General features: G+C 59.2%; 59 protein-coding genes, 1 tRNA gene and 1 riboswitch (2 of these 61 cut by a window edge). Of the genes, 14 read left to right on the top strand and 46 right to left on the bottom strand.

Annotated elements, in window-relative coordinates:
- The 7 genes from AC2FFE_RS03705 to AC2FFE_RS03675 all read right to left on the bottom strand — a co-directional run.
- On the bottom strand, window positions 1-1414 hold the 5' portion of the coding sequence (locus tag AC2FFE_RS03705; protein WP_496845870.1) for a 3-hydroxyacyl-CoA dehydrogenase NAD-binding domain-containing protein. It extends 788 nt beyond the left edge of the window; 1414 of the gene's 2202 nt are visible here — the first part of the coding sequence; its start codon is at window positions 1412-1414; its stop codon lies beyond the left edge, outside the window.
- Window positions 1407-1895 carry a cupin domain-containing protein gene (locus AC2FFE_RS03700; protein ID WP_496845868.1) on the bottom strand — a complete coding sequence of 163 codons (489 nt, stop codon included), beginning with the start codon at window positions 1893-1895 and terminating at the stop codon, window positions 1407-1409. The genes AC2FFE_RS03705 and AC2FFE_RS03700 overlap by 8 nt, the downstream gene beginning before the upstream one ends.
- Window positions 1895-3106, bottom strand: a complete 1212-nt coding sequence (locus tag AC2FFE_RS03695; RefSeq protein ID WP_496845866.1) for an acetyl-CoA C-acetyltransferase — start codon at window positions 3104-3106, stop codon at window positions 1895-1897. Before AC2FFE_RS03695 ends, AC2FFE_RS03700 begins: the two co-directional genes overlap by 1 nt.
- An 11-nt stretch (window positions 3107-3117) precedes the next feature.
- Window positions 3118-3756, bottom strand: a complete 639-nt coding sequence (locus tag AC2FFE_RS03690; RefSeq protein WP_496845865.1) for a glutathione S-transferase family protein — start codon at window positions 3754-3756, stop codon at window positions 3118-3120.
- Window positions 3757-3869: 113 nt separating this feature from the next.
- Window positions 3870-5651 carry an acyl-CoA dehydrogenase C-terminal domain-containing protein gene (locus AC2FFE_RS03685; RefSeq protein WP_496845864.1) on the bottom strand — a complete coding sequence of 594 codons (1782 nt, stop codon included), beginning with the start codon at window positions 5649-5651 and terminating at the stop codon, window positions 3870-3872.
- A 45-nt stretch (window positions 5652-5696) separates the two neighbouring features.
- Complete coding sequence (locus AC2FFE_RS03680) at window positions 5697-6098, bottom strand: MerR family transcriptional regulator (RefSeq protein ID WP_170532003.1); 402 nt, start codon at window positions 6096-6098, stop codon at window positions 5697-5699.
- A gap of 265 nt (window positions 6099-6363) precedes the next feature.
- Entirely contained in the window at window positions 6364-6732 is a 369-nt protein-coding gene (locus AC2FFE_RS03675) for a MerR family transcriptional regulator (protein ID WP_170532005.1), read from the bottom strand.
- 113 nt (window positions 6733-6845) lie between these two features.
- Between AC2FFE_RS03675 and AC2FFE_RS03670 the strand changes: the two genes are divergently transcribed.
- Genes AC2FFE_RS03670 through AC2FFE_RS03660 form a run of 3 tightly spaced genes read left to right on the top strand, consistent with a single transcriptional unit; the run spans window position 6846 to window position 9104 of the window.
- Window positions 6846-7265: a PaaI family thioesterase gene (locus AC2FFE_RS03670; RefSeq protein ID WP_496845862.1), complete on the top strand. Its 420-nt coding sequence runs from the start codon at window positions 6846-6848 to the stop codon at window positions 7263-7265.
- 1 nt (window position 7266) lies between these two features.
- Complete coding sequence (locus AC2FFE_RS03665) at window positions 7267-7785, top strand: PaaI family thioesterase (RefSeq protein WP_496819439.1); 519 nt, start codon at window positions 7267-7269, stop codon at window positions 7783-7785.
- 2 nt (window positions 7786-7787) lie between these two features.
- Complete coding sequence (locus tag AC2FFE_RS03660) at window positions 7788-9104, top strand: MATE family efflux transporter (RefSeq protein ID WP_496819438.1); 1317 nt, start codon at window positions 7788-7790, stop codon at window positions 9102-9104.
- Here AC2FFE_RS03660 and arsC read toward each other — a convergent pair.
- Genes arsC through AC2FFE_RS03640 form a run of 4 tightly spaced genes read right to left on the bottom strand, consistent with a single transcriptional unit; the run spans window position 9101 to window position 11260 of the window.
- On the bottom strand, window positions 9101-9442 hold the full coding sequence (gene arsC / locus AC2FFE_RS03655; protein ID WP_496819437.1) for an arsenate reductase (glutaredoxin): 342 nt from the start codon (window positions 9440-9442) through the stop codon (window positions 9101-9103). The genes AC2FFE_RS03660 and arsC overlap by 4 nt on opposite strands.
- Window positions 9439-10497 (bottom strand): quinone-dependent dihydroorotate dehydrogenase, encoded by a 1059-nt coding sequence (locus AC2FFE_RS03650; protein ID WP_496819436.1) that lies wholly within the window; start codon window positions 10495-10497, stop codon window positions 9439-9441. The genes arsC and AC2FFE_RS03650 overlap by 4 nt, the downstream gene beginning before the upstream one ends.
- The gene (locus tag AC2FFE_RS03645) at window positions 10494-10925 is read right to left on the bottom strand and encodes a DUF1330 domain-containing protein (protein WP_496819435.1); all 432 of its coding nucleotides are present in this window, start codon (window positions 10923-10925) and stop codon (window positions 10494-10496) included. Before AC2FFE_RS03645 ends, AC2FFE_RS03650 begins: the two co-directional genes overlap by 4 nt.
- Complete coding sequence (locus tag AC2FFE_RS03640) at window positions 10922-11260, bottom strand: DUF952 domain-containing protein (protein WP_496819434.1); 339 nt, start codon at window positions 11258-11260, stop codon at window positions 10922-10924. Before AC2FFE_RS03640 ends, AC2FFE_RS03645 begins: the two co-directional genes overlap by 4 nt.
- Before the next feature lie 109 nt (window positions 11261-11369).
- Between AC2FFE_RS03640 and AC2FFE_RS03635 the strand changes: the two genes are divergently transcribed.
- Both AC2FFE_RS03635 and mnmH read left to right on the top strand, forming a co-directional pair.
- Entirely contained in the window at window positions 11370-12953 is a 1584-nt protein-coding gene (locus AC2FFE_RS03635) for a bifunctional metallophosphatase/5'-nucleotidase (RefSeq protein WP_496819433.1), read from the top strand.
- Window positions 12954-13097: 144 nt separating this feature from the next.
- Window positions 13098-14150, top strand: coding sequence for a tRNA 2-selenouridine(34) synthase MnmH (gene mnmH, locus AC2FFE_RS03630; protein WP_496819432.1), 1053 nt, complete (start codon window positions 13098-13100; stop codon window positions 14148-14150).
- On the opposite strand, the gene selD is transcribed toward mnmH, so the two are convergent.
- Genes selD through AC2FFE_RS03595 form a run of 7 tightly spaced genes read right to left on the bottom strand, consistent with a single transcriptional unit; the run spans window position 14141 to window position 22230 of the window.
- Entirely contained in the window at window positions 14141-16300 is a 2160-nt protein-coding gene (gene selD, locus AC2FFE_RS03625; RefSeq protein WP_496845860.1) for a selenide, water dikinase SelD, read from the bottom strand. The genes mnmH and selD overlap by 10 nt on opposite strands.
- Before the next feature lie 5 nt (window positions 16301-16305).
- Window positions 16306-16692, bottom strand: a complete 387-nt coding sequence (locus AC2FFE_RS03620) for a Na+/H+ antiporter subunit G (RefSeq protein WP_480498967.1) — start codon at window positions 16690-16692, stop codon at window positions 16306-16308.
- Between the two features lie 7 nt (window positions 16693-16699).
- Window positions 16700-16969 carry a K+/H+ antiporter subunit F gene (locus AC2FFE_RS03615; RefSeq protein ID WP_170532030.1) on the bottom strand — a complete coding sequence of 90 codons (270 nt, stop codon included), beginning with the start codon at window positions 16967-16969 and terminating at the stop codon, window positions 16700-16702.
- Window positions 16966-17463 (bottom strand): Na+/H+ antiporter subunit E, encoded by a 498-nt coding sequence (locus tag AC2FFE_RS03610; protein WP_496845898.1) that lies wholly within the window; start codon window positions 17461-17463, stop codon window positions 16966-16968. Before AC2FFE_RS03610 ends, AC2FFE_RS03615 begins: the two co-directional genes overlap by 4 nt.
- Complete coding sequence (locus tag AC2FFE_RS03605; protein ID WP_496845859.1) at window positions 17463-19004, bottom strand: monovalent cation/H+ antiporter subunit D; 1542 nt, start codon at window positions 19002-19004, stop codon at window positions 17463-17465. The genes AC2FFE_RS03610 and AC2FFE_RS03605 overlap by 1 nt, the downstream gene beginning before the upstream one ends.
- Window positions 19001-19360, bottom strand: coding sequence for a Na+/H+ antiporter subunit C (locus tag AC2FFE_RS03600; protein WP_496819428.1), 360 nt, complete (start codon window positions 19358-19360; stop codon window positions 19001-19003). Before AC2FFE_RS03600 ends, AC2FFE_RS03605 begins: the two co-directional genes overlap by 4 nt.
- Entirely contained in the window at window positions 19360-22230 is a 2871-nt protein-coding gene (locus AC2FFE_RS03595) for a monovalent cation/H+ antiporter subunit A (protein ID WP_496845858.1), read from the bottom strand. The genes AC2FFE_RS03600 and AC2FFE_RS03595 overlap by 1 nt, the downstream gene beginning before the upstream one ends.
- A gap of 221 nt (window positions 22231-22451) precedes the next feature.
- Between AC2FFE_RS03595 and AC2FFE_RS03590 the strand changes: the two genes are divergently transcribed.
- Both AC2FFE_RS03590 and AC2FFE_RS03585 read left to right on the top strand, forming a co-directional pair.
- Entirely contained in the window at window positions 22452-22922 is a 471-nt protein-coding gene (locus AC2FFE_RS03590; protein WP_496845857.1) for a rhodanese-like domain-containing protein, read from the top strand.
- Window positions 22923-22927: 5 nt separating this feature from the next.
- Window positions 22928-23746 (top strand): CE1 family esterase, encoded by an 819-nt coding sequence (locus AC2FFE_RS03585; RefSeq protein ID WP_496845856.1) that lies wholly within the window; start codon window positions 22928-22930, stop codon window positions 23744-23746.
- Here the strand turns inward: AC2FFE_RS03585 and mdoH are convergent, their stop codons facing one another.
- The 13 genes from mdoH to cbiE all read right to left on the bottom strand — a co-directional run bounded on the left by mdoH (window position 23747) and on the right by cbiE (window position 38421).
- On the bottom strand, window positions 23747-25615 hold the full coding sequence (gene mdoH, locus AC2FFE_RS03580; protein WP_496845855.1) for a glucans biosynthesis glucosyltransferase MdoH: 1869 nt from the start codon (window positions 25613-25615) through the stop codon (window positions 23747-23749).
- On the bottom strand, window positions 25612-27111 hold the full coding sequence (locus tag AC2FFE_RS03575; protein ID WP_496845854.1) for an OpgD/OpgG family glucan biosynthesis protein: 1500 nt from the start codon (window positions 27109-27111) through the stop codon (window positions 25612-25614). Before AC2FFE_RS03575 ends, mdoH begins: the two co-directional genes overlap by 4 nt.
- Window positions 27108-28325, bottom strand: coding sequence for an OpgC family protein (locus AC2FFE_RS03570; protein WP_496845853.1), 1218 nt, complete (start codon window positions 28323-28325; stop codon window positions 27108-27110). Before AC2FFE_RS03570 ends, AC2FFE_RS03575 begins: the two co-directional genes overlap by 4 nt.
- A 28-nt stretch (window positions 28326-28353) precedes the next feature.
- Window positions 28354-29724 carry a tetratricopeptide repeat protein gene (locus AC2FFE_RS03565; RefSeq protein ID WP_496819421.1) on the bottom strand — a complete coding sequence of 457 codons (1371 nt, stop codon included), beginning with the start codon at window positions 29722-29724 and terminating at the stop codon, window positions 28354-28356.
- Window positions 29725-29903: 179 nt separating this feature from the next.
- Window positions 29904-31088 (bottom strand): CaiB/BaiF CoA transferase family protein, encoded by a 1185-nt coding sequence (locus tag AC2FFE_RS03560; protein WP_496819420.1) that lies wholly within the window; start codon window positions 31086-31088, stop codon window positions 29904-29906.
- Window positions 31075-32694, bottom strand: coding sequence for a thiamine pyrophosphate-binding protein (locus tag AC2FFE_RS03555; RefSeq protein WP_496845852.1), 1620 nt, complete (start codon window positions 32692-32694; stop codon window positions 31075-31077). The genes AC2FFE_RS03560 and AC2FFE_RS03555 overlap by 14 nt, the downstream gene beginning before the upstream one ends.
- 78 nt (window positions 32695-32772) lie before the next feature.
- Window positions 32773-33231 (bottom strand): DUF302 domain-containing protein, encoded by a 459-nt coding sequence (locus tag AC2FFE_RS03550; RefSeq protein ID WP_496819418.1) that lies wholly within the window; start codon window positions 33229-33231, stop codon window positions 32773-32775.
- A 58-nt stretch (window positions 33232-33289) separates the two neighbouring features.
- A complete protein-coding gene (gene cobF, locus AC2FFE_RS03545) occupies window positions 33290-34039 on the bottom strand; it encodes a precorrin-6A synthase (deacetylating) (protein ID WP_496845851.1) in 750 nt (249 codons plus the stop codon).
- Entirely contained in the window at window positions 34032-34760 is a 729-nt protein-coding gene (gene cobA / locus AC2FFE_RS03540; protein WP_496819416.1) for a uroporphyrinogen-III C-methyltransferase, read from the bottom strand. The genes cobF and cobA overlap by 8 nt, the downstream gene beginning before the upstream one ends.
- On the bottom strand, window positions 34757-36073 hold the full coding sequence (locus AC2FFE_RS03535) for a cobyrinic acid a,c-diamide synthase CobB (protein WP_496819415.1): 1317 nt from the start codon (window positions 36071-36073) through the stop codon (window positions 34757-34759). The genes cobA and AC2FFE_RS03535 overlap by 4 nt, the downstream gene beginning before the upstream one ends.
- The gene (gene cobM / locus AC2FFE_RS03530; protein WP_496819414.1) at window positions 36066-36860 is read right to left on the bottom strand and encodes a precorrin-4 C(11)-methyltransferase; all 795 of its coding nucleotides are present in this window, start codon (window positions 36858-36860) and stop codon (window positions 36066-36068) included. The genes AC2FFE_RS03535 and cobM overlap by 8 nt, the downstream gene beginning before the upstream one ends.
- Window positions 36857-37225, bottom strand: a complete 369-nt coding sequence (locus tag AC2FFE_RS03525; protein ID WP_496819413.1) for a cobalamin biosynthesis protein — start codon at window positions 37223-37225, stop codon at window positions 36857-36859. The genes cobM and AC2FFE_RS03525 overlap by 4 nt, the downstream gene beginning before the upstream one ends.
- A complete protein-coding gene (gene cbiE / locus AC2FFE_RS03520) occupies window positions 37222-38421 on the bottom strand; it encodes a precorrin-6y C5,15-methyltransferase (decarboxylating) subunit CbiE (RefSeq protein ID WP_496845850.1) in 1200 nt (399 codons plus the stop codon). The genes AC2FFE_RS03525 and cbiE overlap by 4 nt, the downstream gene beginning before the upstream one ends.
- Here cbiE and AC2FFE_RS03515 point away from each other — a divergent pair.
- Entirely contained in the window at window positions 38420-39151 is a 732-nt protein-coding gene (locus tag AC2FFE_RS03515; RefSeq protein ID WP_496845849.1) for a cobalt-precorrin-6A reductase, read from the top strand. The two genes, cbiE and AC2FFE_RS03515, sit on opposite strands and share 2 nt — an antisense overlap.
- Here the strand turns inward: AC2FFE_RS03515 and cobJ are convergent.
- The 8 genes from cobJ to AC2FFE_RS03475 form a co-directional block, all read right to left on the bottom strand.
- Complete coding sequence (cobJ, locus tag AC2FFE_RS03510; protein WP_496845848.1) at window positions 39142-39906, bottom strand: precorrin-3B C(17)-methyltransferase; 765 nt, start codon at window positions 39904-39906, stop codon at window positions 39142-39144. The genes AC2FFE_RS03515 and cobJ overlap by 10 nt on opposite strands.
- Window positions 39903-40631, bottom strand: a complete 729-nt coding sequence (locus AC2FFE_RS03505; RefSeq protein WP_496819409.1) for a precorrin-2 C(20)-methyltransferase — start codon at window positions 40629-40631, stop codon at window positions 39903-39905. Before AC2FFE_RS03505 ends, cobJ begins: the two co-directional genes overlap by 4 nt.
- Window positions 40628-41257 carry a precorrin-8X methylmutase gene (locus tag AC2FFE_RS03500; protein ID WP_496819408.1) on the bottom strand — a complete coding sequence of 210 codons (630 nt, stop codon included), beginning with the start codon at window positions 41255-41257 and terminating at the stop codon, window positions 40628-40630. Before AC2FFE_RS03500 ends, AC2FFE_RS03505 begins: the two co-directional genes overlap by 4 nt.
- Complete coding sequence (gene cobG, locus AC2FFE_RS03495; RefSeq protein WP_496845847.1) at window positions 41257-42384, bottom strand: precorrin-3B synthase; 1128 nt, start codon at window positions 42382-42384, stop codon at window positions 41257-41259. Before cobG ends, AC2FFE_RS03500 begins: the two co-directional genes overlap by 1 nt.
- Complete coding sequence (gene cobN, locus AC2FFE_RS03490) at window positions 42381-45674, bottom strand: cobaltochelatase subunit CobN (protein WP_496845846.1); 3294 nt, start codon at window positions 45672-45674, stop codon at window positions 42381-42383. The genes cobG and cobN overlap by 4 nt, the downstream gene beginning before the upstream one ends.
- 5 nt (window positions 45675-45679) lie before the next feature.
- The gene (gene cobW, locus AC2FFE_RS03485) at window positions 45680-46735 is read right to left on the bottom strand and encodes a cobalamin biosynthesis protein CobW (RefSeq protein WP_496845845.1); all 1056 of its coding nucleotides are present in this window, start codon (window positions 46733-46735) and stop codon (window positions 45680-45682) included.
- Window positions 46736-46738: 3 nt separating this feature from the next.
- Complete coding sequence (locus AC2FFE_RS03480; RefSeq protein WP_496819404.1) at window positions 46739-47113, bottom strand: DUF1636 family protein; 375 nt, start codon at window positions 47111-47113, stop codon at window positions 46739-46741.
- An 83-nt stretch (window positions 47114-47196) separates the two neighbouring features.
- Window positions 47197-47402: riboswitch (cobalamin riboswitch) on the bottom strand.
- Between the two features lie 237 nt (window positions 47403-47639).
- A tRNA-Tyr gene (locus tag AC2FFE_RS03475) sits at window positions 47640-47723 on the bottom strand.
- Between the two features lie 116 nt (window positions 47724-47839).
- Here AC2FFE_RS03475 and rlmB point away from each other — a divergent pair.
- The 4 genes from rlmB (at window position 47840) to AC2FFE_RS03455 (ending at window position 50135) form a co-directional block, all read left to right on the top strand.
- Window positions 47840-48613, top strand: coding sequence for a 23S rRNA (guanosine(2251)-2'-O)-methyltransferase RlmB (gene rlmB, locus AC2FFE_RS03470; protein WP_496819403.1), 774 nt, complete (start codon window positions 47840-47842; stop codon window positions 48611-48613).
- Window positions 48594-48908 carry a hypothetical protein gene (locus AC2FFE_RS03465; RefSeq protein ID WP_496819559.1) on the top strand — a complete coding sequence of 105 codons (315 nt, stop codon included), beginning with the start codon at window positions 48594-48596 and terminating at the stop codon, window positions 48906-48908. Before rlmB ends, AC2FFE_RS03465 begins: the two co-directional genes overlap by 20 nt.
- Window positions 48909-49013: 105 nt before the next feature.
- Window positions 49014-49466, top strand: a complete 453-nt coding sequence (locus tag AC2FFE_RS03460; RefSeq protein ID WP_496819402.1) for a YHS domain-containing (seleno)protein — start codon at window positions 49014-49016, stop codon at window positions 49464-49466.
- A 198-nt stretch (window positions 49467-49664) separates the two neighbouring features.
- Window positions 49665-50135, top strand: a complete 471-nt coding sequence (locus tag AC2FFE_RS03455; RefSeq protein ID WP_496845844.1) for a CoA-binding protein — start codon at window positions 49665-49667, stop codon at window positions 50133-50135.
- Between the two features lie 2 nt (window positions 50136-50137).
- On the opposite strand, the gene AC2FFE_RS03450 is transcribed toward AC2FFE_RS03455, so the two are convergent.
- The 4 genes from AC2FFE_RS03450 to hisF all read right to left on the bottom strand — a co-directional run bounded on the left by AC2FFE_RS03450 (window position 50138) and on the right by hisF (window position 52249).
- Window positions 50138-50704: a hypothetical protein gene (locus tag AC2FFE_RS03450; RefSeq protein ID WP_496845843.1), complete on the bottom strand. Its 567-nt coding sequence runs from the start codon at window positions 50702-50704 to the stop codon at window positions 50138-50140.
- 65 nt (window positions 50705-50769) lie between these two features.
- Complete coding sequence (locus AC2FFE_RS03445) at window positions 50770-51078, bottom strand: phosphoribosyl-ATP diphosphatase (RefSeq protein ID WP_496845897.1); 309 nt, start codon at window positions 51076-51078, stop codon at window positions 50770-50772.
- Window positions 51072-51488 carry a hypothetical protein gene (locus AC2FFE_RS03440; protein WP_496845842.1) on the bottom strand — a complete coding sequence of 139 codons (417 nt, stop codon included), beginning with the start codon at window positions 51486-51488 and terminating at the stop codon, window positions 51072-51074. Before AC2FFE_RS03440 ends, AC2FFE_RS03445 begins: the two co-directional genes overlap by 7 nt.
- A complete protein-coding gene (hisF, locus tag AC2FFE_RS03435) occupies window positions 51488-52249 on the bottom strand; it encodes an imidazole glycerol phosphate synthase subunit HisF (protein ID WP_496845841.1) in 762 nt (253 codons plus the stop codon). Before hisF ends, AC2FFE_RS03440 begins: the two co-directional genes overlap by 1 nt.
- Window positions 52250-52369: 120 nt before the next feature.
- Between hisF and AC2FFE_RS03430 the strand changes: the two genes are divergently transcribed.
- Entirely contained in the window at window positions 52370-52816 is a 447-nt protein-coding gene (locus AC2FFE_RS03430) for a DUF302 domain-containing protein (RefSeq protein WP_496819398.1), read from the top strand.
- Between the two features lie 3 nt (window positions 52817-52819).
- Here the strand turns inward: AC2FFE_RS03430 and AC2FFE_RS03425 are convergent, their stop codons facing one another.
- Together AC2FFE_RS03425 and hisA are read right to left on the bottom strand one after the other, a co-directional pair.
- Window positions 52820-53284, bottom strand: a complete 465-nt coding sequence (locus tag AC2FFE_RS03425; protein WP_496845840.1) for a DUF2867 domain-containing protein — start codon at window positions 53282-53284, stop codon at window positions 52820-52822.
- A 4-nt stretch (window positions 53285-53288) separates the two neighbouring features.
- Complete coding sequence (gene hisA, locus AC2FFE_RS03420; protein WP_496819396.1) at window positions 53289-54011, bottom strand: 1-(5-phosphoribosyl)-5-[(5-phosphoribosylamino)methylideneamino]imidazole-4-carboxamide isomerase; 723 nt, start codon at window positions 54009-54011, stop codon at window positions 53289-53291.
- Between the two features lie 134 nt (window positions 54012-54145).
- Between hisA and AC2FFE_RS03415 the strand changes: the two genes are divergently transcribed.
- Window positions 54146-54547: a DUF2147 domain-containing protein gene (locus AC2FFE_RS03415; protein ID WP_496845839.1), complete on the top strand. Its 402-nt coding sequence runs from the start codon at window positions 54146-54148 to the stop codon at window positions 54545-54547.
- A 4-nt stretch (window positions 54548-54551) separates the two neighbouring features.
- Here the strand turns inward: AC2FFE_RS03415 and hisH are convergent, their stop codons facing one another.
- Window positions 54552-54667, bottom strand: partial view of an imidazole glycerol phosphate synthase subunit HisH gene (gene hisH / locus AC2FFE_RS03410; protein ID WP_496845838.1) — the 3' portion only. 523 nt of this gene lie beyond the right edge of the window; 116 of the gene's 639 nt are visible here — the last part of the coding sequence; the start codon falls outside the window, past its right edge; it ends in the stop codon at window positions 54552-54554.

Below are 54667 nucleotides of genomic sequence, written 5' to 3'. Positions count from 1 at the left end.
TCTTCTCCACCGGAGAGAAGAAGTGGATGCCAATGAATTGCTCGGGCCGAACGGAGGCCTTCGCCAGATCGGTGATCGGCAGGGTAGAGGTGTTCGAGGCAAAGATGCAATCCTCGGGGATGATTGCCTCGACCTTCTTGGTCATCTCAGCCTTCACGCCGGGGTCTTCAAATACGGCCTCGATGATCAGATCACAGCCTTTCAGGTGATCCAGATCCGGGGTCGCGGTGATCAGGCCCAGCATGGCCTCTTTCTTCTCCGCCGTGACCTTGCCGCGTTTGATACCCTTGTCCAGATAGGTCTCGGTATAGGCTTTGCCCTTGTCCGCGGCCCCCTGATCACGGTCGATCAGCACAACCTCCATCCCGGCCTGCGCCGACACCAGCGCGATCCCGGCACCCATCATGCCTGCACCCAGAACGCCGATTTTCTTAACGCGCTGATCTGGCACATCCTTCGGACGTACTGCACCTTTCTCCAGCGCTTCCTTGTTCAGGAACAGCGACCGGATCATGGCCGAGGACGAGGGGTTCATCAGGACATTGGTGAACCAGCGCGCTTCGATCTTCAAGGCGGTGTCGAAATCGACCAGAGCACCTTCATAAACTGCACTTAGCAAAGCCTTTGCTGCCGGGAATGCGCCTTGGGTCTTACCGTTCACCATCGCCGAAGCGCCGACGAAATTCATGAAGCCTGCGGGATGGTAGGGCGCGCCGCCGGGCATCTTGTAACCTTTGGCATCCCAAGGCTTGACCAGATCGGCGTCCTTGGCGTTCAGCACCCATTCCTTGGCTGCGGCCATCGGGTCGGCGGCGATCTCGTCAATGTAACCTGCGCCCTTGGCTTTCTTGACGTCCAGCATCTTGCCTTCCAGCAGCAGCGGTGCAGCCGCGATCGCGCCGACCTTACGGACCATCCGCGTGGTGCCGCCCGCGCCGGGGAAGATGCCGACCATGATCTCGGGCAGGCCGTATTTGGCCTTGGGGTTCTCAGCCGCGAAGATGCGGTGCGTGGACAGGGGTAATTCCATACCAATGCCCGCAGCGGTGCCGGGTAGAACGGTGGCAATCGGCTTGCCGCCTTTCTTGGTTTTGGGGTCCATGCCTGCCATCTCGATCTTGCGCAGCAGGGCGTGCATCCGCATCGTGCCATCAAATAGGCCCTTGGCGGGATTGTCGCCCGCTTCTTCCTTCATAACAGCCAGCAGGTTCAGGTCCATGCCGCCCGCAAACGACCCGTCTTTGCCAGAGGTGACGATAATGCCTTTGACCTCATCGTCCGCAAGTGCCTGATCGATACAATCGTTCAGCTGCGCCAGCCCGTTAAAGGACATAACGTTCATAGTCTTTCCGGGCACATCCCAGGTGATCATGGCGACGCCGTCTGCGTCTTTGGTCAGAGTGAAATCAGTCATTGTCATCTCCAATCTGGTCAGCCGTCAGCGGGCTGCCATCTTTGCGGGTAAAGTGAAAGCCGTCGGCATCAAACTTCACCATCATGTCTATGTCGCTGTAATAGCCGGTCTCGGTCGGGGTCCGTGTGCCCACCACCAGAAAGGTCGCGGGCGCATCGGTTTTGTTCACAAGGTGATGGCCGTTGGCCTCACCTGCAGGCCAGGCGGCGCAGTCACCGGGCAGCATCTGGTGTTCGCCATCATCATCGATCAGCACGCATTCGCCGCTGAGCATGATGGCAAACTCATCCTGCTCCATATGGTAATGGCGCAGTGACGAGAGGCCCTGCGGCTCAAGCCGCACGATGTTGACGCCATATTGGGACAGTCCTCCGGCATCCCCGACAGGCTGGACAAAGCGTCCATCGCCTACCTTTGCCAGCTTGCCGGGATAACCCGAACCACCCCGAAACGGGATTTGAGAAAGGTCCAGCTTGGGCATCAGACCCGCTCGATAATGGTTGCCGCACCCATGCCGGACGCGATGCAGAGCGTGGCCAGGCCGGTTTCCTTGTCCTGACGCTCCAGTTCATCCAGCAGTGTACCGATGATCATCGCACCGGTTGCGCCCAGAGGGTGACCCATCGCGATCGAGCCGCCGTTCACGTTCACCAGCGCAGGATCGACGTCGAACGCCTGCTGGAACCGCAACACGACCGAGGCGAAAGCTTCGTTCACTTCGAACAGGTCCAGATCGCTGATCTGCATGCCGTTGTCGGCAAGGATTTTCTCGGTCACCGGAACCGGGCCGGTCAGCATGATGGTCGGGTCGGTGCCGATCTTCGCGGTCGCCTTGATGCGGGCGCGTGGCTTGAGGCCGTATTTCTCACCGAATTCCTTGTTGCCGATCAGAACAGCGGCCGAGCCGTCCACGATGCCCGAGCTGTTGCCCGCGTGGTGGATGTGGTTGATCCGCTCCAGATGCGGGTACTTCAGCATCGCGACCTTGTCGAAGCCGGGCATCTGCTCACCCATCATCTGGAAGGATGGTTTCAACGCGCCGAGGCTTTGCATGTCGGTGCCGGGGCGCATGTATTCGTCGCGATCCAGAATGGTCAGGCCGTTCTGGTCCTTGATGGTGATGACCGACTTCTCAAACCGGTTGTCTTCCCAAGCCGCAGCCGCGCGTTTCTGCGATTCAACCGCCAACGCGTCCGCGTCGTCGCGGCTGAACCCATACTCGGTTGCGATGATATCGGCCGAGATGCCCTGCGGTACAAAATATGTATCCATGGCCAGCGAGGGGTCTACGGCAATCGCCGCTCCGTCGCTGCCCATGGCTACGCGACCCATCATCTCGACGCCGCCCGCGATGTAGGCTTCGCCCGCGCCGCCTTTGACCTGGTTCGCGGCCAGGTTCACGGCTTCCATGCCCGAGGCGCAGAAGCGGTTGATCGCCAAACCGGGGATCGACTGGTCGAGGTCAGAAGCCAGAACCGCTGAGCGTGCCAGACAGCCGCCTTGCTCCATCACCTGCGTGACGTTGCCCCAGATCACGTCCTCGACGGCGTGACCTTCCAGGTTGTTGCGTTCCTTCATCGCGTTCAGGGTCAGAGCGGACAGGCGCACAGAGGTTACCTCGTGCAGGCTGCCATCCTTACGGCCCTTGCCGCGCGGTGTGCGCAGGGCGTCATAAATGTAAGCTTCGGTCATGGGTCTTCTCCTTAAGCTCGATCCGACGGGTTGCCGGGCATCAGGTCATAGGGGTGTTTCCAGCCGGGCTGCTCGGATAGGCGAGTTAGCCAGGCATCGATATTGGGCCAGTCGGCGCGGTCAAAGCCGAATGGTTCGGGATAGTAGAGATAGCCACAGCAGCTGAGATCGGCGTTGGTCACGCCGTCCCCAACAATCCAGTCGCGGCCTTCTAGATGGGTATTCAGAACATCGTAGGCTGCTTTCAGACGGCCTTGGTTAAAGGCAATCACATCGGCGTTACGGTGTTCTTCGGGGAGGAAGTTTATCAGAAAGCGTGTCACGCCTGCCATCGAGCTGAGCTTGTGGTTGTCCCACAGCACCCAACGCAGGATGTCGTAGTTCTCTTCACGTGTCTTGCCGCCGAACTTGCCGGATTTTTCGGTGACATAAGCCTGAATGGCACCTGACTGGGAGGTTTTGAAATCACCGTCGATCAGGAAAGGTGCTTCACCCATTACATTGACGTCCGAACGGAACTCGGGGCTGCGGGTGACGCCTTTGAAGAAATCGACAAAGATTGGTTCCCACTCAAGGCCGGACATTTCTAACGCCAAAGCGGCCTTGTACGAATTGCCGCTCTCGCCGAAACAGTGCAGTTTTATGGTCATGCGAGCGCCCCTCCCAAGGCATGTTGCACGTTGTCCTGATTGGTTCCCCGAGAAATCCTACGGACCTCGGGGTCATCTGGTCCTCGGGTCAGAGCCCAAGGACCAGATTGAGATCAGAAGTTCACCGCGTCCAGTGCCATCACAGTGTCGGCACCGGTCTGGATGCGGGCCAGATGCATGGCAGTCGCGGGCAGGCGGCGGGCCATGTAGAAACGGCCGGTGTTGATCTTGGTCTCGTAGAACTCTTTGTCCGAGGCACCACCGTCCAGCGCATCTTGAGCAGCCTTTGCCATCTGTGCCCACATCAGGCCCAGGCAGACATGACCGAACATGTGCATGAAGTCATAGGACCCGGACAGCGCGTTGTTCGGGTTCTTCATGCCTTCCTGCATGAAATACATGCCAGCGGCCTGCAGATCTTTGGACGCAGCTTTCAGCGGTTCGATGAAGGCTTTGTCATAAGCTTCGTTCTGGCCTGCATTTTCTTTGCAGAAGGTTTTGACCATATCGAAGAACGCCATGACGTGCTTGCCGCCGTCCTGCGCCAGCTTGCGGCCCACAAGGTCCAACGCCTGAACGCCGTTTGCGCCTTCGTAGATCATCGCGATACGGGCATCGCGGGTGTATTGCGACATGCCCCATTCTTCGATGTAGCCATGGCCGCCATAGACCTGCTGCGCCTGAACGGTCATGTCGTAGCCTTCGTCCGTCAGGAAGCCCTTGATGACCGGTGTCAGCAGCGAGATCAGTCCGTCCGCATCCTTGTCACCCGAACGGTGCGCCTTGTCGATCATGGTTGCGCCCCACAGGATGAACGCACGCGCACCTTCGGTGAAGCTTTTCTGATCCATCAGGTTGCGGCGGATGTCGGGGTGAACGATCAACGGATCGGCGGGGCCGTCCGGGTTCTTCACACCGGTTACATCGCGACCTTGCAGACGATCCTTGGCGTATTCAACAGCGTTCTGATACGCGGCCTCGGCCTGCGACAGGCCTTGCATACCCACACCCAGACGCGCTTCGTTCATCATGGTGAACATGGCGCGCATGCCTTTGTGCTCTTCGCCCAGCAGCCAGCCAGTGGCCTCGTCATAGTTCATGACGCAGGTTGAGTTTCCGTGGATGCCCATCTTTTCTTCGATCTTGCCGACCGAAACACCGTTGCGTTCACCCGGAGTGCCGTCTTCGTTGACGATGAATTTCGGCACGATGAACAGCGATACGCCCTTGATCCCCTCGGGGCCACCGGGGATTTTGGCCAAGACCAGATGGATGACGTTGTTGGCCATGTCGTGATCACCCGCCGAGATAAAGATCTTCTGGCCGGAAATCTTATAGCTGCCGTCGCCCTGTGGTTCCGCCTTGGTCCGCATCAGGCCCAGGTCGGTGCCGCAATGCGGTTCCGTCAGGTTCATGGTGCCGGTCCATTCGCAGCTGACCATGTTGGGCAAATAGGTATTTTTCTGCTCTTCCGACCCATGGGCCAGAATAGCCGAGGCCGCGCCATGGGTCAGGCCCTGATACATCACAAACGCTTGGTTCGCGCCCGAGAACATCTCACCTACTGCGGTGCCGATGACATAAGGCATGTTCTGGCCGCCATACTCTTCCGGCATGTCAAGGCCAGTCCAGCCACCTTCCTTCACCTGCTCGAAGGCGTCTTTGAACCCGGTGGGCGTGTACACAATCCCGTTTTCCAAGCGGCATCCTTCGGTGTCACCCACCACGTTCAACGGATGCAGAACATTGGTGGCGACCTTGCCGGCTTCTTCCAGAACGGCGCTGGTAAACTCTGCTTCCAGTTCGTCATAGCCGGGGATATCCGACTGCGAGACTTTCAGAACGTCGTGCAGGATGAACTGCGTGTCTTTGGTTGGCGCGTTGTAAACGGGCATGTGAAGCTCCCTTAATTCAGATGTCCGGGTGATAGGCGGTCGATGTTATTCGGCCGCCTTCTTGTCTTGTTTCATTGAAGAGATGACTTTCTCTCCCCAACGCAATTGTTCTTTCAGATCGTCAATCGCCTGCGTCAGCTCTTCGCGGCGTGATTCCATGTCGGCCAGACGTTCGCACGCAATCTCGTAGGTGCGCGACATCTGGGTCAGCTGTTGATCCCCCACATGGTACAAATCCAGAAGTTGCCGAATTTCTTCCAGGCTAAAGCCGAACCGTTTTCCACGCAGGATTAACTTCAGCCGCGCGCGGTCGCGTTTGGTGAACAAGCGTTTCTGACCCTCGCGGATCGGGAACAGCAGTTCCTTGGCTTCGTAGAACCGCAAAGTACGTGGTGTGACATCATAGGTCCCGCACATCTCGCGGATGGTCATAAGATCTTCGGTCATTCGTCATACTCTCGTCACTGGTGTCATGCGACACGAGTTGCGTAGTCGTTGCCTGCTTTACAACACGAGAATGACGTTTACGTAATCCCGACGCTGCGTCATTTCAAAGTTGACGTAACATCCAAACACGTAAAGCCGCCGGATCGCAATTTTATTTCCGTGACGTCAGGCTGGAATCGGACCGATGGGCCCGAAAAACCGAATGTGATCCTGACATGCAGGCCACGTCCTAAGGCGAAACAGTTCGATTCAAGGGTGGTGAAATTCAGGAAATGGAATTCGCAGTTTGATCGCGCAACTGCTTGAGCGCATCCATTGCTTCGTCCAGTTGTTTGCGCTGTTGACGCAGCTCATCCATCTGTCGGTCAGCCATTTCAACAAAGGCTGCCATCTGCGCCTGATTGCCCTGATCTTCATAGATCAGCAGCCACTGGCGAATTTCTTCCAAAGGGAAACCGAACTTGCGACCGCGCATGATAAGCGTCATCCGGGCGCATTCGCGCGGGCCGTAAAACCGGGATCGCCCTTCGCGATCGGGCTGCAACAGCTCGATATACTCGTAGTAACGCAAGGTGCGCGGCGTCACGTCGAATTCGGCGCACATTTCTTTGAATGACAAACGGTTGTCGGACATTCCTGGTCTCCTCCACGGCAACCTACGTCCTTGCCACGTCAAGCGCAACAGGTGGGCTTGCCCTTTGCAATTTCTACAGATCATAAAGGGGCGTCACGATAGGAAGTCAGCAAATGGTCGATAAGACACGTCTAGCCCGCCAGTTTATCGAAGCGATTCCCCATGCGCGCGCTATCGGTTTGCACCTGACCCAGATTGGCGAGGGCGAGGCAGAAATCACAATGCCCTATAATGCAGATCTGATCGGCGATCCCAGAACAGGGGTGATTCACGGGGGGGCGATTTCGACCATTTTGGACACCTGTTGCGGTGCGGCTGTCATGAGCCATCCGTCCTCACCCGGTGGGACCGCGACGATCAACCTGAGGATCGACTATATGCGCGCAGCGACACCGGGCCAGACGATCACCGCGCGGGCCAGCTGCTATCACATCACCCGCAATGTGGCGTTTGTGCGTGCAACGGCCATGGATGATGATCACGATCGGCCTGTAGCAACCGCTTCGGGCTCGTTCACGGTGGAGGGAAAGTAACATGGCCAGAACCCGCCCTGAACCGATGCAGGTGGTTAAGCATCGCCGCGACGGTGCCTTGCGCGCTTTGGTCGACGGCGTTCCCTACATCCGATTTCTCAACATCAGTTTTGACCGTAGAGGTGATGAACTGACTGGCGTTCTGAACTTCGATGAGAAACTGATTGGAAACCCGTTCCTTCCAGCTATCCATGGCGGCGTAACGGCCGCGTTTTTAGAGGTCACGGCCGTGATCACGCTGAGTTGGGAACACTTGTTTTCCGATATCGAAAGTGGGGAAATCAATGCCGAATCTATCATGACCGATGAAACGATCCGCTTTCCAAAGACCATCGATTTCACGGTCGACTATCTGCGGTCAGGCCTGCCACGGGATGCCTATGCGCGTGCCTTCGTGAATCGGGCGGGTCGACGTTATGCCTCGGTTCGGGTTGAGGCGTGGCAGGATAATCACGCCAAACTGTTTGCGCAGGCCACCGGGCATTTCCTGATGCCGCAGCCAGCCAGGGGCAAGGGCTGATCATGACAGATGCTTCGGCGCCCATAACACATGGGCGGGTGCTGAAAATCGCCATTCCCATCGTTCTGTCCAACGCCACTGTGCCGATTCTAGGTGCGGTGGATACCGGCGTGGTGGGGCAGATGGGCGCGGCGGCCCCGATCGGAGCCGTGGGCATCGGTGCGGTGATCCTGTCTGCGATCTACTGGATTTTCGGTTTCCTGCGCATGGGCACGACAGGCCTTGCGGCACAGGCACGTGGGGCAGGGGACAGCGACGAGATGCGCGCGCTGCTGATCCGCGGGTTGATGCTGGGCGGGGCTGCGGGGCTCGTTTTCATTCTGGCGCAGGTCGCCATTTTCAGCGGCGCGTTCCTGCTGTCGCCAGCCAGCCCCGAGGTCGAAACCCTTGCGCGCACCTATCTTGAGATCCGAATCTGGGGCGCACCTGCGACAATTGCCCTTTTTGCGGTTACAGGCTGGCTGATCGCGGTCGAGCGTACGCGGGGCGTTTTTGTTCTGCAAATCTGGATGAATGGCCTCAATATCGTCTTGGATCTGTGGTTTGTTCTGGGGTTGGACTGGGGTGTCGAAGGTGTGGCGATTGCCACTTTGATCGCGGAATGGACCGGGCTGGCGCTGGGCCTGTGGTTGTGCCGCGATGGATTTCGAGACCGTATCTGGCAGGACTGGCCCCGCATCTTTGATACCGCGCGTTTGCGCAGGATGCTGCAGGTGAACAGCGATATCATGATCCGCTCGATCCTGCTCACCGGTTCGTTCACGACCTTTCTGTTTGTGGGCTCGGATTTGGGGGACGTCAATCTGGCCGCCAATCAGGTGCTTCTGCAGTTTCTGGAAATCACCGCCTTTGCACTGGACGGCTTTGCCTTTTCAGCCGAGGCGCTGGTTGGCAGCGCTGTAGGTGCACGGGATCGGTATCAGGTGCGGCGGGCCTCGGTCATGGCATCGCAATGGGGCGTTGGGGGGGCGGTTTTGCTGGGCGCGGTGTTTTTTCTGGCTGGCCCTGCCTTGATCGACCTGATGTCCACCTCGCCCGAGGTGCGCCAAGCAGGGCGCGAGTTCCTGTTCTGGGCTGCTCTTGCCCCAGTGATCGGCGTCGCCAGTTGGATGTTTGATGGCATCTACATTGGTGCGACCTGGACCCGGGCGATGCGCAGCGCGATGCTGCAATCTGTGGCGATTTATATTGTCGCCCTGTTCGCTCTGGTCCCTGCGTTCGGCAATCATGGGCTTTGGGCCGCGCTGATGGTGCTGAACCTTGCGCGCGGTGTGACCATGGGCTGGCGCTATCCCCGGCTTGAGGCGCAGGTGACCTAGAGCAGACCCAGCAGGTTTTCCGGCGGACGACCGAGGGCGGCTTTGCTCTCGGTGATGGCCAGAGGGCGTTCGATCAGGATCGGATGATCTGCCATGGCCTGGATCAAATCCGTATCTGGCGTGTCTTCTGACAGGCCCAGTTCCTTGAACAGCTTCTCGCCTGTGCGCATCATCTGAATGGCGGGCACCCCCAGCAGAGCCTGCGCCTTGCGCAGCGTGTCTAATGAGGGCGCATCCTCAAGGTATTTATGAACCAGAACCTCTGCACCGCGTTCCTCCAGCAGAGCCAGACCCATGCGGGATTTCGAACAGCGTGGGTTATGCCAATATTCAATCACAGCCAATCCTCTCGTTTGCGGCCCACGGCCTGCGCCACGGTGTCAAACCCGTCGCGTGCCAATAAAGTATCCAGGCCCTGCGCAATCTCGGCAGCCAGAGACAGGCCGCTATAGACCATAGCCGTATAGAACTGTACGGCTGACGCCCCGGCGCAAATCTTGGCATAAGCCTGTTCCGCCGTGCTGACCCCGCCGACGCCAATCAAGGGAAGATTGCCTTCGGTCAGTTGGCTGAGCTTTGCCAGAACACGTGTAGATTTCTCGAACAACGGTGCGCCGGACAGGCCACCTTGCTCGGCCTTGTGTGCGCTGCGCAGGCCATCGCGCGACAGCGTGGTATTGGTGGCGATCACAGCGTCCACACCCGTCTCAACGGCGACCTCTGCGATGTCCTGCAACTCGGTCTCTGTCAGGTCTGGTGCGATCTTCAGAAAGACCGGCAGCGGGCGGGGCAGAGCGTTGCGCGTTTCAATCACGCCACCCAGCAACGCGCCAAGGGCCGCTTTTCCCTGAAGATCCCGCAGCTTTTCGGTGTTGGGGGAGGATACATTCACAGTGGCAAAATCCAGATATGCGGCGCAATGATCCAGTACTTTGGCAAAGTCACCGGGCCGGTCGTCGCTGTCTTTGTTTGCCCCCAGATTCAGGCCAATCACCGCATCTTTGGGGCGGTTGGCTAGGCGTTGGGCCATGACCTCCATCCCGTCATTGTTGAAACCAAAGCGATTGATGGCGGCCTTGTCTTCGGTCAGACGGAACAGGCGCGGTTTGGGGTTTCCAGGTTGCGGGCGCGGGGTCACGGCGCCCACTTCGATAAATCCAAACCCGGCGCGGGACAGCGGGGTTAGGACCTCTCCGTTCTTGTCGAAACCGGCGGCCAGACCCACAGGGTTGGGCAGGTGCAGCCCGGCAACTTCGGTTGCCAGCCGCGTAGACGTTACCGGCCCCGGCATCGGTGCCAGCCCGGCTTTTAGTGCTTTGATTGACAGGCCATGCGCTGTTTCCGGATCAAACTGGTGCAGTGCGGCCAGGCCAAGTTTTTCGGTCAGTTTCATCCGAATGCAGCTCCACCCTCGGCTGCGCCGCATCGGATCAGTCGTGAGGTCTCTACGGCGGCCTGGCGATGTACCACAGCCTTTTGATAGCTCGGGTCGGTCACCATTTCCAAAAATGCGTGGGCAGTGGGGTAGCGCGCGATGAACATTTCGTCCCATGCCTCATCCTGCGGCCCTATTAATGTGCTCTGAAACGCACCGCGCCACAGGATCGACACTCCTAATCTGGCGATGATCGGGGCCGTTTCGGCTCCGTAATTGCGATAGGCCCGCGCCCCGGTTAGCCCGGCATCGGCCAGATCATGATCCGCAGGGTAAGCAGCCATGGGGCGAAACTTGACAAGGTTCAGCATCTCAATCGGCTGATCCCGATCTAGCGCCTTGAAAGTGTCGAACTGCTCACGTTCGGGATCGATGTAAGCGGTCATGCCATCTCCTCGGGGAACTGATGGGTTTGGCCATCAAAGGGCAGGGGCCGCGACCAAATCACATCACTCATCTTGATCTGGCGGTATAGGTGCGGAAACAGCGCCCCGCCGCGCGAAACCTCCCATTTCAGGTCATCCCCCATCGCATCCCCGTCACACGCCAGCAAGGTCAGCCCGTCGATAGCAGCAAAATGCTTGGCCGCCGTTTCGGCAGCCTGCTCTGCCGTCGAGAAATGCACGAACCCATCCGCCACATCGATCGGCGCACCGTCTGAGGCGCCCTCGGCCTGCAACTGAGCCCATTCATCGGCCCGGAAAATTTTGTAAATCAGCATGACACGGGTGATGCCCCGCACGGAACGGGGAATCAAGTCAGATTTGCCCCTTTGACTCTTCCCCGACATCGGCGCACGATCTGGTCGAACAACGATAGGGAGTATTTGTATGTTGACCCGTTTCATGGCCTCTGTTGCCGTATTGGGGCTGACCGCCGGGATCGCGGCTGCTGACTACAAACTGACGATTTTGCACACAAACGACATTCACAGCCGCATTGAATCGATCAACAAATACGATTCGACCTGTGACGCAGAAGGCGAAGCCGAAGGGAAATGCTTTGGCGGCGTTGCACGATTGAAAACCATTCTGGACGCCAAGCGTGCAGATATGGCGGATGAGAACGTTTTGGTTCTGGACGCAGGTGATCCGTTCCAAGGTTCGCTGTTCTACACCACCTATAAAGGTGCGGCAGAGGCCGAGTTTATGGAGGCCATCGGCTATGACGTGATGGCCGTCGGCAACCACGAATTTGACGACGGTCCCGAAGGCCTTGCTGCGTTCATTGATACGGTCAGCTTCCCTGTGATTTCGGGTAACCTGGATTTGTCGACTTCTGCTGAACTCAAGGACAAGGTGGAAAATCACGTGGTTCTTGAGGTTGGCGGCCAGAAGATCGGCATCATCTCAGCGCTGGCAACCGACACAGTCGACACCTCGAGCCCTGGCAAGGATGTGGTGTTTCAGGATGAGATCGAAAGCTTGAAGGCCGATGTCGCGGCTTTGCAGGATGAGGGTGTCAACATCATCATCGCACTGAACCACGTGGGTCTGGCCAAAGACCTGGAGATTGCCGCGCAAGTGCCGGGGTTGGATTTGGTGGTTGGTGGTCACTCGCACACGCTGCTATCGAACACCAATGAAGACGCGGCGGGCCCGTACCCGATGATGGTGGGCGATGTCCCCGTTGTGCAAGCCTATGCCTATTCGAAATATCTGGGTGAGGTCACACTGACCTTTGATGATGATGGCAATCTGATTTCGGCAGAGGGTGAGCCGATCCTGCTGGATGCCTCGGTCACTCCGGATGCAGGCATCGCTGCACGTGTCGCCGAAATGGGCGCGCCGATTGAAGAGATGAAACAGCGCGTGGTTGCTGAAACCGGCGCTGCCGTCGAAGGGTCGCGCGATATCTGTCGGGTGCAGGAATGCGAGATGGGCAATCTGGTTGCCGACGCAATGCTGGCACGTGTTGCCGACCAAGGTGCTCAGATCGCAATCGCAAACTCGGGCGGCCTGCGCGCGTCAATTGACGAAGGTGAAGTCACCATGGGCGAGGTTTTAACGGTTCTGCCATTCCAGAACACCCTCTCGACCTTTGAAATCAGCGGTCAGGGTGTGATTGATGCGCTGGAGAACGGTGTCAGCCAAGTCGAAGAAGTCAAAGGCCGCTTCCCTCAAGTTGCCGGGCTGAGCTTTACTTGGGATCCATCGGTTGCCCCGAACGAAGGACGCATCACCGAAGTGATGGTGGCCGAGGGTGACGGCTTTGTGCCCATCGATCCGGCAGCGACCTATCTTGTCGTGACCAACAACTACGTGCGCAACGGCGGTGACGGTTACAAGATGTTCGAAGGCGACGATAAGAACGCCTATGACTTCGGACCCGATCTGGCGGATGTAACCGCTGAATACCTGGCCGAAAACGCGCCCTATCAACCGTATGTAGACGGACGCATCAAGCAGAAGTAACGCCCTGCAAAAGATCAAAAAGCCGCATCCTCGTGATGCGGCTTCTGTAGCTTTAGCTTTCGAGTTGCCGTTCGTGATTCATTTTACTCAAACAAGCGACTAGACAAGGTTTTCTTAGATGGCTCGGGCAACTAAACCGCTGGCATGGCATTGAAATTCTCTGACTTACCACAGCTATATGCCCATGCTTTCGACACCGTGATCGATGTCCGGAGCCCGGCTGAGTTTGCAGAGGATCATCTGCCCGGTGCGATCAACCTGCCGGTTCTGGACAATGCCGAACGCGCCCGGGTCGGAACGATCTACAAGCAACAAAGCCCGTTTCTGGCCCGCAAACTTGGGGCGGCTTTGGTGTTTCGAAATGCGGCCAATCATATCGAACACAGCCTTAGCCATCATGAGGGCGACTGGCGGCCACTGGTCTATTGCTGGCGCGGTGGGCAGCGGTCCGGGTCGTTTGCGTGGACGTTGCAACAGATCGGTTGGCGAGCCGAGGTCATTGAAGGCGGGTATCGAACCTATCGGCGTCTGGTAAACGCTTATTTGTATGAACATTCATTGCCGTTTCGACTGATCGCACTGGATGGCTATACCGGCACGGCCAAAACCGAGTTGCTGCATCATTTGCAGCGGCGTGGTGTTCAGGTCGTCGACCTGGAGCGGTTGGCCAATCACCGGGGCTCGTTGTTGGGTGAGATGCCTGGTGGACAGCCCAGCCAGAAAGCGTTCGAGTCAGCGCTTTCCGCTGCTTTCTGCGCGCTTGATCCGGCACGCCCGGTTGTGGTTGAGGCGGAATCCTCGAAGATTGGCGAGCGAATCCTGCCACCCAGCTTGTGGACGGCGATGTGTGCCGCTCCGCGCATTCAGATCGTTGCGCCGGTTGCGGCACGGGCCGCGTATTTGATGCAGGCTTATGATGATATCCTGTCCGATAGTGCGCGTTTGCGCGATCGCCTATCCCCGTTGCGGGTTCACCGTGGGCATGAGGTGGTGGATGCATGGCTGGCATTGATCGATGCGGGCGACAAGCGCGCGTTGACCCGTGCATTGATCGAACAGCACTATGACCCGGCCTATGCCAAGTCGCGCCGTGCTCATCCCGTAGACCCCGTTGCGCGGGTCGAGGTGCAAAAGCTGGACGGCAGCGGCCTGAGGCACGCGGCAGCAGAGATAGAAACCGCGCTGGATCAGCTTTGAAGGCGCAGCCCGGGCGTGTCGGTCAGGTGACCGATCCTGACCGCCGGATAGCCCGCCGTCTGCAGCGCGTCTAACATGGCGTCTGCGTCGTCTCGTGCGACTGCGGCCAGCAAGCCGCCTGCAGTTTGAGGGTCAAATAGCAGGGCCGCCTTGCCATCCGAGGGAAGCCCGGGTGCGATGGATCGGTTGTCAGAAAACAGTGTCGAATGAACACCGCCGTTGCTCAGGTCAATCGCTCCAGGCATCACCGGAACCGCGTCCAAATACAGTACGGCGCCACAGGTTGAGGCGTCGCATATGCCTTGCAGATGCCCGGCAAGCCCGAACCCTGTGACATCCGTCATCGCCCGGGCCCGCGACAATATCTTCGCCGCCCGGCCTTGCGATTGGGTCATCAGCTTGTAAGCTTCTGCGACATCGGCTCCATTTGCCTCTCCTGCCATTTCTGCGGCCATTAAAACGCCGCTTCCGATGGGTTTGGTCAGGATCAGAACATCGCCTGGCCGCCCCCCGGCCAATGTGATCGGCGGTTCAGGGCACAAACCGGTGATGGTGAAGCCCAGGGTCATTTCGTCCCCCATCGAGCTATGGCCGCCCACGATCTCGGCCCCGGCGTCCTGTATGATCTCATTGGCAGCGGTCATGATCTCGGACAGGGTGCGTTCCTGCAATATGGCGGACATGCGCGGCAAAATGATGGTGGCGGTTGCGGCTTGGGGTTGGGCCCCCATCGCCCAGATATCACCAAGCGCATGGACAGCGGTGATGCGCGTCATCAGAACGGGATCAGAAATCAGGCTGCGCAGATGATCCGTTGTCATTAATTGTTGCGCCTTGCCCGTTGTTAGCAGGGCGGCATCGTCACCGGGTAAGGATGTCACATCCGAGCGGACGGGTTTCGGCAGAGCGTGTAATACGCGTTGCAAGGCCCCTCGACCCACTTTGGCCCCACAGCCGCCGCACATGGGCTTGTCTCCCAATGCCTCAGACATCCCGTCAGCGCGGTCGCGCGGTAGTGCAGGGGGGGGCATGTGGGGCAGATCGCGGAACTTGTCCATGAAACTCTGGTCGATGCGATTTTTCCAACGCCACATCATGGGGCCGCTGAAGGACCGGCCCAGACGTTCTCCCAAAGCGGATTTTTGGCCCAGAGAGATCAGTTTCAGATAGTCCTTCTGCGGCACATAGCGCCGCATCCTCCCAGCCCCCAGCGCAGCACGTAGGTTGTGGAACAGAACCGGAGCCTCACGCACCGCGAACACACCTGCCTTGGGGCGCGGGTTGTCGCTTAGGTGGGCGCAATCACCGGCGGCGAAGATGGCGGGATCACTAGACTGAAGATGCCCGTTCACACGGATAAAGCCCTCGTTCAGGTCCAGACCTGTGCGGGCGATCCAGTCATAAGGCCGGGCGCCAGCGGCCCCGGTGACAAAGTCGGCCTCGATCTGCCGTCCATCTTCCAATTCGATATGGTCGGGCGCGATATGTGCGATGGCGGACTGCTCCAGAACGTTGACACCAAGATCATCCATCGCCCGGCGGATTGTAGCTGCGGCTTTGGGTTCGGTCGCAGACAGGGCCGCCGCATTGTCGATCAGCGTCACCCGCGCGGGACGTTGTCGGGCTTTCAACGCGTGGGCCATTGCCATGGCCAGTTCAACCCCGGCGACACCTCCCCCGATCACAACCACGGCTGCGGGGCCGGGCTTGCCCAGATACGCGGCCCAGCGGCTGGCGAAGGGGCCAAGGGGTTTGGCAGGTACGGCGTGTTCCGCAAACCCCGGCATGCCGGGCATATCCGATGTGATCCCGACATTGACCGAAGCGACATCGAACGCAACCGGCATTCGACCGGGGATATGGATCAGTTGCTGATCGGTGTCGATTGCGTCGACCGACCCCAGAACAATCCGCGCATCCGCAAAACGCGCCAGTTTCACCAGATCAATGTCCAGTTCAGACCGCGCGTAGTGCCCTGCAACATAACCCGGCAACATTCCGGAATAAGGCGCGGTCGGGCCGGGGTTGATCACCGTCACTCGCGCACCGGGCAGTGGGTTCATCCCCCATTTGCGCAGCAGCAACGCATGCGTGTGCCCACCGCCAATGAGAACCAGATCGCGGGTCAGGGGCAGCGGAGGATTATGCATAAGGCTCAGTTCGTGCTGTGGTCCGGGACGTCTTCGACCTGCTCGACCGCGTGGGTGGCCCAAAGCTCGTCCTCGCCCGCATCCGGCAGATCGCTCGGCTTTTCATGGCGGTGAACATGCCATTTTGCAATGAACAGGGCCGTGATCGGGGCCGTGAGGAACAAAAATAGCGTGATCAGCAGTTCGTGCAGCGACAATTTGCCTTCCAGCAGAACCGAATGGCAGATTGAGGCCAGAAGCACGCCGCCAACCCCCAAGGTTGTCGCTTTGGTGGGGGCATGCAGACGCGACATAGGGTCTTTCAGCTTGATCATTCCGAAGGATCCGACAAAGCCAAAGATGCCCGATACGATCAGAAAGACGGTGATCAGAAGTTCGAAGAAAAACGTCATCCTGCCCTCACTCGATAATATTGCCGCGCAGCATGAAGCGCGCGTAGGCCACGGTTGAGACAAAGCCCAGCATGGCGATGATCATGGCGGCCTCGAAGAAGATTTCGGTGCCCTGATCAAGCCCGTAGAGGATCATCAGCGCGATGGTGTTAATGACCATCGTGTCCAGTGCCAGAACGCGGGTGCCGACCCCATCTGCGGTGATGATCCGCCACAGGCACATCAGGATTGCCGCTCCGAAACAGGTGAAGGCGAAGTAGATGGCGTATTCGATCATTCGAAAATCTCCTTCAGGCGGCGTTCATAGCGTTGTTTGATCTGGTCCCGAACAGCCTCGGGGTCAGGGGCGTCCAGGCAGTGGACCAGCAGATTGTGCCCTTGTGCCGACAGATCGCAACTGACCGTGCCAGGGGTCATAGTGATGGTGCCCGCCAGCACTGTGATCGCTTCGGGTGTGCGCAATTCTAGCGGGACGCAGATCCAGTTCGGTTGGCGATCCGCATCTCGCTTGAACAGGATAATCCGGGCGACGGTAATGTTGGCCATCACGATGTCCCACAGGACCACCAGAATATACTCCACTACCATTGGCCAGTTATGCAGTTTTGGACGATCCGGCCAGTAGGGTTGTGTGATAAAGGGGATGATGATCCCTAGGATGAGGCCGAAGACCAGCGAGTTCAAAGACCCGTTATTGGCCAGCAGGACCCACACAACTGTCAGCAAAAATGTCAGATGTGGATGCGGGAATACGCGACGCAGCAGCTTGATCATTCTTCCCCTCCCAACACAGCCGAGATGTAGTGCTCGGGCGTGAACAATTGTTCAGCGGTTTGGCTTGTATAGTCCAGTGCGGGTCCGGCAAAGATGGTCAGCAGGATCAGCCCGGCCACCAGACCAAAGACTGACGTAAAGGCCAGACCCGGTTGCGGTTCAGGTGCGGGCAGGGGGGTGGCCTCCTCCTCCGGCGCTTCTTCGGGGCTGATATGTTCGGCATCGTGGCTTTTCCAGAAAATCAAAGACCCGGCCCGCGCCAGTCCGACGATTGTCACGAAAGACCCGATCAGAACAACCGCCCATACCGATGTTGAAACCGGCGCATCGCGTGCGGCATCCAGTACCAGCAGCTTGCCGATAAAACCCGAGAGGGGCGGCATACCGGCCATGGCGATGGCCCCCACGAAGAACAGCCCTGAGATCAACCCGGTCTGCGCCATGGGTGTCATCGGGGTGATGGCCCCGCCACGCCGTTCCATAACCAGATCGGCGATCAAGAACATGAGTGCCGTCGCCAAAGTCGAATGGAACACATAGTACAGCGCGGCTGCGCTGGCTTGCGGCGTAAACAGCGAGATTGCAATCAACAGCGTTCCCATTGAGGCGATCGCACAGAACGCAACCATCCGTGCAATGTGTTGTGAGCCCAGAATACCTATGGCTCCGACGGCAAGGGTGACCAGAGCCGCCGGTTGCAACCAGTCGCCCGCCAGCCCCTGGGTCGCTTCGACCTCGGGCCCAAAGGCGAGTGTGTACATCCGAATGATCGAATAAGCGCCAACCTTGGTCATTATCGCAAACAGGGCGGCCACAGGCAGTGGCGCATTGGCATAGCTGGCTGGCAGCCAGAAATGTAGCGGCAGAACGGCGGCCTTGATACAGAAAACCAGCAGCAGCAGCACCGCGCCCACCCGCAACAGGGCGGTATCTTCAGCTGGCATCTCAGCTACACGAAGGGCAATGTCGGCCATGTTCAGCGTGCCTGTCACACCATAAAGCGTGCCCAAGGCAAACAGGAACAGGGTCGAGCCCAGAAGGTTGTATGCGACATACTGCACGCCTGCTTTCAGGCGAACAGAGCCGCCCCCGTGGGTCATCAGACCGTAGGAGGCAATAAGGAGGACCTCGAAGAACACAAACAGGTTAAAGGCGTCGCCGGTCAGGAAGGCCCCGCATACGCCCATAAGCTGGAAATGGAGCAGTGCGTGGAAATGTTTCCCTCGATCATCCCAGCCCGAGGCGATGGCATAGAGCACAATGGGCAGGGCCAGCAATGCGGTCAGCAGTACCATCATGGCCGATAGCCTGTCCAACACCATGACAATGCCAAAAGGGGCCGGCCAATCACCTAGCTCATAGACCTGAATATCCCCGCCTGACGCCTGCGCGGTGATGGTCAGTGCGATACCCAGTAAGGCGACAACACCCGCGACCGAGAAAATACGCTGCAGGTCCAGATGATAGCGCAGGACCATGATGATAAATGGAGCCAGGATCGCAGGAAGGACGATCGGCGCAACGATCCAGTGGTTCATGCGTCTTCTCCTGGCGCGTCCACGCTGTCATGCGGGCTCATATCGATATGGTCATCTTTTGACGATAGGTAGGCCGACAGTGCGATCATCACGATCACAGCGGTCATCCCGAACGAAATCACGATGGCCGTCAGCACCAGCGCCTGCGGCAGTGGGTCGGTATAGGGGACATCCTTGTATTTGTTCAGAACGGCAGGCGCGTTCAACGCCAGACGCCCGGTGGCAAACAGGAACACGTTCACCGCATAAGTGATCAGGGACAGGCCAAGAATGACCGGGAATGTCCGTCGGCGTAGGATCAGGAAAATCCCGGCGGCGGTCAGAATGCCTACGGCAGAGGCAACCAGCGCTTCCATCAGGCCTGCTCCTTCTCTTCGTCTTGTTCTGGTGGATCATCCCGTAGCGGGTTGATATCCATCGGGAATTCCTGCGCCATGCCCGGCCGCCACGCAAAGCGCGACAGGCTATCGAGCGCCAGCATCACGGCGCCAAGAACTGCCAGGAACACGCCCGTGTCGAACAACATGGCGGTGGCCCATTCGAACTCTTCCAGTGGCGGCCAGTTGATATAGCCGAAATCGCTGGTCAGGAAGGGGCGTTCATTGAACCACGCGCCCAAACCGGTGGCCGCAGCGATCAATACACCCCAACCGATGGTGCCGTGATAATAGAACCTTTGTCGTTCGATGGCCCAGGTGTAGCCGCTGGCCATGTATTGCATGAGGAACGCAATCGCCACGATCAGGCCAGCGATGAAACCACCCCCGGGCTGGTTATGACCGCGGAAGAATATGTAGGCGCCCACCATCAAGGCAATCGGCATCATCACACGGGTTGCGACAACCATCATCAGCGGATGCGAGTCCCCCGATTGCGGCCAATGCGGTTTGCGGTTCAGCAGGTAACCACGCACATTTGTGCCCAGTACAGCCTCGGTCAGGGCAAAGATGATCAGCGCCGCGATGCCCAGCACGATGATCTCACCAAAAGTATCAAAACCCCGGAAGTCGACCAGAATGACGTTTACCACATTGGTACCGCCGCCGCCTTTGTACGAATTCGCCAGATGGAACTCGGAAATCGTGGGAAAGGCAAAGTCGCGCATCATGATCGCATAGATCAGGGCTCCGGTCCCCAGGCCGGCGACAACGGAAATTGCAGCATCCCGCCAACGCCGCGCCGCACTGCTGTCCCACGGTGTCTCGGTGGGCAAAAAGTTCAGTGACAACAACAGCAGGATCATCGTCACCACTTCGACCGAGATTTGGGTCAGCGCCAGATCCGGGGCCGACAGATAGTTGAAGGCAACCGAAACGATCAGGCCAACAACGCCGATCAGAACCAGTGATAGCAAGCGGTTGCGATGGAACCACATGATCCCCAGGGTTGAGCCGACCAGGCAAATCCAGCCGATGATCGGGATGAATTGCGCAGGCAACGGAATGCGGGTCTCAACACCAACCGTGCCGGTCGTGTAGGCGTAGTAGCCTAGCCCAACTGTGAAAGCGACAAAGATGATAGCATAGCGACTGAGCACACCGTTATGGAGCTCATCCGTGATCCAGCGGCTTAGCTGTGTGAAGCGGTTGATCAGCGCCTCGAAGATCAACTTGGCCTCGGGGCGGGGCAGAGCGTTCCAGAACCGTTCGCAATGCTTGTGCAGCCCCAGCAGGAACAGGCCCCCCAGCGTCGCGACGACGGACATGAATAGGGCAGGTGTGAATCCATGCCAGAGTTTGAGTGAGTAATAGGGCAGTTTCTCGCCGCCGATAACAGCGCTTGAAACTACGGCAACCAAGGGACCGACGATTGTTGCTGAGTTCAGGCCGATCAGGATCACCAGCACCACAAGGAAGGCCGGCGCGATCCACAACCCAACCGGAGGGTCATGGGGGTGGGCAGGGTAGTCGCTGCGCTCACGGCCAAGAAACACGTGACCGACAAATCGGAACGAATAGGCCGCCGAAAACAGCGCCGCCACCAGGGCCAGACCCGGCACAAGATAATGCAAGTGCAACCAGGTGGTATGCACGGTTTCTTCCAACATCATTTCTTTCGATAGGAAGCCGTTCAGCGGTGGCAGACCGGCCATCGAAAGTGCTGCAATCGTGCCGATTGTGAAGGTGACTGGCATAAGGTGACGCAGCCCACCGAGCCGTTTGATATCCCGCGTACCGGTTTCATGATCGATGATCCCGGCGGTCATGAACAGGGCTGCTTTGAAGGTCGCGTGGTTGATGATGTGGAAGACGGCTGCCACTGCGGCGAACTTGGTGCCAAACCCAAGCAGCATGGTGATAAGTCCCAGATGTGAGACGGTCGAAAACGCAAGCAGAGCCTTCAGGTCGTCCTTGAACAGCGCAATCACCGCGCCGATCAGCATGGTCACCAGACCTGTCGTGGCCACGATATAGAACCACGCATCGGTGCCTGACAGAACCGGCCACATCCGCGCCATCAAAAATAGACCTGCCTTCACCATCGTGGCCGAGTGCAGGTAGGCCGATACCGGCGTCGGCGCCGCCATCGCGTGCGGCAGCCAGAAATGGAACGGGAACTGCGCCGATTTGGTGAAGCAGCCCAGCAAGATCAGGATCAGCGCGGGCAGGTAGTAGGGTGAGGCCTGTATCAGCTCTTTGTTCTGCAGAATGACGCTGAGGTCGTAGGACCCCACGATATTGCCCAGGATCAGCATCCCGGCGATCATCGCCAGCCCGCCGCCGCCTGTGACTGCAAGTGCCATCCGCGCGCCCTGTCGACCTTCAGGCAGGTGTTTCCAATAGCCGATCAGCAGGAAGGAACTGAGTGAGGTGAGTTCCCAGAAAATCAGCAAAAGCAGGATGTTATCGGATAGTACAATGCCGACCATCGCGCCCTGGAACAGCAAGAGATAGGTGTAAAATTGTCCCATCGGATCTTCGCGCGACAGGTAGAACCGCGCATAGAGGATGATCAGTAGGCCGATACCCAAAATCAGCAGGGCAAACAGAAAGCCCAGCCCATCCAGCATGAAATTCGCGTTCAGACCGAGGTTTGGAATCCAATCAAATCGCGCCGTCACGACCTCGCCACGCATTACGGCCGGGATGTGGATCAGCAATCCCATTAGGGCAAGGAAGGTGGTCAACCCAGCGGCAGATGCGGCTGCGTTTCGTCCTGCCCGGATCAAAAGGGCTGGAAAAACAGCTCCGAGAAAGGGAAGGGCCGCGATAAGGAATAGGGACAAGTGCGATACTCCGGTGTGGGCGGTCGATATGACTGAATTCTGAAGGATAATTTATTGGCTGCCGGGAAATTGCAAGGTTTCGACAAGGACTAAAGGACGTATTTCGGGCGGAACCCTGCTGCGTGATAATGACGCGAACTTGATCGCGGTGGCCATTCTTGACCAAAGCGTCTTCGTCTTTGATGTGTTACAACAAGGCGGTCAACGCAAAAGGGTGCCGCATGGCTGAGAATACAAACCGCGCCCGAAGGTGGGTTTTGCTGGGGGGCGGCGCGGCGCTGGTCGCTGGCTTTGCAATCCGCGAATACCGTTTGATCCCACAGAATTATTCGGGCGGTCAGCTTGATGTCGCGCGGGCGCATCAAAGTGCGGTCTCAGGTGACATCCTGCTGGTTGATATTCGCACCCCGCGCGAATGGAAGGCGACAGGCATCGCGCAAGGCGCGCAGCCGCTGGATATGCGCCGGGATGATTTCGTGCCAACGTTGCTGCAATTGACCGGAGGGGATCAAGCCGGACCGATTGCCCTGATCTGTGCGCGCGGCGTGCGGTCAGCGCGGCTGAGCAATCAACTGACCGAGGCGGGATTTACCAATATAATCGACGTGCCGGAAGGTATGCTGGGATCAGCGGCAGGGCCGGGTTGGGTTCGGTCCGGATTACCGGTCGAGACGTATTCTGAGGGGACCTGAGCAAGATGAAGTACTGGTTGTCTGCCTGTTTGGCCGTTGCGGCCCAGTCCGCATATGCCGATTGTGGCCCGGATGAAGGCACGTGCAAGACCGCCTTGGGCGAATATCACATCGAACTGCCCAGTGCCGAAAACCCGCCTTTGCTGGTGTTCTTGCATGGCTATGGCGGCAGCGGGTCCGGCACCATGAACAACCGCAGCATGGTCGAGCCCTTATTGGCCCGTGGATACGCCGTCATGGCCCCCGAGGGGCTGGAGCGACCGGATCGCGGCGGCACCAAAAGCTGGAACTTTTACCCGGGCTTCGGCGAACGGGATGAGACTGTCTTTCTAAGCGAAGTTGTAAGCGATGCGGCAGAGCGGTTCGGCATCGATAGCGATCGCGCCGTTCTGGGCGGGTTTTCAGCCGGAGGGTTCATGGTGAACTACCTGGCCTGCGACGCGCCCGAGACCTTCTCGGCCTATGTGCCGGTTTCCGGCGGGTTCTGGCGACCACATCCAGAAGCCTGCAATGGGCCGGTGCGCCTGTTCCATACCCATGGCTGGATAGACAATGTTGTGCCGCTCGAAGGACGGCTGCTTGGGGGTGGTCGTTTTCATCAGGGTGATATCTTTGCCGGGCTTGAAATCTGGCGTATTGCCAACGGATGCGTTGACACCAAGCCCAGCGGGTTCTCCACGACCGGTCCGTTCATGCGCCGGTATTGGAGCGGCTGCGCTGATGGCAGTGCGCTCGAATTTGCTCTGTTCCCGGGCGGCCATACCGTTCCCAATGGTTGGGCGGACATGATGGTGGATTGGTACGAAGGTCTGCCCGGCGGTTGATTACTCTGCCGGTGTCATGCTGCCCTTGCCTTCGATCAGACGTTTCAGCTCATCGCGATGACGACGTGCTGAGCGGGTGATATCCGGCTCGGCAAAGTCCTCGCGCATTCCGACCATCTGGCGTGCAGCCCCTGCAGAGACACCGCTAAGTGCTGAGAGCGGGATCGCAAATGCCAAGCTGATCGCAATCGGGGCCAGCCAAACCGAAACCAGTCCGGCCATAATCCCTACACTGAGCGCGACGCCGCTAACGGTTTCCAATGCATGGCAGAAGATCAATGTGCGCAGACTATAGCTGCCTCCGTTACGCGCCTGCGGGGACCAACCTTTTTGCAGGCCCAAGGCGGTGCGGAACACGGCAATCATCTGCTGCACCATCAGGATCGGCGCGTAGAGGATCGATAGGATGACCTCGAACAGGAACGAGGTAAAGAACCGCCGCCAGCCACCGAAATCTGAATAGCGGACACCGCTCAGCGGCAGGGCGGCCACGCCCAAGACTTTGGGGGCCAGCAGCATGGCATACATCACCAGAATGATCAGCACGTGGCGGGTTTCGCTCATCTCGGGCCATTGCGGGAACAAAGGGTTGTCGGGGCTGAAATAGTGCAAAACCGACGCTTCTTCGCCTTGACCGATCAGCGCCCACATGAGAAGCAGCGCAAACCATAGCGGTGACATGAGATAGCCGACCGCACCATGGAACATGTGAAACCGCGAGACCGAGCGGAACCCGCGCGAGCCAAGCAGTTTCAGATGTTGCAGGTTCCCCTGACACCAGCGGCGATCCCGCATGGCGTGGTCGATGAGGGTGGGTGGTGTTTCTTCGTATGATCCGCGGATGCGCGGCAGGAAGCGCACTCCCCACCCAGCACGCCGCAGCAGACCAGCTTCGACGAAGTCGTGGCTCATGATCAGCGTGTCTTGCCCGTTGAACGAACGCAGCTTGGGCAAGCCCGCACAAGTAGCAAAAGCTTTGGTGCGGATGATGGCGTTATGACCCCAGTAATTGCCTTCTTGTCCGCACCAACGGGCCAGACCTTCGGCAAAGGCAATACCATAGACGCCATTGGCGAATTGCTGCATCCGCGCAAAGACCGACTGCGCGCCGATCAGTTGCGGATAGCTTTGGATCAGCCCCGCACTGGGGTCACGGGCCAGAGAATCCGTCAGGCGGGCGATGGCGCGTCCGGTCATCAGACTGTCCGCATCCAGCACCAACATCGCATCCCAATCGCCACCCCAGCGGCTGACCCAATCGGCGATGTTGCCCACTTTGCGGTCCGTGTTCTGTCCGCGGCGGCGATAGTAGAGTTTCAGATCGGGGGCCAGCGTGGTGCGCAGCGCCTCGATACTGGCTTGTTCCTGTGCGGCGATTTCGGGGTCGCGTGTATCCGACAGGATGAACATGGCGTATTCGTGCCGTCCGCCGCGTGCGCGCAGCTGTTCTAGCATGGTGCGAGCATTGCCCAGTACAAACCATGGCACTTCGTTGTAGATCGGCATTAACAAGGCGACACGCAGCGGCTGCGCGCGAACCTGAGCGACCGGGCGTTCTTGCCGCGAAAGCGAGATCATGCCCAGCAGGACGGTGCAGACCGTGAACGAGATCCAGAAGAAGTTGAATGAGATCAGCGCCAGCAGAATGCCTTCGACCAGGTTGATACCTTCGGCCCCGAACCAGTCGGTCATCACCCATAGCAGGCCAAGTGTGGCCGCCATGGCCGGTGAGAAAGCCAGCGCGCGCCAGAACCCGGCTGAGCGATGTTTGCTTAATGGCACCTCGGCATCGCGGAACCCGGCGCTGAAATCCTGCGCGGGCATGGCCAGCGGCGCCTCGGGTGGCATGATATGCAAATCGCTGTTCATGCGGTCCAACGATACAGCCACACTTCGGAGGCCGGGCGTTTGTTGACCAGCAGTTGTGCACGCAGTTCGACGTGGTCACGTTCACCGGGTTGGAAGGAAAACGCCAGACGCACACCGCCAGTATCGGGGTTGCGTTGCAACACACCGTCCGAGGTTTCCGCATGAGGCGAGTTGGCAAAGATGGTAACCGCGTCCAGATCATCAAACAGCTCACTGGGTTCGAAATCGATCACGGCCAGACGGCCTTCGCCAAAGGTGTTTTCACCCATCGCGGTGTTGATCACACGCGGCATTGGGGTGCGCTGCGGTTCTTCACCCCAAATCAGACGATAGGTCAGATCAACTTGGCTACCAGCAGCATAGGGTTCTGCCGGACGCCAATAGGCAACGATGTTGTCGTAGATCTCCTGATCGGCGGGAATCTCAACCAGTGTTACCGTGCCTTTGCCCCAATCAGAGCCGGGCTCGACCCATAGACTGGGGCGCTTGTGATAGTTCGCCTCAAGATCTGCATAGTCTGAAAATGCGCGCTTGCGCTGCATCAGACCGAACCCTTGGGGGTTGGTATCCACGAAGGACGAAATTTGCAGGCGGGTCGGGTTGGCCAAAGGCCGCCAGATCACCTCTCCCGCGCCGTTGCGGATCAGCAGCCCGTCGCTGTCATGGACGGCGGGGCGGAAATCATCAAAGCGGCTGTGGTTGGTTTGATCGAACAGGAACATCGAGGTTCCGGGCGCAATGCCGACATGATCCAGTTCGGTACGTGGGAACAAGGTGGCCTCGACATCCATGATGCAATCGGCCCCTGCGGTCACGTTGAACCGGTAAGCCCCGGTCACACTGGGGCTGTCCATCAGGGCGTGAACCACCATGTTGCGTTGGCCCGGTTCCGGGCGTTCCAGCCAGAAGCGAATGAATTCGGGGAATTCCTCGCCATCCGGGTCGCCGGTTTTCAGCGCCAGACCGCGTGCGGACAGGCCGTAAACCTCGTGCAGACCGATGGCGCGGAAATAGCTGGCCCCTTGCCAGACGCAGAACTCATCGGTTTCACCTGGGCGGTGCATTTCGGTGCGCAGACGCAGGCCAGAGAAACCCAGGGTTTCGTCGATGGGAAGGGTCGGGACCTCTTCGGCCTTGTCGAACATCTCAAGATCGAAAGCGACCGGCTTGGCCATCCCGTTCTCGACGGTCGAGACCTGAATCGTGCGCGGGAAATACAGGCCGGGCGTGAAGAAATCGACGTTGAAAGGTGTCTCGGTCTCGTACCAGAGCGCGCGGTCCAGCCGGAACCTGATCGAGCGGTATTGTTGATAGGTCAGGTCCTGCCATTCCTGCGGTACCATCTCACGCTCGGCAAAGGGGCGGCTGGCCAGTTCGCGGGCCAACTCGATCACATGGTTGCGGTCAAACGGCACTGCACCGCCAGAGGCAAAGGTGGCCGGCGCCAGCAATAGCGCTGAAGTAGAAGCCAGAAATGCGCGGCGCGTCAGGGTCATCTCTTTGATTTCCAAGGCTGTGATTTGAACCAAGCCGCCAGATAGGCCACCGCGATGATCATGGCAAAGCCAATCGTGTTGGCGGCGAAGACGGTGGCAAAATCCCGCCCAGCCTGATCCAAAGCAACGCCGATCAGGCGCGCTGCAGCCATCGAAAAGACGAAGACGGCGAGTGACTGCTGACCCACTTTGGTGATCAGTTTCAACACCACCTGCCAGATGCGCGCACCAAGGCTGTGCCCCGAAGCGATCAGGCGGTGTCCATGTTCACCGGCGACGACCCAACCCAGATAGGCCAGTGACAGGAAGTGGATATAGCGGAACAGGCCGAACTCGGTCTTGCCGCGCAGTTCCTTGGTCAGGGGCCAGATGTCGCGGATTTGCTCGGCCAGGCCCGGGGCCGCGGATTGTACCCACAGAAATACCTTCCACGACCCAATCGGCGCGGACAGAACCAGAAAGGCAATCGCTGCCCAGATCAGCGTTTTTGAGACCGGAGGGGCCGGGATCCAGCCACGCATGAAGGCAAAGCCGGTGAAGAACAGCAATTGCCAGCCAAACGGGTTGAAGAACCATTGACGATCCGACCACGGCTCGGCCGGAAGCGCCAGTGCGCCGGTTTGCGCGATAAACCAGATCGCCACGGAAACGGCGACCATCAGCCAGAAGTTGACCCGATACAGCGCCATGTAAAGCGGCATCATCGCCAGAACCACCAGATACATCGGCAGGATGTCAAAGTAGTTCGGCACATAGGTCAGCGTGAAAATCCCCACCATTTGAGAGGCCGGGTCCTTAAAGAAATGCTGAAGGTTCAGGGATGAGATGTAAGTCTTTTCAAACGCACCGGTCTGGTCCAGTGCGGCCATGGTCATGGCGACAAAGAAGAACAGACAGATATGGGCCCAATAGACTTGCCAGATGCGGAACGCCACGCGAGCCGTACCCATCCACCAACCCTTGCGCAGAAACGCACCGCCAAAGGCGATGGCCGAAGCCATGCCGGAACAGAACACAAAAATCTCGGTCGCATCAGAAAACCCGAACCGGGCTGGAATCCAACTTGTCCAGGGATTGCCCGGGATATGGGCCACCAGAATAATGAACATCGCAATTCCGCGGTAAAAATCCAGTCGCGGATCGCGTATGGTGGCCGGGGCAGCCGATTGGGCCGCCGCAGGCGCAAAATCAGAAGCGGGCGAAACAGTCGCCATACGTTTTCTGTCCTTCTTGGTCTTTTGGTTATTCAGCCGGGACGCTTTGTGCGTCTCCGCTGTCGCGGGCCGCTTCGATCAATGCACGGCGCGCTAGTGCGTAATTGTCCTCACCCCCGGCGCGTTTCGCGCGGCGATCATCCAGAATGCGCTCGACCGCATCCAGACGACCAGCGCGTAGGCCGGAATCAATTGTGATGCGCTCGAATACATCACGCTGTGCGTGGCTGCCACCAGCCAGTTGCATACCGGCCCGAGCGGTTGACAGGAAATCAAAGGCTGCGCCGTAGAGCCCGTCGCCAAACGCCTCAAGCCCCTTGGCGGCTGCGATGCCCGGATCAGACATGCGGATCGGGGTGTCGCCCTGATTGCGCTGCGCATCTTTCTGGATACGCTGCAGCATTTTGCCGGTCGCATCTCCGCGATTGTCACCGGTCAGAGCCAGCAGATAGTGCAGGTCGGCAAAGATCAGACAGCCATCTTCGGTTCGGGCGGCGCTGAGATCGGCCAGTTCTTCCCAGCGGTTGCCGACATCGACGCCCTCGAGCTCCAACCGAGACAGCAGCGATGTGGCGTTCGAGATGTCGCGGTAATCATCCGTCTTGTCCTTACGGATATGTTGGTCATAAAGCGCCATCACCTGATCGACCTGACCCAGATCCAGATGCATCAATGCCTTGTGCCACCAGACGTGATAGCGGAAATTGTTGCAGTGCGCCCAGGCGTCTTCGCGCCCGGCCAGCCAATCTAGGCCCAACTGGGCATTGCCCGTCATCTCATGCACATGGGCCACCGCATGCAGGCCCCAGGCATCGTCCGACACCATCCAAAGCGCCTGGCGCCCGGCAATCTCGGCCTTCTGGTAGGCGCCGGTTTCTTCCAGCGCAAAGGAGTGGCAACCCAGCAGGTAGCCGCGCCCGGCATGATCGGGCTCATAGGCGGGCAAGATGCGTTCGATCGACCGCCGCATCCCCTCGGCATCCCCCAGAACAAACCGGGTCGCATGGCTGAGTTTCATCGCCAGCGTATCAGTTGGATGGGCGCGCAGAATCTCTTCGAACTTCTGGATCGCCTGCGTGGGTAGGTCGGACAGATAAAGCGACAGGGCCTCAACATACAGCCGTTCGCGGGCTGATACGGGTTGGCGTTCCATCGCAGTGGTGGCCGCAGTCAGCGCTTCGGTCGCAACGGGCAGCATTTCGCGCCGCCCCAGCAGAACCATGAACAGGCCCTTGATCGCATGGCCAAGGGCAAAATCCGGTTCCAGCTCAAGCACCTTACCCAAATGCTGAGGGGTGATTGCTGCATGCGCCATGAACCCAAGCAGAACACCGTCCCACGCTTCGGCGCTGGCCGAGTGGGTCAAAGTGTTTATCTGTCCAAAAACGTCTTGTTTCATACTTGGGTCCAATCCGACTGAGATATTCGACACTGTTTGATTTATCAGAGTGTGCGGGCGCGTCGTAACAGTATCGACCCTGCTCTCGAATTGGTGAAAACCCGTGTGTGCGAAAATTGAAAAAAACCGCCGATTCAAGGGCATGTTTCAGCAACTTGCCGCCGAAATGGGCAAGTGTTTCAGTCTTCAAAGGGGTTTTCAGCGCCTAAAATGTCATCAGTGTCTGCACCGAACAGCGGCGGGGCGTGCCGGTATGTTACAGGCGTGCGGGACAGTTTCAGCGGATTCCCGATCAGATTCACCTCACCCGGTTCGGCTTGCATGGTGATCTGCATCTCGCGCGCATCCACCTGATCGGTGTCGAACACCTGATCCAATGTCTGTACCGGACCAACAGGGACTTTTCGAAGTTCGAGTTCGGTGATCACGGTTTGCGTACTGTGTGACTGGAGCGCAGGCCGCAGGATAGCATTCAGTGCTTCGCGATGCTCCAGCCTGACCGGGTTGGTGGCGAAACGCGGGTCATCGGCTAGGTCGGGATGGCCGATGAAATCGCAAAAACGGCGGAACTGGCTGTCATTGCCAACAGCCAAAATCACGTGGCCATCGGCGGTCTGATAGACCTCATATGGCACGATATTGGGATGTCCATTGCCACGTCGCTGAGGAACATCGCCCGAGGTCAGATAGTTGACGCCTTCGTTGATCAGCCAGGCCACCTGCGAATCCACCAGCGCCAGATCGACCTGCTGCCCTTCACCGGTCAGATCGCGGTGGCGCAGGGCGGCCAGAATGCCGACAGCGGCGTACATTCCGCACATGACATCAGAGATGCCTACGCCTACTTTCATAGGCGCGCCGTCGGGGTCGCCGGTCAGTGACATGATCCCACCATAGCCTTGCGCCATCAGGTCATATCCGGGCTTGCTGGAATTGGGTCCGGTTTGGCCGTAGCCGGAAATCGAACAATAGACGAGGCCGGGAAGATCCTGCGATAAGCTGTTGTAATCCAGCCCGTATTTCGCCAATCCGCCGGGTTTGAAATTCTCGATCAGGATATCAGCATGCGAGGCCAGACGCTTGATTTCGGCCTGCCCCTCGGGCGTTGCAATGTCGACGGCGACGGATTTCTTGTTTCGATTGGCCGACATGTAATAGGCGCTCAGGTCCGAGCGGTTGCCTTCGGCATCCGTCACATATGGCGGGCCCCATTGCCGCGTGTCATCCCCGCCCGAGGCCGGGTTTTCAACCTTGATGACGCTTGCGCCCAGATCGCCCAGCAATTGTGTGCAGGTCGGTCCGGCCAGAATGCGAGACAGGTCCAGTACTTTGACGCCTTTCAGCGGCCCGTCAGATGCGGCCATCATATCCTCCACGCTCGATCTCGGCGGCGATCACAGTGAAGCGGTCGGCCTTGACCGCCTCTTGCAACGCCGACCGCAGTTCTGCGCGGTTGCGAACAGTATGTCCATAGCCTCCGAAGGCGCGCCCGATGGCTGCAAAGTCGTGGCGGTCGAAATCAACACCCCGATTGCCCATCTGGCGCTGGCGCTGTTTCAGCTCGATCAGCGCAAGACTTGCATCGACAAAGACCAGAAAGATTGGATTGCCGCCCAGCTCGGCGGCGGTCGACAGCTCTCCGGCCACCATTAGAAACCCGGCATCGCCCGAGAAGCTGATGACTGGTCGATCCGGTTCGGCCAGTTTCAAACCGATGGCCATGGGCAGCGCACATCCCATCGTGCAAAGCGCCGAAGACTGGATCAGCCCGCGCGGCTCGTGACAATCCCACATCTGGCTTAGAAGAATGCGGTGCGCCCCACTGTCTGCTGTAGCAAGAGTGTTTTTAGGAAGGGTTGCGCGTGTCTCGGCGATGATTGCGGCAGGCCCCCAGTCGTCGTCTTGCGGGAAGGCTTGCGCCAGCGCTGCCTTGACCTGAGCGGGTTCACCACCGGGCCAGGTGGCGCGGGCGGGTGTGCCTTTGGCCATGGCTTCAAGGGTTTCGCCTGTATCGGCCACCAGGTTCAGCCCGGCCTGATGCATGTAGTGATCATTGACCACAGCCGAGATATCGATGACGCGCTTTTGGTCCGGATCCCAGATTTCACGCCAGCCGGGGCGCATCTCGATCGGGTCATAGCCCAAGCACAGAACCAGATCGGATTGTTCGATCAGCGGGATCAAATGCTTATCAGCCAAAGGCGACAGCCCTGCACCACCCAGACAAAGCGGGTGATCTTCGGGGACGACACCCTTGGCCTTGTAGGTTGTCACAAAGGGGATGTTGAAATGTTCCAGAAACGCCTGCACCACGCTGCACGAGTCATCGTAAAGAACGTCCAGCCCAATGATCGCCACGGGGCGCTCAGCCTCGGCCACCCAACGACGCGCCTTGTCGAGGCAATCGCCTTCCGGGGCCACGGCTGCGACCTTGGCCAAACGCCGACGCTTGGTCGAAGACACGCGCGTATCGGCAACCGAGATTGGTACATCGATATGTACCGGGCCGGGTCGGGGTTGGTTGGCCAGGGATACGGCCTTATCCGCAATGATATCAGCGCCTTCCGAGGTCATCACAAAGGTGGCCTTGGTGATCGAGCGATAGACCTGACTGTGATCCATCACTTGATGCGTATAGGTCAACGCCTCATCGGGATCGACGCAGCCTGTCAGGACAATCATCGGCACCCGATCCTGAAACGCGTTGGCAACAACGTTGATCCCGTTCATCGCGCCCGGACCAATGGTGGCAACCAGAATGGCGGGCGCGCCGTCGCGGTGATGCACGGCCTCGGCCATGAATCCGGCCGCGTTTTCATGTTTGGCCAGATGAAAGGTGATCCCTGCCTGTTCTAATGCGTCGACCAGCGTCAGAACCTCGCCGCCGGGCATGCCAAAAGCATGACGGCATCCGGCCTCATACAAGCGTTGTGCCAGCAAATCAGCCGCGCGTGGGGACAGGTCGTGCATCAATCAGCTCCGGAATTTTCTTTGCCAAGCAGATGTCTGACCTTCGTGCAAGAGGCAAGCCGGATCACGCCAGTGTGACTATTTGAGCGCCGATTCCGCGATGGATTGAAATTTTGCGTCCAGTTCTACCGCGATGTCGGACAAGGCCACGCCACCTTGGTCGGCATATGGGGCGAAGACAAAGCTGGGTGTTTTGTAGGACAGGGTCGCAGTTCCGTCTTCATTCTCGGTGACATAGAACCGGATCGGGGCTTCGATCATCGCCTCGGTTGAAGTTTCCAGAACCCGCACGGCATAGTCATTGTTGAACACGCCGATCACCCGATTGCCGGGGATGGTGATGCCGCGCGCTGCTGCCGCCTTGGTTGGTCCAGCCTGAGTCACCACGATCAGCCCGTTTGCTTTGACCGCGGTCTTGGTGTCCGCGACTAGGGCCTCATAGGTCTTATCGGTCTTATACACTGCCCAGCCGGGCAGTGCCTGATCGGCCAGGGCAGACGAAGCAAACAGGCACAGGGCTACGAACAGGGCTTTCATATCAAAGACCTCCGACAGTTGGTTCGTTCTTGATGCCAGACTTCGAGGAGGCGTGCACTCACATTACCGTGTGGATTTTTTGCAGCAGATAGATGTCCATGATCCAGCCGTGATTGGCGCGGGCCTTGGCGCGAGTGTCCAATATCTGTTGGGCAACGTCGATCAGCGGACCATGGATCAGGATTTCCTCTTTCATCCCGACATAAGCGCCCCACCAGATGTCAAAATCCGCCATTTCAAGGCTTTGGAATGAGCATTCCCCATCCAACATCACGGCAACTTTTGAAGCATCCGCAGGCCAGCCTTCATCACGCAAGCGCCGGCCGGTTGTGACCACATAAGGTGTGCCAATATCATTGATCGGGATCGCATGCGCGGCGGTCAGGGCTTGTAGAGCGGTGATCCCCGGGATGACTCGTTTGCGGGGCTGCGGGTGCAATCGGGCTGCGATGCGCAGAGAACTGTCATAGAGCGATGGGTCGCCCCAGATCAGCAGCGCCACTTTGGTTGCATCCGGGTACTCTGCTATGGCTGCCTGCCAGCGCAATGCAATGGCGTCATGCCAGTCGTCGACACCTTGCAGATATCCCTCATCCGAGCGGCGCTTGGGGATGTCGAAATAGGCGATTTGAGGCGGCGTTTCACAAGCCTTTGCGATGATCTCTTCCCGCACCCCGGCCAGATCGGCCTTGTTGTCGCCTTTGCGTGGGATCAGTATCAGATCGGCCTCTCGCATCGCTTGCATACCCTGCAGGGTCACATGATCGGGGTTGCCGGTGCCGATACCGATCAGCGTCAATTCAAGCATCCTCGAACTCCGCCAACGGGCCATAGAGGATCAGCGCCGGGGCCGTTCCGACCTCGGATTTCAGCTTGTCGGCCAATGCGCCGATGGTCGAGCGATGAAGGACCTGATCCGGGGTCGAAACGGATTCCGCAAGCAACGCAGGCGTCTCCAACGGCAAACCATGAGCATGCAGCGCGTCGACCAGCAAGGGAAAGGTGCGCTTGCCCATGAATACAACCGTTGTGGCCAGCCCATCGGCCAGGGCAGGCAGGTTCAGGTCCTCGGGCAACTGCCCGCTTACATCGTGGCCGGTAACAAACTGCACCCGGCGTGCAGTCAGGCGGCGGGTCAGGGGAATACCGGCCGAGGCAGCCGCTGCAACAGCAGAGGGGATGCCCGGTATGATCTCATAATCGATCCCGGCCTCGCGCAACGCCACCAGTTCTTCTTCCAACCGACCAAACAACCCGCCATCCCCGGATTTCAGTCGCACAACACGCTGCCCTGTCTGGGCATATTCGACCAGCAAGCGGCTGACATGGTTCTGCTTGGGCGATGGGCGACCAGCGCGCTTTCCGACCCCAACCAAATCTGCATCTTCGCGCGCATGGCTCAGGATCGGGCCGCTGCTCAGGTCATCAAACAACACAGCATCGGCCTTCTGTAGCCGGTCTACGGCCTTGAGTGTCAGCAGTTCCGGATCACCGGGACCGGAGCCGATGAACGAGACAAAACCACTCATGCCGAAGCCTCGGCGATCAAGTGAAAGAACGTGCCGGTGACATTGCCGCGCACCGATCCGGTTTGAGGGCCTTCCGTGCCTTCGGCATCAAAGACGCGCGCCAGCGGAGCATCGGGTTGGTCGACGATCGAGGAATAGTGGAATTCATGCCCGCGCAGGGCGGTGCCTGTGGCTAGCCCGGGCATCGGCGCTAGCAATTCGGCCCGGCGATAACCCAGATTGAACTTGCGCTTCTCATAGGAGGTGACCAGCCCAAGCAGCCCGGCCATCCTGTGCCGTGTGCCGTCCTTGTCGATCAATCCTTCGCCCAAAGCCATGTACCCGCCGCATTCGCCGTGAACCGGTTTGGTTTCGGCGTGGCGGCGCAATCCGGTTAGAAACCTGTCAGCAGCAGCCAACTTGCCCGCATGCAGCTCGGGGTATCCGCCCGGCAACCAGACCAGATCGGCATCCGCGGCCGGGGCCTCATCTGCCAAAGGAGAGAACGGCAGCACCTCGGCCCCAGCCGCCCGCCAGCCCTCCAGCAAATGTGGGTAGGTAAAGGAAAATGCCGCGTCCTGGGCCAATGCAATCCGCTGGGCTGGGGGGCGCGGCAGCGCGGCTGACGATGGCCCAGCCGGGCCTGAGGAGGCCGCCCGCTTGATCGCCTCCAAATCCACATGCTCACGCAGGAATGCTGCATAGCCCACAATGGCGCTTTCCAGATCGGGATGCTCAACAGCTTGGATCAAACCCAGATGCCGTTCGGGCAGGGCCAGATCACCGCGTCGCGGCAACACGCCTAAAACCGGCAGACCTGCGCGTTCCATCCCCAGTCGCGTCAATCGCTCATGCCGGGGGCTGGCGCAGCGGTTCAGGATCACGCCTGCAAAGGGCAGATCGGGATTGTACATCTTGAAACCAAGGGCAGTGGCTGCGGCCGATTGCGCCTGACCGCCGACATCCAGTACCAGAACCACCGGCCAACCCATTCGCTGCGCCGTCTCGGCACTTGACCCATGCCCCGTTTCTCCAGACTTGGCCACGCCGTCAAACAAGCCCATCGAACCTTCGGCGACGACAATATCCGCCCCGTCCGCCTGAGCAGAGATCGCATTCAGCAGCGGATCACCCATCGCCCAACTGTCGAGGTTGAACGAGGCCCGCCCCGCCGCTGCCCGGTGAAAGGCCGGGTCGATGTAGTCGGGGCCGCTTTTGAATGGCTGTACGGTCAACCCATCCTCGGCCAATGCCCGCAACAGGCCAAGCATGACAGTGGTCTTCCCGGTTCCCGAAGACGGGGCCGAGATCAGTATGCCCGGAGGATTAGTCATCGCCGTGCTCCCAGCTGGACCATGGGCTATCCGCACTTTGTGGGCGATATCGACGGTCATAAGTCTTTGAATATAGACAGCTTTCGTCAAACCCTTCGCCTGCCAACGCGGGTCCGACCATGATCAGAGCGGTGCGCGAAATGCTTTCGTCCAGCGCATCCTTCAGGGTGTCCAACGTCGCGCGGATGATCCGCTCGTCCGGCCAACTGGCGCGATAGACAACGGCCACGGGGCAATCGGCACCATAGGCTGGGGTCAAATCCGCGATGACCTTGTCCAAATTGCCGATCGACAAGTGAATGGCCAGCGTGGCGCCGGTACGCGCGAAGTTACTCAGCGTCTCACCTTCGGGCATTGACGAAGCCCGCCCCGGCGTCCGCGTCAGAACCACTGATTGTGCCAGGCCGGGCAGGGTTAGTTCGGTCCCCAAAGCCGCGGCAGCTGCGGCAAAAGACGGAACGCCGGGGGTGACGCTTATCGGAATGCCCATCTCCTTCAAGCGGCGGATCTGTTCCCCCATAGCCGACCAGACCGACAGGTCGCCGGAATGCAAACGGGCCACGTCCTGACCTGCCTGATGAGCGGCATCAATCTCGGCCATGATCTGATCCAGGTCCATCGGCGCGGTGTTCACGATCTTCGCGCCTTCGGGGCAATAGGTCAGGATCTCTTCAGGCACCAGCGAGCCCGCATAAAGGCAAACGGGGCAAGAGGCGATGATATCGCGCCCGCGCAGGGTCAACAGGTCGGCGGCACCCGGTCCGGCGCCAATGAAATGAACGGTCATATCTGTCCTCCGATGGCGATGGCACAGGTGGCCAGCCGGTCGTCTGATATCTGTCTGGGTGTAAGCAGCCGCGCGCCGTATCCGGCAGCGGCCAATGCGGATGCTTCTGCCACGCTGCCGGTGCCATAGCTGGCACGGCTGCGGGGTGAACATGTCAGGGTGCGTTGATCGGCCAGGTTCGCAGGGGCAACCAGGTGCAACGGCAAACCGATGGTTGCAGCAAACCCCGCCAAAGCGGCATGGCCATCTTTGTCAGCGACCGTGGCCAACGCGTCCACCATGTGGCCAGAGGCCGCCAGATCATAGGCCGCCGTTAAGCTGTCCACTGTGGCGGCGCTGGAAAACCCAAGACCGGCGATGATCATAGGGTCGCACTCCACTGCACCACCGGATAGGCAGATTTCCATCCGCGTCGGGGTCCCAGCGGGCCCGCCTGCGCTAATTCTATCCGCAGCAAATCCCCGCCAAGGGTTTCGTGCCACTGCGCCAACAAGGCCTCGCTTTCCAGCGTCACGGCATTGGCGACAAGCCGCGTGCCCGCTTTCAGGTGGTCGCGCAACCAGATCAGCAAGGCCTCGGACAAGCCGCCGCCGATGAATACAACGTCTGGATCAGCCAAGCCTGACAACGCCTCAGGTGCGGTGCCATGAATGACATCCAGACGATCCTGCCCCAATGTATCCGCATTGCGACGAATGCGGTCCGCGCGCTCTGCCAGCGGCTCAATCGAAGTTGCGGTCAGCGTCGGGTCGCACATCAGCCATTCGATGCTGATGGAACCGGTGCCGCCACCGATATCCCACAGGTGCTCGCCCCTTTGCGGTGCCAGCGCGGACAAAGTCAAAGCGCGGATGGGACGTTTGGTGATCTGACCATCGGTTTCAAAAATGTCGTCCGGCTTGCCGGAGGCTTTGGGGAAGGACAGGCCGGGGCCGGTAACCTCAAGCCCGACGCAGACGGGATGATCGAAGGTGCCCAGCAGGGCTTGGGTCAGCGAAACCGTCTGCGTGTTTTCGCGCGGTCCGCCAAGGGCTTGCATCACGTGCAGTGCGCTGTCGGCAAAACCGGTCTCTGTCAGATAGGTCGCCAGTTCGGCCACTGCCTTACCGTCGCGCAGCAGCAGGATCGCGCGCAGCCCCGGCGCCAGATGAGGGCGCAACCGGGTCAGGGGCGCGGCATGCAGCCCAAAGGTCAGTGTGGTTTCCAACGGCCAACCCAATCGGGCAGCGGCCAGTGAAAAGGTGGATTGACCGGGCAGGGCGGTCCATTCGCCCGCGTCAAAGGTCCGGGCAATGACCGAACCGGCCCCGAACCAGAACGGATCGCCTGAGGCCAGTACAACCGTGGGTCGCCCGCGCAGGTCGGTTAGCACGGGTATTCCGTCGGCAAACGGCGTGGGCCATTCGATCCGCTTGGCCTGAGTTTCCGGGATCAGCGACAGATGACGGGGCGGGCCCATGACGATTTCGGCCCGATCCAGGGCTTGACGACTTGCAGGCGACAGGCCATCCAGTCCATTCTCACCCAATCCCAAAATGGTCAGCCACGGAGCTTCATGCATGCCCAAACTCCTGCTTCTTGGCGGCACAACAGAGGCCAACGCGCTGGCCCGCAGCCTTGCCGAACGGGGGACGAATGCAATCTACTCTTATGCCGGGCGCGTGGACAATCCGCGTCAGCAGCCGCTGCCGGTTCGCGTGGGTGGGTTCGGCGGTGTTGATGGGCTGACCGGATACATCCGCGACACCGCGATCACGCATGTTGTGGACGCAACGCACCCCTTCGCAGCGAAGATGAGCACCAACGCCATCGCTGCGTGCAAAGTGGCGGATGTTCCGCTTGCCACTTTGACCCGACCTGCCTGGAGCCCGCAAGAGGGCGATCGCTGGCAACATGTGCCGGATATCCCGGCAGCTGTTGCGGCGCTTGACGGCCCCGTTCGGCGTGTGTTTCTGGCTGTGGGTCGAATGCATTTGCAGGATTTCGCGGCCCAACCCCAACATCACTATTTGTTGCGATTGGTCGATGAACCGGAAACTGTGCCGCTGCCCAACGCCGAAATTGTGGTCTCGCGCGGGCCGTTCACCGTTGAGGGCGACCTTGCATTGATGAAGCGCCACGGCATCGAACTGGTTGTTTCCAAGAACGCGGGCGGCACGGGTGCACGCGCCAAGCTGGATGCTGCGCGGGCGCTGGGCGTACAGGTCCTGATGATTGACCGTCCCAGCCTTCCGCCTCGGCGGGGGCTGGTTTCGGTGGACCAGGTTTTGGACTGGCTTGATCATCCCTGACCCTCGGCCAAAGTGAACCTTGGTGTGTAGACAATCGGCGATCCGTCCCGCTCGATCACGCGGGTCAAGGATGAACCGACGATCACAACCGTCTGCATATCGGCCATTTCAGGGATCGCTTCGGCCAATGTCGAAATCTGGATTGCCTCATCTGCGCGAGACACGGCGCGGGCGAACAGGATCAACCGTTTTGGCTCACATTCCTCGCGCAGGATTTCCAGCGTCTTTACAAACCCTTCCGGGCGAGACTTCGAGCGGGGGTTATAGAACGCCATGGCGAAATCGCCTTGCGCAGCCAGACGTAGCCGCTTTTCGATCAGCGACCAAGGTTTAAGGTTATCACTCAGGTTGATGGCGCAAAAATCATGCCCCAGCGGAGCACCGGCGCGGGCCGAAGCGGCCAACATGGCCGTAATGCCCGGCAACACGTCGACAGGAATGTCGCGCCACTCAACGGGGCCGTTTTCCATCGCCTCGAACACGGCGGCGGCCATGGCAAATACGCCGGGGTCTCCGGACGAGACCACAACAACCCGTTTTCCGTCGGATGCCATTTGGAGCGCATGCTGAGAGCGGTCGATTTCAACGCGATTGTCGCTGGCATGCAGGGTTAGTCCTGCACGCTCTGCCACACGGGCAACATAAGGGATGTAACCGACTACATCCGTGGCCTCGGCCAGGGCTGCAGTAACCTCGGGCGTCACTAGCGCTTCATCCCCGGGTCCGAGCCCGGCGATCTTGACCCAACCGCTCATGGCCGCCGTCCCTGACCATGAACGATGATGATCGAGAAATAGGGCGTGATCTCTTCACAATCATCGGAAAGTTTGCAGACCCGCTGATTGGGCATCTGGGCGTATTCCACGATCCAGGCGCGGTCGTACAGGCCTGCGGTTTTCAAGGCGCGTTTGACCTTTTCGATATTGCGCCCGATCTTCATAACGACCAACGCGTCGGTTTGCTCCATACGACGGGCCAGATCATCTTCGGGCAATGTTCCCATCAGAACAGTCAGGACGTCATCGCCCCAGGTGATCGGGTCGCCCGTTGCGGTCCAGGCCCCGGACATGCCAGTGATGGCGGGCACGACATCAACTTGAGCCTCACCGCGCAAGCGGCTGTAAAGATGCATGAAAGAGCCGTAGAAAAACGGATCACCCTCACACAGAACTACGACATCTTCGCCTGTGTCTGCCAGGCTTTTCAGATGCGCGGCGCAATCCTCGTAAAACGCAGCAAGCAGGGCATTGTAGCGCGGATCAGACAGCGGAATCTCCGTGGTGACGGGGTATTCCATCGGAAACTCCGTCGCGTTGCCGGGGATCATCCCGTCCACGATCTTGCGCGCCTGACCGTTGCGGCCCGGCTTGCGAAAGAACGCCACGTGGCGCGCGTTGCGCAACAGGCGGTCAGCCCGGACGCTCATCAGATCCGGATCGCCGGGGCCGAGGCCCACGCCATATATCGTGCCTGCGCTCATTCCGCCCGGCTCGCAATCGCGTTGATCGCCGCAACAGTAATCGCGCTGCCGCCCAGCCGACCTTTGACGATGCAGGACGGCACAGGCTGCGCTTCCCACAGGGCATCTTTCGATTCCACTGCGCCGACAAAGCCCACGGGGCAGCCGATGATGGCGGCGGGCCGAGGGCAATCGGGGTCTTCCAGCATGTTCAGTATGTGAAACAATGCCGTTGGGGCATTGCCGATCGCGACCAGCGCACCTTCCAGATGTGGGCGCCAGAGTTCCAGCGCAGCGGCAGAGCGCGTGTTGCTCATCTCCGCAGCCAAAGGGCGAACGCGGTCGTCATGTAGGGTACAGATCACCTCATTCTCGGCGGGCAGGCGGAAACGGGTCACGCCCTCGCTGACCATACGCGCATCGCACAGGATCGGCGCACCAGCTTCCAGCGCGGTGCGCGCGGCGGCTACAAAACCGGGAGAGAAATGCACGAACTCTTCCAGCCCAACCATACCGGCGGCATGGATCATGCGGACGGCGACCTGTTCCTCGTCAGCGTCAAACCGGGCCAGATCGGCTTCGGACCGGATGGTGGCAAAGCTTTGTTTGTAGATTGCCGCGCCATTGGTTTCGTATTCATAGGGCATCAGGTGAAGTCCATGGTGGTAAGAGTTTCTTCGGTCAGGCCGTGCTGGAAAGGCTCATCCCCCGCGCAGCCGTGTTTGACAAGATCAAATCGTCCGGTGTTGCCGACCAACGTGATGTCGGCAGAGGCCATCCGAGCGCACCCTTTGGCACAGCCAGACACATGTAAGCTGCCGGGAATGCGGGGGGCCAAGGCGCGGGCGATGTCTCGGGTTTCCACCTGCGCTTGCGGGCAGTATGGCGCGCCGGGGCAGGCGTCGGTGGTCCTCAGCGGGTCGGTGCCGTCTGTCACAAACTCTGGGGCGGGTATCGCCGCCCCGCCTTCCAACAGGAACAACCGCCACGGGGTAACGCGCAGGGCCGCCGCACCTGAGGTGATGATCAAATCGGCAAGCGCGCGTGCGGGCAATTGTCCAAACGCCGCGCCGTAGACGGATCCGAGGTCGCAGCTGCCAGGCTGGATCGCCTCGCCGACGGCTCCCGGGGTGGTGCCGCTCCAATCCTTTGGCAGGTCCGTTTCGGTGATCAGCCGCGCCATGCGGCGGGTGCCGAGGCTATGGTTTTCGGCAAACCATTCTGCCAGCGCGATCAGATGGTTGATGGCATCCGTTTCGGTCACGGGGCGGCCGCTTTCACTGCCATTCGCGCGCAGGATCAGGCCACTGGGGCTTGTCTCCAGCCGAATATCGGCGGAATCCGCCGCCAGCAATCGGGAGGGGCCGGTGTCGATCGCAAAGCCGAACTTCGCAGGCAGTGAGGGCAATTCCCCCAGCCGGTCCATCAGTTCTTGTGTCAGCCGTGCGGTCAGATCGCCTGCCTGATATAGGGGCGAGACTAGAATATTGCGGCGCACTTCGATCCCGGGTTCCGCATCCAGCAGGTCCAAAGCAGCAAGCCCGTGCAGCAGCTTTTGGTGATCGGCCTCCGCCACCCCGCGCAACTGAAGGTTGGCGCGGTTGGTCAAGTCGATTGTACCGTTTCCGTAGTGTTCGGACAGGTCACACAGGCCCAAGATCTGATCTTGTTCTAGACGCGCCAGTCGGGGCCGCACCCGCACCACCAGCCCGTCGCCGGACATCATCGGGCGATGCGCACCGGGACACCAACCCTGCACGACCGGGGCGCTCACCCCAGCCCCTCCAGATCCGCGCGGATCGAATTCCGACGGGTGTCCCAAAGCCCCGCCTCCAACAGCGCGCGGAACCGGTCTTGCATGGCCTGATGGGCCTGCGGATTGGCCTGTTGTAGAAAGGCATTCACATCTGCGTCGCCCAGCGTGGCATCATGATAGAGGTCGAATAGGTGTGGCGCGACCGTACCGGATAGATGCGCAAATGACGCCATGTGATCCAGCGTCGCGGCGATTTCGGCCGCGCCCCGGAACCCATGCCGTTGCATGCCTGCGATCCAACTCGGATTGGCGGCACGGGCATGAACGACGCGGCTGATTTCCTCAGGCAATGTGCGTGCATGCGGCTTGTCCGGGTTGGTGTTGTCCAGATGATAAAGCTGCGCTTTGCCACCGGTCACTTTCTTGGCGGCGGCGAACCCCGCCTCATGCGTGGCGTAGTCGTTGGCCAGAAGCAGGTCTGTCTCTGTCAGGTCCTGCAGGTGCACGAAACTGTCGGCGTTGGCCACGCGCTGCAGGATGCCGTCTTTGTCCTGAGCGATATGCTCGCCTTCCAGCGCAAAAGAGCTGGCCTGCAACCACGCCTCGCCAGCCTGAGCGCGGGCTTCATCTGTGTAAATCTCAGACAGCTCGGTCATGTTAACACCATAGCTACCAGGGGCGGGGCCAAAAACACGTGCCGCTACGGGCTGCCCGGCATAGGGGTTCCAGTCCTGTGCCTCATCGCGGTCTGACAACGCGCGAACAGCTTGACCATACAACGCCGAAAGCGTTGGGAATACATCACGAAACAGGCCCGACACGCGTAGCGTGACGTCCAGACGCGGGCGGCTAAGATCGGTGATTGGCAGTACTTCGATGCCCGAAACACGTTCGGACCCCTTGTCCCAGACCGGTTTGACGCCCAGCAGGTGCAACGCCATGGCAAATTCTTCCCCGGCGGTGCGCATGGTGGCCGAACCCCAGAGGTCAATGATCAAACCTTTGGGGTAGTCGCCTTCCTCTTGCAAATGGCGCCGCACCAGTTCCTCTGCCAGTTTCACACCCTGTGTATAGGCCGCGCGGGTCGGCACCGAGCGCGGGTCAGTGGTGAAGAGGTTCCGCCCTGTCGGCAGAACGTCGGAACGTCCGCGATAAGGGGAACCGGACGGCCCGGCCTCGATCCGTTTGCCAGCCAGCGCATCCAGCAAGGCGTTGCGTTCTGCGCGGGCCGAGGGCGCGGGATCGAAGTTGCCCGTTACCTTGGGCGCGCGGCCATAGATATGCAGCCCGTCGCCGAACTGGCTTTCCTTGATGTCGCAGACGAACCGGTCGATACGGGTGATCGCTTCTGCCGTACAGGTGGCTTGATCGAGACCAAGGTCGCTTTCAAGTCCGATGGCCTGCGCTTCGTCGCGGATATCTTCTTGCAACCGGTCTCGGCGCTTGGGGTCCAGCCCGTCGGCGTTTGAGAACTCATCAAGCAGCGATTCCAGCCGGACCATCCGATCCGGTGTGCCACTCTCTTTCATTGGGGGCGGGATATGGCCCAGCGTGACAGCCCCGATCCGGCGTTTGGCCTGTGCAGCCTCGCCCGGGTCGTTGACGATGAAGGGGTAGATTACGGGCAGATCACGGATCAGCGCCTCGGGCCAGCACTCGCCAGACAGGGCGACCGACTTGCCGGGCAGCCATTCCAGCGTGCCATGGGCCCCGATATGGATCAGGGCATCCGCGCCTAGCCCTTTGCGCAGCCACAAATAAAACGCGACGTAGCTGTGGCGCGGGGTGCGCGACAGGTTGTGATAATCGTCATCGCGCAGCTCGGGCGTGCCGCGTTCAGGTTGCAGCGCGACCAACACCTTGCCCCGCCGCAAGGCGGTGAAATTGAAGGCGCCATCGGTAAAGGTCGGGTCGTCCTCTGGCTTGCCCCAGACCGTTTGAAGGTCGGTTTGTAGGTTCTCGGGCAGTTCGGCCAATGCTGCCAGGTAGTCCTGCAGTGGCCATGACATCCGAGCGTTCAGCAGCGTTGCTGCAATCGGCTCGGCAGGGGCGGTATCATATCCTTCGTCTTGCAGGTCTGACAACATTGCCTCGGCTGAAGCCAGCGCATCCAAACCCACTGCATGCGCCATCTGCCAATCCTTGCCAGGGTAGGTAGACAGCACCAGCGCAGGCGTCTGATCGGTTTTGGGTGTGCCATGCAGGTTCAGCCAACCTGAGACGCGGTCGATAATCGCTTCGATCCGCTCAGGTTCAGCTCGGTGGGCAAAGCGCGAGTATTCAAGATGCGGATCGCGCCTGCCCGGTTCCTTGAACGAGGCAATGCCCGCGGAAATCCTCCCATCCACCTCGGGCAGCACCACATGCATGGCGAGGTCGGCAGGCGATAGGCCACGTTCCGCCTCGGCCCAGGCTTTGCGGCGTGAGGTGGCCAGCGCCACTTGAAACACCGGGACATTCGCAACGTCGAGCGGCGAGCTGCCCGATGCACCTTTGCCCGAGAAAGATGTCGCGTTGATGATAGCGGACGGGGCCAAGGCAACCACTTGTTCACGCAGCCAGTCGGCGGCAGCCGGAGCCTTGAGCGAAGGGGCGAACAGGCCCACCGCCTCAAAGCCTCGCGCGCGGATGCTGCGGATCAGGGCCGCGACAGGGGCGGTGTCGGCTGAGGTCAGATAGGCGCGATAGAACGTCACGAGGATGCGTTTGGCATCGCCTTCGAACGCGGTATCCACCGGGATTACGCCACGATCCGGGCACCATGCACCGCATTCGGGAATTGTCTTTGCACCCATCACCGGCCCGGCATAAAGCCCCGCCGCCAATGCCATCTGTGCCAGCGCAGCCTGCGCCGCGACCTCACCGCCTGTATCGCAAAGATGCGCCAAGCGGCGCAGGGTTGAGACGGGCAGGGTGGAATAGTCATCCAACCGTGTGTCTTCGCGCCCGTCTGCGGGCAAAACGGCCACTGCGATTCCCTTGGTCTGTGCCAACGCCAGAACCTGCTGCACCCCATAGGACCAATAGGGTACCCCGCCGATCAGGCGGATCAGGATGCCCTTTGCACCTTCAAGCGTCTGTTCGACATAGGTATCGACAGACAGCGGATGCTTTAGCGCAGTCAGGTTTGCCAGCCGCAGGGTCGGCATCCGACCCTCGGGCCCACCACCGCGATGCCAGCCTGCCGCGAAAGCGCCAAGGTCGCTATCGGAAAACGACAACACCACCAGATCGGCCGGGCTTTGGCCCAGATCGAATGGGGTCTCGGATTCCTCTAACCCGTGGCTTTCGCGGAAGACAACGTGCATGTGGCTTACTCGGCAGCCTCGGTCACGCCCACAAGAATATCGCGGATCGCGGCCTCTTTGATGTCATCATGCTCGGCAATAACCACCATGCGCGAGCGGCGGTCTTCGCCGGGTTCCCACGGACGGTCATATTGATGGCGAACACGCGCGCCGACGGCTTGCACCAGCAGGCGCATGGGTTTGCCCAGAACAGCGGCATAGCCTTTGACGCGCAGGATGTTCAACTCTGTCGCCAGACGTTCGATCTTGGTGACCAGATCAAGTGGATCAGACTGTTCGGGCAACTCGACAATGATGCTTTCGAAATCGTCATGTTCGTGGTCATGATGGCCGTCGTGATGCGAGGGTCGCGCATCCATGTCATCCTCGGCAGCGGCCTCCAGGCCCAGCACAACGCGCACATCCACGACACCTTCGGCGACTTCGACCACAGGCAGCGGGCGCGGCGCTTCGGCGGCGATGATTGCTTTGGCCTTTGCCACGCCTTCGGGACCGGCCAGATCCGGTTTGGTCAGCAGGATTATATCGGCGCAGGATATCTGATCCTCGAATACTTCTGACAGCGGGGTTTCATGGTCAATCGAGTCATCCGCCAAGCGCTGGGCATCCACGGCCTCGACATTCGGCGCAAAGCGACCAGCGGCGACAGCCTCGGCATCCGCTAGAGCGATTACGCCATCCACCGTGATTTTAGACCGGATATCTGGCCAATCAAACGCTTTCAGCAGTGGTTTGGGCAGGGCCAGACCGCTGGTTTCGATCAGAATATGTTCAGGGCGCGGCTCTAGCGCCATCAGCGCCTCGATGGTCGGGATAAAATCGTCAGCCACGGTGCAGCAGATGCAGCCGTTCGCCAGCTCCATGATGTTCTCTGCCGGGCAATCCGGGATGGCGCAGGATTTCAGGATATCGCCATCGACACCGACATCACCGAATTCATTGACCACAACGGCCAGGCGTTTGCCCTGCGGGTTCTGCATCAGATGCTTGACCAGCGTGGTTTTGCCCGAGCCCAGAAAGCCGGTGATGACAGTGACGGGAAGTTTTTCGAGAGTAGACATGGGTCAAGCTCCAATCGGGGGAATACGGGCCGCACAGTTTTTGCGGAAATGTTCAGGACGTTCGCGCCATTTGACCAAACCATCGTCAGTGGCCAAATACTTGGTCACACCTTCGATGATCGTTTCGACATGGTCGGTTTCGTTGAGGTTTTCGTAGACAAAAGTCCAACGCGCGGGTCCCCCACGCAGCACGATGGAACAGCCCTGATCGCAATTTGACAGGCATTCCACAGGCTTTAGGTCGATCCCGTCTGGCACGCCGGCCTGTTCCAGCGCCTTGTGCAGCAAGGCACCAGGGCGCTGGGTGTCGTCTTCGATCGCCAGGCCACGGCGGCATGTCGTGCAGACCAGCAGTTCAACTGGTGCGGCTTTATTCATCTCTCTCATCCCCCTTAGTCAAATCTGGGGGACGGGGTTTCATGTGGGCCGATCCAAGCCCCACACCGGAACACCCCGTCCGGTTTCATCTTCGGGCGCTGGCAGGTCTCCCGGCTTGCGGATGTCAGGGTGTATACCCTGTCGGATGTCCCGCCTTCCCAGCCTTTGGCCAGTGGCTTTGGGCACCCTCTCCGGTCACGGTCGCGGGGGCGGCTGCGTTTGGCGGTAAACCCGTTGACGCATTCCCTTTTCATCCTCTTACGAGGACACCAACGGATCGGACATGCGGCACTGATACGGTGCTTGTCAAGCGTGTCGCCGACAACCGCAACGCCGGGTGCAGAAAAACGACCTGTGGCGGTCGTTGGGCGGCATGTCAGGGCTTAGCCTGCGGCTTTCGAAAGGTTTGACAGCGATCACTTCACTGAACCAAATGTTTGACGAATAACTAGACTGCCATTCATAACAGCAGACACGGGCCATTGGCGGGTGCGTTTTGCTCTGGTATCTGGAAGCTTTGTGAGAGTGGTGGGCGACCCTGGAATCGAACCAGGCGTGCGTCTCCGCGAGGGAGTTACAGTCCCCTGCCACACCTTGCGGCCTGTCGCCCACTGTCAGGCGTTGCACCTGACGTGGAGGCGTGATTACTAGCGCACCAAAGGAGCGTCAACAGGAAAATACGGCTTTGACGCAGGAAAGCGAATTCACGGCCCGGAGGCCCTCAGAATGAAAAAACCCAAGTGGGTTGTCGAAAAGGAACAGGCGCGAAAAGCGGCGGCCGCCGAGACGGTTTGGCTGTTTGGTTTGCACGCCGTGCGCGACGCCTTGATGAACCCCAAACGCCAAAAACTGCGCCTGATTGTAACGCGAAATGCGCAGGACAAACTGGTTGAAGCCATTGAATTTGCGGGGATTGAGGCCGAGATGGTTGACCCGCGAAAATTCAATGCCCCAATTGACGCGGGTTCTGTGCATCAGGGCGCGGCACTTGAAGTTAAGCCCCTGGAGTGGGGCGGTTTGGCCGAGAACTGCATCGGACGGGAACACCCCCGCGTGATCCTGCTGGACCGTGTAACGGACCCGCATAACGTAGGTGCGATTCTGCGGTCAGCCGAAGTGCTGGGTGCAAGCGCGGTGATCGGAACCCGGCATCATTCTGCCCCTGAAACCGGGGCACTGGCAAAAACCGCCAGCGGCGCATTGGAACGCCAGCCTTATCTGAGGGTGCGCAATCTGGCCGATGCCATAACCGAGCTTCAGTCGATGGGGTTTCTGGTGCTCGGTCTGGATGGCGAAGCGGATGAAACTATTGAAATTGCCCTTGGGGATCAAAGGGATCGACCTGTGGCACTGGTATTGGGTGCTGAAGGGCCAGGATTGCGGCAAAAAACCAAGGAAACCGTCGACCAATTGGTGAAAATTGACGCATCGGGGGGATTTGGATCACTGAACGTCTCAAATGCTGCTGCAATCGCCCTATATGCCTCTCGGCACCATTAGCGAGGAGAGTACTATTTCCGGACCGTCCAAAATCGCCACCTGCTGCTACTGCGGTACACGGGCTGCCCTGGTTCTGACAGGACAGAACCGGCATGAGCTGAGTTGTTCCAACTGCGGCGCACCGCTGCACGATCTTAAGAAACTGCCGAAGCACAAGGTTCAGAAATCAAGGCCTGACCAGGTCGCGATAAGTCATGCGGCGTCTCCGAAATCGCGAAAAAAGAAGAAGAAAAAGAGCACGCTTTATCGTGTTCTGGATGAGGCCTGGGATGTCATAGAAGACATCTTTGACTAAGGGCTGCTCCGCACTCGCAAGGATGTTCACATCCACGTCAACTGGGGTTTCACAGCCGCCCAAAAGTTGCATCTTAGTCGCTCGATTCTTTGTCACGGGACCCAGATGCAAAACCGCCGTTTCCTATTCGGTATACTGACAGCCATCGCCCTTGCGCCCGTCGCTTGGGCGCAGGACAAGCCTGTCTATTATGCGACCGAAGGGGCCGCGATGGCGGGGTATGATCCGGTGTCCTATTTCGACAGTGCTGCACCGGTTCGGGGTGAGCCGAGCATTGCTGTCATGTGGAAAGGGGCCCAGTGGCATTTTGCGTCACAGGAAAATCGCGAGCGGTTTGAAAGTAACCCGCGCGCCTTTGCACCTCAGTTCGGGGGCTATTGTTCCTATGCGATGGCAAATGGGGTTCTAAAAAGCACTGACCCCATGGCATGGCAGGTCGTGGATGGGCGTTTGTATCTCACTCATTCCCCAGCAGTTGAACGGATGTGGGAACAGGACAGAGCGGCGAATATTCATCTGGCCGAGGAAAATTGGCCCGTCATTCTGTACGAAGACTAGCCGATTGTCCGTATTTTGTGAAAAGTCATCACAAAAATGAGCGCATGGTCTTTTTTTTTACCAGATCATGCCTAAATGTCACAGTGACCGCGGAACGGAACTGCCGCGGGTCATTTCACTGTCCCTCGTTCCAACAACTGGCGCCCAAGGCTTCTTGGGCGCTTTTTTCTTTTTTGCGGCTATGATTAGGATGCAACCATGGCAAACTACTCTGACGCGCATCTGAAAACCATCCTGCAACGCACCAAAACCATCGCGGTAGTTGGGGTGTCGATGAACCCGGTGCGGCCCAGCTATTATGTGGCGCGGTATCTTTCCTTGAAGGGATATACTGTGATCCCCGTCAACCCGGGCCATGCTGGCAAGGACTTGTTCGGTCAAACGGTGCGTAGCGCCCTGTCCGAGATTTCTGAACCTGTCGATATGGTTGATATCTTCCGACGTTCCGAGGCTGTTCCGCCCATCGTCGACGAAGCGCTGGAGGTATTCCCCAAGCTTCGGACCATCTGGATGCAGATCGGGGTCAAGCATCCTCAGGCCGCTGAAACGGCGCAGGCCCGTGGTGTGGATGTGGTGATGAATCGATGCCCGAAGATCGAATATCAGCGCCTGTTTGGCGAACTGCGCATGGGTGGGTTCAGCACCGGTATCATCTCATCCAAGCTGTAAGCCTAGTTTGCAACATAGGGTTTCAGCCGTGCCACCTGCGCCTGACGCCGTTTTTCCAGAACAACATCGCGCGGAACCCAGTCATATCGGCTGTCGTCTGACAGCGGTGACCAGAACAAAACCCCGCCATAGCGCCAGGGATCCAGCACAACACCTTCGTACATCGAGCCTCCGGCGCGGCTGATGATCGCCGTGCTGTGGTCGATGCGGAAAGGGTTGTCGGCATTGGCGATGGCGCGGTGCAACGCAAGCGTTTCGAAGTTTTCCTGCTTTAACCGGCGCTCGATATCTTCGGCCCAATGCCAACACAGCCCGCGTGGGCGCAGCCCCTGATTGACCTTTGTATTGTGGATCAGCGGGGGGTCGGTGATCTGATATTCCTGCACCAGTTGCGCGGTGTAGGAATAGGCGATCCGGGCGGCGCGGTTGGCCTCTTCCGGGTCAATGTCGGGGCCTAATGCCCGGATTTCGGTCGCAAGGCGCTGAACCTCATCGCCGGTCTCCGGGGGAGGGGTGGCACAAGCCGCCAAATTCACAAGGGCCAGAACAAAGGCCAAAGCTCTGATCATTCCGAGTTCCCCTATTGAGCCTTCCGAAGGATCATAAGCCGGGGGTGCGCAGATCGGAACCCTGCTTAGCGGGCGGCCTTTTCTGCGATGCCGCTGGTGCCTTGTCGCCGTTCGAGTTCAGCGAGCACATCATCCAGCGCAACATCGCGCGCGGCCAGCATCACCAACAGGTGGTATAGTACATCTGCCGCTTCGGAGGTTAGCCGATCCTTGTCGCCTTTGACGGCTTCGATGATCGCCTCAACGGCTTCTTCCCCGAATTTCTCGGCGCATTTCTCCGGGCCCTTGGCCAGCAGTTTGGCGGTCCAGCTGCTGTCCGGGTCTGCGTCCTTTCGGGCTGCAATTGTCTTCTCAAGATCGAATAACGTCATGATGAGTGCAATTCCTTGAGCCTGCTGTCTTTCATTACCATGGCATCGACCATTGCCCACAACTCATCCGAAAAACTTGAGCCTAAAACGTCCTCGCGGTTGAGGCAGGTAAACAGATCGTTGTTTTTGCAATATTCATCATCCCAATCCTGCAATGAGAACCCTTCCGAATGCCAGTAAATCCAAACTCCCCAACGTGAATCGCTTTGTGCTCCGTCCGACCAATCGCCTACATAAACCTTGATGTGTGAAGGATGATTGGACGAGACTTCCGAAAAGTCTACCGAAAACCACCCGATAAACTCTTCTTTCCAAATCAGTTCCCCGACGGCTCGGGTTGAGGCCTGCCGGCAGCAATCGCAATGTGTTCGTTCGGTTTCCAGTTCAACGACACTGATGTCTTCCCACTGCACTATATCAACCTCATCGGAATACCCGCAGCGGCCATATGTTCTTTGGCCTCGCGGATGGTGTATTCGCCGAAATGGAAGATCGAGGCCGCCAGAACCGCGCTTGCACCACCCTCGGTCACGCCTTCGACCAGATGGTCGAGATTACCAACACCGCCGCTGGCGATCACCGGCACGTCCACCGCGTCACTGATCGCTCGGGTCAGGGGCAGGTTGAATCCGGCCTTGGTGCCATCACGGTCCATAGACGTCAGCAGGATTTCCCCTGCACCTTTGGCTACAACCGTCTTGGCGAACTCGACCGCATCGATCCCGGTAGGTTTGCGTCCGCCATGGGTGAAAATCTCCCATTTCCCCGGGCTTACGGTTTTGGCGTCGATGGCACAGACGATGCACTGACTACCAAACTGGTCCGCGGCCTCTGCGATCACATCCGGGTTGGCGACGGCGGCCGAGTTGAAGCTGACTTTATCAGCTCCCGCCAGCAGCAGGGCGCGCACGTCGTCCTTGGTGCGCACGCCTCCACCCACGGTCAGGGGTACGAAGCATTGTTCGGCAGTGCGCCGGACCACATCGAACATCGTGCCGCGGTTTTCATGCGTCGCGTGGATGTCCAGAAAACAGATCTCGTCCGCGCCTGCGGCGTCATAGGCTTTGGCCGATTCCACCGGATCGCCCGCATCGCGCAGGCCCACGAAATTCACGCCTTTGACCACACGGCCATCGGCAACATCCAGACAGGGTATGATGCGGGTCTTGAGCATGAACCTTCCTTTGTTTGGCGCACCTCTACCGGCAAAGCCCCGCCGATGCCAGACTTGTGATTGTGATCTGCGGCGAAGCCATGGAAATTAGGTGTGAAATTCAGCAAAAGGACGACTGCGATGAGACATCTTCTTCTGGCATCAGTTTTCACAATCGGAGGCGCTCTGACCGCCATGGCTGACGATATTATCAAGATTCAAACCGAAAAATCCGTGGCCGAAGCGCTGGATGCACTGGAAGCCGCCGTGGGCAATGCGGGCGCAACCGTTTTTGCGCGGATTGACCACGCGGCAGGGGCCGAGAAGGTGGGCACGCCGATCCCACCCAACCAAGTGTTGATTTTCGGGAACCCCGCTCTGGGCACACCCGCGATGCAGATCGATCCTCGTGCTGGACTGTTCCTGCCATTGAAGGTTCAGGCCTATCAAGATGCAGAGGGTCAGGTCTGGTTGGCCTATGAGGACCCGAAAGAAACGATGGACGAGTTGGACGACGTCGAAAACGCGCCCGTTGTCGAGAAAATGCGCGGGGCGCTGGCCAAACTGACTGCGGCGGCGGCTGGTTAAGCCCTAGGCGCTTGCGCGACTGACGCGTGCAAGCGCGTTTCTGGCGATCAGGATGTGGAAGGGCAGGATTGCGGCCAGGTACAAGCGTCCGCCCAGATTGTGCCGGTGAACCCAGGTCGCCAGCGAGATGCGGCCGTTCTCAGACAAGACAGAAACACGAAAATCCAGATGGCGGTCGTTGAAGCCTGCGATCACCTCGGTCTCATCATCGTGTTCAACTGGAAATATCCCAACTTTATCCATTGCGCTCGGCCCAGTGGTGCTGAGTCCGAACGGCGCCACCAATAACCCGCGCAATCGAACAAGCGCCATGGCCCATGCCGGAAAGCTGGTGATGATTTCTGCTGCCTGGCGTGGTGATAAATCCGACGCGACGCTGAAACAGTCCAGGAAATCACCCTGTTTGAGTCGTTTATGAAGCAAGCTTCGGGCTGATAGTGCCGAGCGTTTGACAGCGGAATGGAACATCGCGCTATTCTCTGAGAGTTGTCAGAGCCTCTTTCAGATCGATCGCCCCATCATAAAGGGCGCGTCCGGAAATGGCACCGTTCAAGGCTGCGCCACAATCGCGCAGGGCAAGTAGATCCTCAATCGAAGAAACGCCGCCCGAAGCGATCACAGGGATGGAAACCGCTTTCGCCAGCGCGGCGGTTGCGTCGATATTTGGGCCTTGCATCGCCCCGTCCCGGTTGATGTCGGTGTAGATGATCGCCGCAACGCCTGCGTCCTCAAAACTGCGCGCCAAATCGGTGACCTGAACGTTCGTTTCTTCAGCCCAGCCTTTGGTTGCGACCAGGCCGTTGCGTGCATCGATCCCAACGGCGACCTTGCCGGGGAAGGTTTTGGCCGCTTCGCGCACCAGATCGGGGTTTTCAACGGCGACTGTTCCCAGAATGACGCGGGCCAGACCTTTGTCGATCCAGGTCTCGATGGTTGCCATGTCGCGGATGCCACCGCCCAACTGCGCGGGCACGTTGCAGGCCTTCAGGATCGCCTCGACCGGGGCGGCATTCACCGGCTCACCCGCGAAGGCGCCGTTCAAATCGACAAGGTGCAACCACTCGCACCCGGCCTCGACAAAAGCACGGGCCTGCGCGGTCGGGTCCTCATTGAAAACGGTGGCTTTATCCATCTCTCCGCGCAGCAGGCGCACGGCGTTGCCGTCTTTAAGGTCGATGGCGGGGTAGAGGATCATGTCGGGCGGCCTTATCTGAATGTTACATGGGCGGCATATCGCACAAGGCGGGCCGGGGATGCAACGCGACGCAAAGTCAATCTTGTCCGATGCCCAATGGCACGCCAGACTGACACCAAATCAGGGAGGTTACTATGATGAAATTTGCAACATCCGTTGTCTTTGCAACCTTGGCGACCGGCGCAATGGCGGCGGACCCCGTTGATGGGCTTTGGAAAACACAACCGGGTGACACCGGGGGCTATCTGCATGTCTCAATCGCTGAATGCGGCAGCGCGATTTGCGGGACCATCGATACTGCGTTTGACAAAGATGGAAATGAGCAGCTGGAATACGAAAACCTTGGCAAGCAGATCATCTGGGACATGGCGCCCGATGGCGGGGGCTCCTATAGCGGTGGCAAGATTTGGGCGCCGGACCGAGATAAGACTTACAGCTCGAAAATGACCTTGGACAGCCAGAACAAGCTGACCGTCAAAGGCTGTGTTGCGGGCGGCCTAGTCTGCCGCGGGCAGGACTGGACGCGCGTTCAATAGGCTTTTAAGGGGCCCAGGTCAGAAAATTTCCGATCATGCGCAGGCCCACATCCTGGCTTTTTTCAGGGTGAAACTGCATGCCCACCATCGTGTCGCGGCCGATCACGGCCGTGACCTTTT

The sequence above is a fragment of the Ruegeria sp. YTSA168 genome (assembly GCF_059610045.1).
Note: the sequence above shows the minus strand (reverse complement) of the source record. Positions and strands in the feature narration are given on the sequence as shown.

What these genes read in the sequence shown, in the direction of transcription:
- AC2FFE_RS03700 (WP_496845868.1), bottom strand. Translation starts at nt 1,895, where the DNA reads ATGCCCAAGCTGGACCTTTCTCAAATCCCGTTTCGGGGTGGTTCGGGT.
- AC2FFE_RS03695 (WP_496845866.1), bottom strand. Translation starts at nt 3,106, where the DNA reads ATGACCGAAGCTTACATTTATGACGCCCTGCGCACACCGCGCGGCAAG.
- AC2FFE_RS03690 (WP_496845865.1), bottom strand. Translation starts at nt 3,756, where the DNA reads ATGACCATAAAACTGCACTGTTTCGGCGAGAGCGGCAATTCGTACAAG.
- AC2FFE_RS03685 (WP_496845864.1), bottom strand. Translation starts at nt 5,651, where the DNA reads ATGCCCGTTTACAACGCGCCAACCAAAGACACGCAGTTCATCCTGCAC.
- AC2FFE_RS03680 (WP_170532003.1), bottom strand. Translation starts at nt 6,098, where the DNA reads ATGACCGAAGATCTTATGACCATCCGCGAGATGTGCGGGACCTATGAT.
- AC2FFE_RS03675 (WP_170532005.1), bottom strand. Translation starts at nt 6,732, where the DNA reads ATGTCCGACAACCGTTTGTCATTCAAAGAAATGTGCGCCGAATTCGAC.
- AC2FFE_RS03670 (WP_496845862.1), top strand. Translation starts at nt 6,846, where the DNA reads ATGGTCGATAAGACACGTCTAGCCCGCCAGTTTATCGAAGCGATTCCC.
- AC2FFE_RS03665 (WP_496819439.1), top strand. Translation starts at nt 7,267, where the DNA reads ATGGCCAGAACCCGCCCTGAACCGATGCAGGTGGTTAAGCATCGCCGC.
- AC2FFE_RS03660 (WP_496819438.1), top strand. Translation starts at nt 7,788, where the DNA reads ATGACAGATGCTTCGGCGCCCATAACACATGGGCGGGTGCTGAAAATC.
- AC2FFE_RS03650 (WP_496819436.1), bottom strand. Translation starts at nt 10,497, where the DNA reads ATGAAACTGACCGAAAAACTTGGCCTGGCCGCACTGCACCAGTTTGAT.
- AC2FFE_RS03645 (WP_496819435.1), bottom strand. Translation starts at nt 10,925, where the DNA reads ATGACCGCTTACATCGATCCCGAACGTGAGCAGTTCGACACTTTCAAG.
- AC2FFE_RS03640 (WP_496819434.1), bottom strand. Translation starts at nt 11,260, where the DNA reads ATGCTGATTTACAAAATTTTCCGGGCCGATGAATGGGCTCAGTTGCAG.
- AC2FFE_RS03635 (WP_496819433.1), top strand. Translation starts at nt 11,370, where the DNA reads ATGTTGACCCGTTTCATGGCCTCTGTTGCCGTATTGGGGCTGACCGCC.
- mnmH (WP_496819432.1), top strand. Translation starts at nt 13,098, where the DNA reads ATGGCATTGAAATTCTCTGACTTACCACAGCTATATGCCCATGCTTTC.
- selD (WP_496845860.1), bottom strand. Translation starts at nt 16,300, where the DNA reads ATGCATAATCCTCCGCTGCCCCTGACCCGCGATCTGGTTCTCATTGGC.
- AC2FFE_RS03620 (WP_480498967.1), bottom strand. Translation starts at nt 16,692, where the DNA reads ATGACGTTTTTCTTCGAACTTCTGATCACCGTCTTTCTGATCGTATCG.
- AC2FFE_RS03615 (WP_170532030.1), bottom strand. Translation starts at nt 16,969, where the DNA reads ATGATCGAATACGCCATCTACTTCGCCTTCACCTGTTTCGGAGCGGCA.
- AC2FFE_RS03605 (WP_496845859.1), bottom strand. Translation starts at nt 19,004, where the DNA reads ATGAACCACTGGATCGTTGCGCCGATCGTCCTTCCTGCGATCCTGGCT.
- AC2FFE_RS03600 (WP_496819428.1), bottom strand. Translation starts at nt 19,360, where the DNA reads ATGGAAGCGCTGGTTGCCTCTGCCGTAGGCATTCTGACCGCCGCCGGG.
- AC2FFE_RS03590 (WP_496845857.1), top strand. Translation starts at nt 22,452, where the DNA reads ATGGCTGAGAATACAAACCGCGCCCGAAGGTGGGTTTTGCTGGGGGGC.
- AC2FFE_RS03585 (WP_496845856.1), top strand. Translation starts at nt 22,928, where the DNA reads ATGAAGTACTGGTTGTCTGCCTGTTTGGCCGTTGCGGCCCAGTCCGCA.
- mdoH (WP_496845855.1), bottom strand. Translation starts at nt 25,615, where the DNA reads ATGAACAGCGATTTGCATATCATGCCACCCGAGGCGCCGCTGGCCATG.
- AC2FFE_RS03575 (WP_496845854.1), bottom strand. Translation starts at nt 27,111, where the DNA reads ATGACCCTGACGCGCCGCGCATTTCTGGCTTCTACTTCAGCGCTATTG.
- AC2FFE_RS03570 (WP_496845853.1), bottom strand. Translation starts at nt 28,325, where the DNA reads ATGGCGACTGTTTCGCCCGCTTCTGATTTTGCGCCTGCGGCGGCCCAA.
- AC2FFE_RS03565 (WP_496819421.1), bottom strand. Translation starts at nt 29,724, where the DNA reads ATGAAACAAGACGTTTTTGGACAGATAAACACTTTGACCCACTCGGCC.
- AC2FFE_RS03560 (WP_496819420.1), bottom strand. Translation starts at nt 31,088, where the DNA reads ATGGCCGCATCTGACGGGCCGCTGAAAGGCGTCAAAGTACTGGACCTG.
- AC2FFE_RS03555 (WP_496845852.1), bottom strand. Translation starts at nt 32,694, where the DNA reads ATGCACGACCTGTCCCCACGCGCGGCTGATTTGCTGGCACAACGCTTG.
- AC2FFE_RS03550 (WP_496819418.1), bottom strand. Translation starts at nt 33,231, where the DNA reads ATGAAAGCCCTGTTCGTAGCCCTGTGCCTGTTTGCTTCGTCTGCCCTG.
- cobF (WP_496845851.1), bottom strand. Translation starts at nt 34,039, where the DNA reads ATGCTTGAATTGACGCTGATCGGTATCGGCACCGGCAACCCCGATCAT.
- cobA (WP_496819416.1), bottom strand. Translation starts at nt 34,760, where the DNA reads ATGAGTGGTTTTGTCTCGTTCATCGGCTCCGGTCCCGGTGATCCGGAA.
- AC2FFE_RS03535 (WP_496819415.1), bottom strand. Translation starts at nt 36,073, where the DNA reads ATGACTAATCCTCCGGGCATACTGATCTCGGCCCCGTCTTCGGGAACC.
- cobM (WP_496819414.1), bottom strand. Translation starts at nt 36,860, where the DNA reads ATGACCGTTCATTTCATTGGCGCCGGACCGGGTGCCGCCGACCTGTTG.
- AC2FFE_RS03525 (WP_496819413.1), bottom strand. Translation starts at nt 37,225, where the DNA reads ATGATCATCGCCGGTCTTGGGTTTTCCAGCGCCGCCACAGTGGACAGC.
- AC2FFE_RS03515 (WP_496845849.1), top strand. Translation starts at nt 38,420, where the DNA reads ATGCCCAAACTCCTGCTTCTTGGCGGCACAACAGAGGCCAACGCGCTG.
- cbiE (WP_496845850.1), bottom strand. Translation starts at nt 38,421, where the DNA reads ATGCATGAAGCTCCGTGGCTGACCATTTTGGGATTGGGTGAGAATGGA.
- cobJ (WP_496845848.1), bottom strand. Translation starts at nt 39,906, where the DNA reads ATGAGCGGTTGGGTCAAGATCGCCGGGCTCGGACCCGGGGATGAAGCG.
- AC2FFE_RS03505 (WP_496819409.1), bottom strand. Translation starts at nt 40,631, where the DNA reads ATGAGCGCAGGCACGATATATGGCGTGGGCCTCGGCCCCGGCGATCCG.
- AC2FFE_RS03500 (WP_496819408.1), bottom strand. Translation starts at nt 41,257, where the DNA reads ATGCCCTATGAATACGAAACCAATGGCGCGGCAATCTACAAACAAAGC.
- cobN (WP_496845846.1), bottom strand. Translation starts at nt 45,674, where the DNA reads ATGCACGTTGTCTTCCGCGAAAGCCACGGGTTAGAGGAATCCGAGACC.
- cobW (WP_496845845.1), bottom strand. Translation starts at nt 46,735, where the DNA reads ATGTCTACTCTCGAAAAACTTCCCGTCACTGTCATCACCGGCTTTCTG.
- AC2FFE_RS03480 (WP_496819404.1), bottom strand. Translation starts at nt 47,113, where the DNA reads ATGAATAAAGCCGCACCAGTTGAACTGCTGGTCTGCACGACATGCCGC.
- rlmB (WP_496819403.1), top strand. Translation starts at nt 47,840, where the DNA reads ATGAAAAAACCCAAGTGGGTTGTCGAAAAGGAACAGGCGCGAAAAGCG.
- AC2FFE_RS03465 (WP_496819559.1), top strand. Translation starts at nt 48,594, where the DNA reads ATGCCTCTCGGCACCATTAGCGAGGAGAGTACTATTTCCGGACCGTCC.
- AC2FFE_RS03460 (WP_496819402.1), top strand. Translation starts at nt 49,014, where the DNA reads ATGCAAAACCGCCGTTTCCTATTCGGTATACTGACAGCCATCGCCCTT.
- AC2FFE_RS03455 (WP_496845844.1), top strand. Translation starts at nt 49,665, where the DNA reads ATGGCAAACTACTCTGACGCGCATCTGAAAACCATCCTGCAACGCACC.
- AC2FFE_RS03450 (WP_496845843.1), bottom strand. Translation starts at nt 50,704, where the DNA reads ATGATCAGAGCTTTGGCCTTTGTTCTGGCCCTTGTGAATTTGGCGGCT.
- hisF (WP_496845841.1), bottom strand. Translation starts at nt 52,249, where the DNA reads ATGCTCAAGACCCGCATCATACCCTGTCTGGATGTTGCCGATGGCCGT.
- AC2FFE_RS03430 (WP_496819398.1), top strand. Translation starts at nt 52,370, where the DNA reads ATGAGACATCTTCTTCTGGCATCAGTTTTCACAATCGGAGGCGCTCTG.
- AC2FFE_RS03425 (WP_496845840.1), bottom strand. Translation starts at nt 53,284, where the DNA reads ATGTTCCATTCCGCTGTCAAACGCTCGGCACTATCAGCCCGAAGCTTG.
- hisA (WP_496819396.1), bottom strand. Translation starts at nt 54,011, where the DNA reads ATGATCCTCTACCCCGCCATCGACCTTAAAGACGGCAACGCCGTGCGC.
- AC2FFE_RS03415 (WP_496845839.1), top strand. Translation starts at nt 54,146, where the DNA reads ATGATGAAATTTGCAACATCCGTTGTCTTTGCAACCTTGGCGACCGGC.